Here is a 57,470-nt window from a genome sequence, read left to right on the forward strand (position 1 = left end):
TGCAAACGCTAAGCTGGCGATGGATATTTTTCGCCACGCTCCCGGTTGCCATCGTGACCTTTGTTCTGGGCTGTTTGTGGCTTAAACACGAACAGCCCGCGATGAAAGCAAGCCGGCTGCTAAACCTGCCTTTACTTGCGGACCCGCTTTTGCGTTTTTCCATGCTGGTCTATGTCTGTGTACCAGGCATATTTATTGGAGTGAACGTCACGGGTATGTATTACCTTCAGAGCGAGGCCAATATGACACCCGGCGCAACGGGAATGCTGATGCTGCCGTGGTCTGTGGCATCGTTTGTCGCTATCACGGCAACGGGACGCTATTTTAACCGTATTGGTCCTCGTCCCCTTGTCGTCACAGGCTGTCTGCTCCAGGCGCTGGGCGTTCTGCTTTTACTGAGCGTCGGTCCGGCCAGCACAGCGCTGTTACCCACCCTTGCATTTGTGTTGATGGGTGCAGGGGGAAGTCTTTGCAGCAGCACGGCTCAAAGCAGCGCTTTTCTGACAACGCGCCGGGAAGATATGCCGGATGCCAGTGCGCTGTGGAATCTTAATCGTCAGTTGAGCTTTTTTGTGGGTACCCTGCTGCTGGCGCAGGTCCTGAACCTTGCGCAGGCCTGGCTACCCCCGCTCGCCGCGTGGCACGGGATGTTTATTTTTGCCGCAGGCATGACCTTACTGCCTGTACTGTACGTTTTTCGTCTTAACAATACGCAGGTGCTCACCCAGCTGCGACAGGAGAATTCATGACGCCTTTCGAACACGAGATTATCGAGCTCCACATTGCACTTGAAAACTGGCTAGGCAAAGGCGAAGGCGATTCCGACGCCCTGCTCGCCCGTTTTCGGTCTGATTTTCTGATGATCCCACCCGGTGGGGTCCATATAGACTACAACGGGCTTGTTCGTTTTCTGGATAACCAGCGCGGAAGTCGTCCTGGGCTTAAGATCGTCATTGACGAATTATCGACGCGACAGAGCTGGGATGATGGCGCGGTGCTTCACTATCGGGAGACGCAAACCCGCCCGGATCACCCTATCAACGTGCGCTGGTCAACCGCAGTGCTGAATCAGGAAGATGGCAGGATCACATGGCGTCTGCTGCACGAAACGGCGCAGCCATAGCACAAAAGAAAAAGGCCCGTCTCACGACGGGCCTTTTTTGACGAAAGGTTGCTTATTCGCGGAACAGCGCTTCGATATTCAGACCTTGCCCCTGCAGGATTTCACGCAGGCGGCGCAGACCTTCAACCTGAATCTGACGAACACGTTCACGAGTCAGACCAATTTCGCGGCCAACATCTTCCAGTGTCGCAGCTTCATACCCCAGTAAACCGAAACGACGTGCCAGCACTTCACGCTGTTTGGCGTTCAGTTCGAACAGCCATTTGACGATGCTCTGTTTCATGTCATCGTCCTGCGTGGTGTCTTCCGGACCGTTATCTTTTTCATCGGCCAGGATGTCCAGCAGCGCTTTTTCGGAGTCGCCACCCAACGGGGTGTCAACGGAGGTAATGCGCTCGTTGAGACGCAGCATACGGCTTACGTCATCAACCGGTTTATCGAGTTGTTCGGCAATTTCTTCTGCGCTTGGCTCGTGGTCCAGTTTATGGGACAACTCGCGCGCGGTACGCAGATACACGTTCAACTCTTTGACGATGTGGATCGGCAGGCGGATCGTACGGGTCTGGTTCATAATAGCCCGTTCGATGGTCTGACGAATCCACCAGGTCGCGTAGGTTGAGAAACGGAACCCGCGTTCCGGGTCAAACTTCTCAACTGCGCGGATGAGACCTAAGTTGCCCTCTTCAATCAGATCCAGCAGAGCCAGACCACGATTGCCGTAACGGCGGGCAATTTTCACGACCAGTCGCAGGTTACTTTCGATCATACGACGACGCGAGGCAACATCACCACGCAAAGCACGACGTGCGAAATAGACTTCTTCTTCGGCCGTTAGCAGTGGGGAGTAACCAATCTCCCCAAGGTAAAGCTGAGTCGCGTCCAGTACACGCTGTGTGGCGCCCTGCGATAACAGCTCTTCTTCAGCCAAATCGTTATCACTGGGTTCCTCTTCTACTAAGGCTTTTTCGTCAAAAGCCTCTACTCCGTTCTCATCAAATTCCGCATCTTCATTTAAATCATGAACTTTCAGCGTATTCTGACTCATAAGGTGGCTCCTACCCGTGATCCCTGAACGAGACACCCTGGCTGGCATGCCCCGTCAAATTATCGCTGCGGCAAATACTGCAGCGGGTTTACGGATTTCCCCTTGTAACGAATTTCAAAATGCAAGCGTGTAGAACTGGTTCCGGTGCTACCCATGGTAGCGATTTTTTGCCCCGCCTTAACTTCTTGTTGTTCCCGGACCAGCATTGTGTCGTTATGGGCGTAGGCACTCAGGTAATCATCATTGTGTTTGATGATGATAAGATTACCGTAACCGCGCAGAGCATTACCGGCATACACAACGCGTCCGTCTGCGGTCGCGATGATAGCCTGTCCTTTACTGCCTGCGATATCGATCCCTTTGTTACCACCCTCAGAAGTGGCGAAGTTTTCGATAATCTTGCCGTCAGTTGGCCAGCGCCAGGTAGTGATTGACGAACTGGCATTCTGACTGCTTGCAGTCGGTTCAGTAGAGCTAACCACAGGTGCCGTAACCGGTGCTGTGACAGTAGTCGCAGTCCCTTTATTATTCGGCAACATTTTGTTAGCAGTCTGATCACCTGAATCCTCAGAATACGTAATTACAGGTTGTGAAGCAACCACCGTGGTGGATTTTTGTGCAGGCTTAACGCTGTTATTTTGTGCGGTCACATCGGCCGCTGAAACCGTGTTGCCAGGCGTCAGTGGCGTACCCGTTGCGTTGCCCACCTGGAGCGTTTGCCCAACCTCCAGACCATACGGGGCCTGGACGTTGTTACGCTGTGCGAGGTCACGGAAATCGTTCCCGGTGATCCAGGCAATATAGAACAGCGTATCGCCGCGTTTCACGGTATAGGTGCTGCCGCCGGTATAGCTGCCTTTCGGAATGTTCCCATACTGACGGTTATACACTATGCGGCCATTTTGGGTCTGAACAGGCTGTTCAACTGGCTGAATCTGTGTTGGCTGCGTCATTGGGCGCTGAACTGGCTGGATTGACGGATTTTGTTGCGCCGTGGCAGTTCCCATTTTAGGCGGAGGCGTGATCAACATTCCGCTGGACGTGTTACCCGAGCCGCTGTTTCCGCCGACGGAACTGACGGGCGCAGGCGCATTGTTAGAACTTGTACAGCCAGCCAGCCAGAGCGAAACCAGTGATAATGCCGCAACACGGCTGATGGTGAATTTAGGGCTTCCCGCGCTCATTTATCCCCCAGGAATGTGTTAACTACCAGTGACTTAAAATTTACCGTGATGGCACGAATCTTTCGCGCCACACCATACGCTGAATTTGCCTTAATAACCCTGGATAAATCCGAGTCTCAGGCCAACTCCCCCTTTACCAGAGGCACAAAGCGCACGGCTTCCACGGTGTCGATAATAAACTCGCCGCCACGTCGACGAACGCGCTTCAGGAGCTGCTGCTCATCGCCGACGGGCAGAACAAGAATGCCCCCCTCATCCAGCTGCGACAACAGGGCTGCAGGAATTTCAGGCGGGGCTGCCGTCACGATGATGGCGTCGAACGGGGCGCGAGCCTGCCAACCCTGCCATCCATCACCGTGTCGTGTCGAAACATTATGTAAATCAAGTTGTTTCAGGCGACGACGCGCCTGCCACTGTAAACCTTTAATCCGCTCAACGGAGCAGACATGGTGCACCAGATGCGCCAGGATCGCGGTCTGATAACCCGAGCCGGTGCCAATCTCCAGCACGCGCGAATTGGGCGTGAGCTCAAGCAGCTCCGTCATGCGCGCCACCATGTAAGGCTGCGAAATCGTCTGGCCTTGCCCAATAGGCAGCGCCACGTTTTCCCACGCTTTGTGTTCAAACGCCTCGTCTACAAATTTCTCACGCGGAACCTGGGCAAGCGCTTCAAGCACATGCTCGTCGCGGATCCCCTGTGCGCGAAGTTGTTCCAGAAGAGTTTGTACACGTTTGCTTACCATTGCGCGTTCACTCCTGCGCGATCCAGCCAGCCCGACACCACATCTTGCGCACTATACGCCGTTAAATCTACGTGCAGTGGCGTAACGGAAACATAGCCTTCATCCACGGCGGCAAAGTCGGTATCCGGACCCGCATCGCACTTATCGCCAGGAGGGCCGATCCAGTAAAGCGTGTTGCCGCGAGGATCCTGCTGCGGGATCACCTGATCGGCCGGATGACGGCTGCCGCACCGTGTGACGCGAATGCCTTTAATTTCATCCAGCGGGAGATCCGGCACGTTGATGTTCAGAATACGCCCGGTACGCAGCGGCTCGCGGCCGAGCGCCCGCAGGATCGAGCAGGTCACCGCGGCGGCGGTGTCGTAGTGCGTGTGACCGTTTAACGAAACCGCCAGCGCCGGGAACCCCAGATGACGACCTTCCATTGCGGCCGCCACGGTACCGGAGTAAATCACGTCGTCGCCGAGGTTCGGCCCGGCATTAATACCGGAGACAACAATATCCGGACGCGGTCGCATCAGGGCATTCACGCCCAGAAAGACGCAGTCGGTCGGTGTGCCCATCTGTACGGCAATATCGCCATTTTCAAAGGTAAAGGTGCGAAGCGACGACTCCAGGGTCAGTGAGTTAGACGCTCCACTGCGGTTACGATCGGGCGCCACAACCTGCACATCCGCAAATTCACGGAGGTGCTTCGCCAGGGTCTGAATGCCTGGCGCGTGGATCCCGTCATCGTTACTCAGCAATATTCGCATAATCACCCGAGGTGTTGATAAGTTCCCTGACAACGCTGGTGGCAAAGCTACCGGCCGGCAGCCAGAAGCGTAACTCGACGGTGACGTCATCCCACCAGTTCCAGCTTAGCTGCTGCGGGTAGAGCAGCATCGCGCGGCGTGCTGCTTCGACTTTTTCCCGCACCAGCAAAGATTGTAATGCCTGCGCATCGGCGACAGCCGTCTGCTCAGCGCTCAGCGCGTCGCCTTGCGTCCCCCACTCACCGGAGCCGGGTAACGCGGCGGTAATCATCAGCGATTTCGCGTCCACGCGCGACTGCACATCGGCCATTTCGTCGGCCGTTGCCACAAACCAGCTTCCGCGTCCCGCTAATTGTAGCGCATCGCCAACAACAACTTGATTCGCGTCCGGTTTTTTCAGCCTTTCGCTCACAATCTGATTAAACAACGCACTGCGGGCCGCCGACAACCAAAAACTGCGCTTATTCCTGTCGCGCACCGGCGCATCGCTTTGTGCCCAGCGCAGCGCGCCCTGCAGGTTACTGCCGCCAATGCCAAAGCGCTGGGCGCCAAAGTAGTTCGGTACGCCGCGTTCATTGATGGCGTTGAGGCGTTTTTCAACGTCTGAACGGTCGGACACTTCACGCAATACCAGCGTAAACGCATTGCCTTTCAACGCCCCCAGGCGCAGTTTGCGCTTGTGACGGGCGTATTCCAGCACTTTACAGCCTTCCAGCTCAAACTGGCTTAAATCAGGCATCGTATTGCCGGGAACGCGCGCGCACAGCCACTGTTCGGTGACGGCGTGTTTATCTTTCTGTCCGGCGAAGCTCACCTCGCGGGCATGAATTTTGAGGAATTTTGCCAGCGCATCGGCCACAAACCGGGTATTGCAGCCGTTTTTAAGAATTCGTACCAGGATATGTTCGCCTTCACCGTCCGGCTCAAACCCCAAATCCTCAACCACCACGAAATCTTCAGGACTGGCCTTCAGCATGCCAGAACCCAGCGGTTTACCGTGCAGATAAGTCAGGTTATCGAAGTCCGTCATTTGGCGGCCTTCACCAGCAGCGCCACCGCTTCACAGGCAATGCCCTCGCCGCGACCGGTAAAGCCCAGCTTCTCGGTGGTGGTGGCTTTGACGTTCACGTCGTCCATGTGACAGCCCAGATCCTCAGCAATAAACACGCGCATCTGCGGTATATGCGGCAGCATTTTCGGCGCCTGAGCGATGATCGTCACGTCGACGTTGCCCAGCGTATAGCCTTTGGCCTGAATGCGGCGCCAGGCTTCGCGCAGCAGTTCGCGGCTGTCTGCCCCCTTAAACGCCGGATCGGTGTCCGGGAACAGCTTGCCGATATCCCCCAGCGCAGCGGCACCCAGCAGGGCGTCGGTCAGCGCATGCAACGCCACGTCGCCATCAGAATGCGCCAGCAGACCTTTTTCGTAAGGAATACGTACGCCGCCAATGATAATTGGGCCTTCTCCGCCAAAGGCGTGTACATCAAAACCGTGTCCAATTCGCATTATGCCTTCTCCTGATGGGTCGAACGGGTAAGATAAAATTCCGCGAGCTGTAAATCTTCCGGGCGCGTCACTTTTATATTATCAGCGCGTCCTTCAACCAGTTCGGGGTGAAAACCGCAATACTCCAGCGCGGAGGCTTCATCCGTGATGGTCGCCCCTTCTTTAAGCGCACGCGTTAAGCAGTCGTGGAGTAATTCGCGGGGGAAAAATTGTGGCGTCAGCGCGTGCCAGAGATCGACGCGCTCAACGGTGTGGGCGATAGCCTGCTTGCCAGGCTCGGCGCGCTTCATGGTGTCACGCACCGGAGCGGCCAGGATGCCCCCCACTTTACTGGTTTCACTCAGCGCCAGCAGGCGCGCCAGATCGTCCTGATGCAGACACGGACGTGCGGCGTCGTGCACCAGCACCCACGGCGCGTCTCCGGCAGCCTGAATGCCCGCCAGCACGGAATCGGCGCGCTCGGCGCCGCCGTCAACAACGGTAATCTGTGGATGGTTTGCCAGCGGTAGCTGCGCAAAACGCGCATCGCCGGGGCTGATGACAATGATCGCTCGCGTCACCCGAGGGTGCGCCAGCAGCGCCGCCACGGCGTGCTCGAGGATCGTTTTATCACCAATTGAAAGGTACTGCTTGGGACACTCTGTTTGCATGCGCCGGCCAAAACCTGCGGCCGGCACCACGGCACAGACGTCCGAAAAAGTTGCTGCCATGTCGTAATCCTGGGCCTGATTATCGATTATTTTGTGCTGAGCCCTGATTGCGTTTAGACGCATCCGGAACCAGACGATAAAAGGTTTCGCCCGGCTTAGTCATACTGAGTTCATTGCGTGCGCGTTCCTCAATCGCCTCCTGCCCGCCATTGAGGTCATCAATTTCAGCAAAGAGTTGATCGTTACGCGCCTTAAGTTTGGCGTTTGTTGCCTGCTGAGCCGCGACGTCATCGCTCACCCGGCTGTAGTCGTGCAGTCCGTTCTTACCGAACCACAACGAGTATTGCAGCCAAATCAGCAAAGCCAGCAACAGCAGCGTTAGTTTACCCATCCTGCCCCCTGAAAAAACGGCTTCATCATCCCATAACTTTCCGCTGGACTCTACTCTGGGGTTTTAATTATGCCGCAAGTTAACCCATCAGCCATAAAAATAGCAGCCCAAATATGATGACTACGGCGGCGATAGTGAACACGGCACTATACAGGAGCCTGCCATTGAACAGGGAGTGCAACGCAATGCCGACGACAACCGCGACGGGCATCAGCGCCAGGAAGAAAGGCCAGGTGTAGAGGAAGAAGAACAGCGTATTGCCGCCATACATAAGAAACGGGATGCCAAGCGCCAGCAACCAGGAGACGAAGCCAATAATGGCCCCGGGAAATGACCAGGTCGTTTCGTCGTCGGTCGCGAGCGGCTCCGACCCGGTGGTGATAATGTAGTTTTCACTGTTGCGCATAGCTAATCCTGTGACCGTGACTCATCGTTCGGAAAGACAGCTCCCGAACGATACCGCCTCAGGATCTGATAATATCGTCCCGTCTGAGCAGGTCTAATAATTGGCTTACTAAATTTGTTACCAATTGTTGACCTTCCAGGTGAATCTCAGGCGATTCAGGCGCTTCGTAAACCGCGTCAATTCCGGTGAAGTTGCGCAGTTCGCCGGCACGCGCTTTTTTGTACAGCCCTTTCGGGTCGCGAGCTTCGCAGACTGCCAGCGGCGTATCGACAAACACTTCGATAAAGCGATCCTGCCCCACGCGCTCACGCACCATCTGGCGCTCAGCACGATGCGGCGAGATAAACGCCGTTAACACCACCAGCCCGGCATCCGCCATCAGGCTGGCGACTTCTCCCACCCGGCGAATATTCTCTTTGCGGTCGTCGTCGCTGAAGCCTAAATCGCTGCACAGACCATGACGGACATTATCCCCGTCCAGCAGGTAGGTGCTCACGCCCCTCTGATGCAGCGCCTCTTCCAGCGCGCCCGCTACCGTGGATTTACCGGAGCCAGACAGCCCGGTAAACCACAGCACAACCCCACGATGTCCGTGGAGTTGCTCACGCTGCGCGACGGTGACCGGATGAGGATGCCAGACGACGTTCTCATCATGTGCGGCCATTATTTGCCTCCCAGCAGATCGCGGGCGCCCCAGTGCGGGAAGTGCTTACGCACCAGCGCGTTCAGCTCCAGTTCGAAGGCGCTGAATTCAGAGGCGACGGTCGCCTGCTCGTTTGGCTCACGAACCATCCCCGCACCGACGGTGACGTTAGTCAGACGGTCGATAAAGATCAGGCCGCCCGTTACCGGGTTCTGCTGATACGGATCCAGCACCAGCGGCTCATCGAAAGTCAGATCCACCAGGCCAATACCGTTCAGCGGCAGCTCGCTCACGTCACGCTGGGTGAGATTGTTGATGTCCACCTGGAACTGAATGCCGTCCACGCGGGCGCGAGTTTTCTTGCCCGCTATTTTGATGTCGTAGCTCTGGCCTGCGGTCAGCGGCTGTTCCGCCATCCAGACAACATCCACAGACGCGCCCTGCACTGCTGCCAGCGTTTCCTGCGCGTCGACCAGCAGATCGCCCCGGCTGATATCAATCTCGTCTTTCAGCACCAGGGTGACCGCCTCCCCTGCCCCGGCTTCCTGGAGGTCGCCGTCGAACGTCACGATGCGCGCGATTGCCGATTCTACGCCGGAGGGCAGCACTTTGACACGCTGTCCCACCTTCACGGAGCCGGAGGCAATCGTGCCGGAGAAGCCGCGGAAATCGAGATTTGGACGGTTAACGTACTGCACCGGGAAGCGCATCGGCTGGGTATCAACCACGCGCTGAATTTCAACGGTCTCCAGCACTTCCAGCAGCGTCGGGCCGCTGTACCACGGCATATTCGCACTCTGGGAGGCGACGTTATCGCCTTCCAGCGCGGAAAGCGGCACGAAGCGGATATCCAGATTACCCGGCAGCTGTTCGGCAAAGGTAAGGTAACTCTGGCGGATCTCCTCAAATTTCTCTTCGCTGAAGTTCACCAGATCCATCTTGTTGACCGCCACGACCAGGTGTTTGATCCCCAGCAGCGTGGAGATAAAGCTGTGACGACGGGTTTGATCCAGCACGCCTTTACGGGCGTCGATCAGCAGGATCGCCAGGTCGCAGGTCGACGCGCCGGTCGCCATATTACGGGTATACTGCTCGTGCCCCGGGGTGTCGGCGATAATAAATTTGCGCTTCTCCGTTGAGAAATAGCGATAGGCCACGTCAATGGTGATGCCCTGCTCGCGCTCCGCCTGCAAACCATCCACCAGCAGCGCCAGGTCGAGTTTTTCACCCTGGGTACCATGACGTTTGCTGTCGTTGTGCAGAGAAGAGAGCTGATCTTCGTAAATCTGGCGTGTATCGTGCAACAGGCGACCAATCAGGGTACTTTTCCCGTCATCCACGCTGCCGCAGGTCAGAAAACGCAGCAGACTTTTGTGTTGTTGCGCGTGCAGATACGCTTCCACGCCGCCTTCGTTGGCAATTTGTTGAGCAATAGTGGTGTTCATGGCGGCTCCTTAGAAATAACCCTGACGTTTCTTCAGCTCCATGGAGCCTGCCTGGTCGCGGTCAATCACGCGCCCCTGTCGCTCACTGGTGGTCGACACCAGCATCTCTTCAATGATCTCCGGCAGCGTCTGCGCGTTGGATTCCACCGCGCCGGTCAGCGGCCAGCAGCCGAGGGTACGGAAACGCACCATCTGTTTTTTGATGACTTCGCCCGGCTGCAGGTCGATGCGATCGTCGTCGATCATCATCAGCATGCCGTCGCGCTCGAGCACCGGACGCTCAGCCGCCAGATACAGCGGAACGATCTCGATATTTTCCAGATAGATGTACTGCCAGATATCCAGCTCGGTCCAGTTGGAGAGCGGGAAAACGCGGATGCTTTCGCCTTTGTTGATCTGGCCGTTGTAGTTGTGCCACAGCTCTGGGCGCTGGTTTTTCGGATCCCAGCGGTGGAAACGATCGCGGAAAGAGTAGATACGCTCTTTAGCACGAGACTTCTCTTCGTCACGGCGCGCGCCGCCGAAGGCGGCATCAAAGCCGTATTTGTTCAGCGCCTGCTTCAGCCCTTCGGTTTTCATGATATCCGTGTGTTTGGCGCTGCCGTGCACGAAGGGGTTAATGCCCATCGCCACCCCTTCCGGGTTTTTATGCACCAGCAGCTCGCAGCCGTAAGCTTTTGCGGTACGGTCGCGGAATTCGTACATTTCGCGGAATTTCCAGCCGGTATCGACGTGCAGCAGCGGGAACGGCAGCGTACCCGGATAAAACGCTTTACGCGCCAGATGCAGCATGACGCTGGAATCTTTACCGATGGAGTACATCATCACCGGGTTAGAAAATTCGGCTGCCACTTCGCGGATAATATGGATACTTTCCGCTTCGAGCTGCCGCAGGTGAGTAAGTCGTTTTTGGTCCATAACCGTTCCTTAAGCCAGATTCACCACAGAGGAACCAAACCCCTCTGAGTCTGTAGTATGTTGAAACCAGGCGAGCGTACTGTGCAGCTGTACCACTTCCCCCACCACGATCAGGGCGGGCATCGGGGCATCTTTCGCCAGGTCTGCAAGTTCGAGTAATGTGCCGATAGCAACATGCTGATCGACGCGGGTGCCGCGAGAAATCACGGCAACGGGCGTCGCTGCCTCGCGACCGTGCTGAATCAGCTGTTCGCTGATGTCTGCGGCTTTCATCGTGCCCATGTATATCGCCAGCGTTTGCCGGCTCTGGGCGAGATGCGACCAGTCAAACGGCGTGCTGTCGGCCTTGTAGTGCCCGGTCACAAACGTGACGCTCTGCGCATAATCGCGATGGGTCAGCGGAATACCGGCATAGGCCGTTACTGCTGATGCCGCCGTAATGCCAGGCACCACCTGGAACGGCACGCCCGCTTCGGCTGCCGCCTGCAACTCTTCTCCGCCGCGTCCGAAGATAAACGGATCGCCCCCTTTCAGACGTACCACAGTTTTGCCCGCTTTAGCGGCAGCAATCAGCATCTGATTGGTGTCGTGCTGCGGCACAGAGTGCTCGCCTGCCCGTTTGCCGACGCAAATTTGCTCCGCGTCGCGACGGATCAGCTCGCGCACGCCGTTGGTGACCAGATGGTCGTAGAACACCACGTCCGCGTCCTGCAGCACCTGAAGGCCACGCAGCGTCAGAAGCCCGGCATCGCCCGGCCCTGCGCCCACCAGAATGATCTCCCCGTTCGTACTGCCAGGGTTGTCCAGTTCGTCTTCGAGAATTTTCTGCGCCGCCGTCTCATTGCCGGCCTGCATCAGGCTGGCAAAGCGGCCGCGAAACACCCGCTCCCAGAAGCGACGACGTTCCGCCACGCTGGTCAGCCGGGTCTTCAGATGGTTACGCCAGTAGCTGGCTGTCTCCGCCATGCGCCCGAGGCTTGTCGGCAGCAGTGCTTCGATTTTTTCCCGCAGCACGCGCGCCAGCACCGGAGCGGTACCGCCGGAGGAGATCGCCACCAGAAGCGGCGAACGGTCAACGATCGACGGGAAGATAAACGAGCATAACGGCTGGTCGTCCACCACGTTCACCAGACGGTAACGGGCCTGAGCGGCGTCGGAAACACGACGGTTCAGGTCGCGATCTTCGGTCGCCGCTATTACCAGCACTACGCTGTCGATTTGTGATTCGTCAAAATCCGCTTCTGCCACTACCCGCACCTGCGCCCCCGCACGTTGCAAAAACGCGATTTTGCGATCGGCAATTTCACCCGTGCCAACAACCAGCACCGGTTTCTCTTTAATCGCGGCAAATAAGGGCAGATAGTCCACAGGCAACAACTCACTAACAACGAGGAATAGAGGGACTATAGGGGGCGGCTTAGACCGAATGAAATTACGAATTGGAATGAGTAGTTACTCAATGGAATAACGATGTGAAAAAGTTAATATCAAAAAGTGCTTAACACGCGAATTTTCGGGCATTTAAGAGCAATTCAAATTGTGTATGGGCGATCACAGTTTCATACTAGGCCAGTTAAAATTTTGCTCTGTTTTTAAGGACTCACTATGTTTTCCGCAACGCGCCACTGTGTTGCTGCCCTGGCGCTAGGCGTTTGCTTTATTCTTCCGGCTCAGGCAAAAAATCAACCCTATGGTGAAATCGCCACTCAGCAGGCGCGGCATATTGCCACCGTTTTCCCTGGCCGCATGACCGGTTCACCTGCGGAAATGCTCTCTGCTGACTATATTCGCCAGCAATTTGCTGATATGGGTTACCAGAGCGATATCCGGTCGTTTCACAGCCGCTATATCTATACCTCGCGCAATAAAACACAAAACTGGCACAACGTGACCGGCAGTACGGTTATTGCGGCTCACGAAGGTCGCGCGGCGGAACAGATTATTATCATGGCGCATCTCGATACTTACGCACCGCTCAGCGATGCCGACACCGATAACAACCTCGGCGGGCTGACGCTGCAGGGCATGGACGATAACGCAGCGGGTCTTGGCGTGATGCTCGAACTGGCCGAGCGAATGAAGAACATTCCGACGCAATATGGCATTCGTTTCGTTGCCACCAGCGGTGAAGAGGAGGGTAAGCTCGGCGCTGAGAATCTCCTTAAACGCATGAGCGCTGAAGAGAAGAAAAATACGCTGCTGGTAATTAACCTCGATAACCTGATTGTCGGCGATAAACTGTATTTCAACAGCGGACAGAGTACGCCGGGTAGCGTGCGTAAACTGACGCGTGACCGGGCGCTCGCCATTGCCCGCAGCCATGGGGTGTATGCCGCCAGCAACCCGGGCGGCAATCCAAATTATCCGCGAGGAACGGGCTGCTGCAACGACGGCGAAGTGTTCGATAAAGCGGGCATTCCGGTCCTGTACGTGGAAGCAACCAACTGGGCGCTGGGGAAAAAAGATGGCTACCAGCAACGGGGAAAATCGAAAGCCTTCCCGGACGGGACAAGCTGGCATAACGTGATGCTGGATAATCAGCAGCATATTGATAGCGCCCTGCCGCAGCGCATTGAACACCGCAGCCGGGACGTGGTGAAAGTGATGCTGCCGCTGGTGAAGGAGCTGGCGAAGGCGGGGAAAGGCTGAGGTTTTTAAGTATAGCGCGGCCTGATGCCCTCACCCCAACCCTCTCCCACAGGGAGAGGGCGGTTAAGGAATTACCCTTCGTGCAACCCGCACTCGCGCTTCAGCCCAAAGAATCGCGTCTCTTCTTCCGCCATTCCCGGTTCCCATTTGCGCGTGGTGTGGGTGTCTCCAACTGACAGGTAGCCCTGGTCCCACAGCGGATGGTACTTCAGCCCGTGTTTTTGCAGGTACTGGTACACCGTCCGGTTATCCCAGTCGATAATCGGCAGCACCTTAAAGACTCCGCGCTGGACTGCCAGCACCGGCAGCGTGGCACGGCTGCCGGATTGCTCACGGCGCAACCCTGCAAACCACGTCTGCGCGTTAAGCTCTTTCAGTGCCCGGTTCATCGGCTCGACTTTGTTGATCTCATTGTATTTCTCAATGCCTTCAACGCCCTGCTCCCACAGCTTGCCGTAGCGCGCTTCCTGCCAGGCCGCGCTTTCCGTCGCGCGGTAGACTTTCAGGTTCAGCCTGAGCTTGTCCGTCAGCTCGTCAATAAACTGGTAGGTTTCCGGGAACAGGTAGCCGGTGTCGGTGAGGATCACCGGAATGTCCGGACGGATCTGATTCACCAGATGCAAACTCACCGCCGCCTGAATACCAAAACTCGACGAAAGCACATAGTCTCCCGGCAGGTTTTCCAGCGCCCAGGCCACGCGCCCTTCGGCGTCGAGCTTTTCCAGTTGGGCGTTGGTTTCTGCCAGTGCCAGAATGCGTTCGACTTTTGGCAGTTCGTTAAGGGCGTTTAGATCGAGTACGGACATAATTACCTCTCGTGGTTACTCCCAGAAATCCCTTGCGGGATCGAGCACCGGGCGAATGATGCCCGCACGCACCGTAAAGTCGCCGAAGCCTTCACCCGCTTCGCGCTCTTTCGCCCAGCGCCCGACAAGCTCGTCGATGGAATCAAGGATTTCCGGCTCGGTGATGTTCTCGCGGAACATACGTGGAATACGTGTGCCGATACGGTTACCGCCCAGATGCAGGTTATAGCGACCCGGCGCTTTCCCCACCAGCCCCAGCTCGGCCAGCATCGCGCGACCGCAGCCGTTCGGGCAGCCGGTCACTCGCATAACAATATGCTCGTCCGGAATGCCGTGTTTTTCCAGAATCGCTTCCACTTTGTCAGTAAATGACGGCAGGAAACGTTCCGCTTCGGCCATCGCCAGCGGACAGGTCGGGAACGACACGCAGGCCATGGAGTTTTCACGCTGCGGTTTGACCGCATCCATCAACCCATGATCGCGCGCCAGCGTCTCGATCTTCGCCTTCTGGCTCTCCGGCACGCCGGCAATGATCAGGTTCTGGTTAGCGGTAATGCGGAACTCGCCTTTGTGGATCTTCGCAATTTCCAGCAGACCGGTTTTCAGCGGACGGCCCGGATAATCCAGAATTCGACCATTTTCGATAAACAGCGTCAGATGCCATTTATTGTCGATACCTTTCACCCAGCCAATACGATCGCCGCGACCGGTGAATTCGTAAGGACGGACTGGCTCAAATTTGATCCCCGCGCGACGCTCCACTTCCGCTTTGAACGTCTCCACTCCCACGCGCTCGAGGGTATATTTGGTTTTCGCGTTTTTACGGTCGGTACGGTTACCCCAGTCGCGCTGGGTCGTGACCACGGCTTCCGCCACCGCCAGCGTGTGCTCCAGCGGCAGGAAGCCGAACTCGCTCGCGGTGCGGGCGTAGGTTTTCTTGTTACCGTGCTCAATGGACAGGCCCCCGCCCACCAGCAGGTTAAAGCCGACCAGCTTGCCGTTTTCGGCAATCGCCACAAAGTTCATGTCGTTGGCGTGCAGGTCAATATCGTTCTGCGGCGGGATCACGACCGTGGTTTTGAACTTACGCGGCAGATAGGTCTGGCCGAGAATCGGTTCTTCATCGGTGGTCGCGACTTTCTCCTGATCGAGCCAAATCTCTGCATAGGCGCGGGTGCGCGGCAGCAGATGCTCAGAGATCTTCTTCGCCCACTCATACGCTTCGGCATGCAGCTCAGACTCGTACGGGTTCGACGTGCAAAGCACGTTACGGTTCATGTCGTTGGCGGTGGCCAGTGCGTCCAGCCCAACGGAGTGCAGCATCTGGTGCACCGGCTTCACGTTCTTCTTCAGAATACCGTGGAACTGGAAGGTCTGACGGTTGGTCAGGCGGATGCTGCCGTAGATCGTGTTTTCGCCAGCGAATTTATCAATCGCCTGCCACTGTTTGGTGGTGATGACCCCACCCGGCAGACGGCAGCGCAGCAGCATCGCATGACGCGGCTCCAGCTTCTGTTCGGCACGCTCAGCGCGAATATCGCGGTCGTCCTGCTGGTACATACCGTGGAAACGGATCAGCAGGAAGTTGTCACCTTTAAAACCGCCGGTGAGACCGTCATTCAAATCTTCAGCAATGGTGCCGCGCAGGTAGTTGCTTTCCAGCTTCATGCGCTCGGCGTCTGTCAGTTTACCTTCGACCACCAGTGGCCCTGGATGTTTTTCGCTCATTAGTAGACATCTCGCTGATAACGGCGCTCAACGCGCAGCTCACTTAAAAATTCATCCGCCGTTTCGGCATCCATACCGCCGAATTCGGCAATCACTTCCAGCAGTGCCTGCTCAACGTCTTTCGCCATGCGATTGGCGTCGCCGCAGACATAAATGTGGGCACCGTCATTGATCCAGCGCCACAGCTCTGCGCCCTGTTCGCGCAGTTTGTCTTGTACGTAGACTTTTTCTTTCTGGTCGCGGGACCAGGCCAGATCGATACGGGTCAGCACGCCCTCTTTGACGTAACGCTGCCACTCAACCTGGTAGAGGAAATCTTCGGTAAAGTGCGGGTTACCGAAGAACAGCCAGTTTTTGCCTGGCGCGTCGTCCGCCGCACGTTGCTGCATAAAGGCGCGGAACGGCGCAATACCGGTGCCTGGACCAATCATGATCACCGGGGTTTCCGGGTTTGCCGGCAGACGGAAGTTGTCGTTGTGCTCGATAAAGACGCGCACTTCGCCCTCTTCTTCCACGCGGTCCGCCAGGAAACTTGATGCCCCACCCGCACGGGCGCGGCCTTCGATGTCATAACGCACCACGCCCACGGTGATATGCACTTCGCTCTCCACCTCTGCCTGAGAAGAGGCGATGGAGTAGAGGCGCGGGGTCAATGGACGCAGCAGCCCGACCACTGCATCGGCATCCAGCTGCGCCGGAGAGAAACGCACCATATCGACAATCGGCGTCGTCGCGGCGTAATGCTGCAGTTTCGCTTTGTCGCCCACCAGCGGCAGCAGCGATTCACTGCGTGTTAAGGTGGCGTAATTTTCGACGATGTTCGGAGTGTTGACCGTCAGTTCGAAATGCCACTGCAGCGCATCAGAAAGCGACTGGGTTTTGCCGTCAACGGTGACAGGCTCATCACCTTTCAGCCACAGCAGCTCAACCAGCTCTTTCACTAGCGCCGGATCGTTCTGATACCAGACGCCCAGCGCATCGCCAGGCTGATAACGCAGGCCAGAGTCACCGAGATCGATTTCGATATGACGCACGTCTTTTTCCGAGTCGCGGCCAGTGATTTTCTGGTTCACCGACAGGCTTGCCGCCAGCGGTGCTTCTTTCGTGTAAGGGCTGGTATGGATATCGTTGACGACGCCCGCTGAGGTCAATGCGGCCTGCGCCGGCGTCTCTTTCGGCACGCGCGCTTTCAGCACCTCAACAATGCGCGCGCGCCATTCGGCGGCGGCAGTCTGGTATTCCACATCCGCGTCGACGCGGTCCAGCAGGCGCTCTGCGCCGAGCTCCGCCAGCTTACTGTCGAAGTCTTTACCGGACTGACAGAAGAATTCATAGGAGGTATCGCCCAGACCAAACACGGCAAACGCCGTGCCATCCAGTTTTGGGGCTTTTTTCGAGAACAGAAACTTATGCAGTGCTACCGCTTCTTCAGCGGGTTCACCTTCGCCCTGGGTAGAGGCGACCACCACCAGCAGCTTTTCTGACGCGATTTGCTTAAATTTATAATCGCCGGCGTTGACCAGGTTCACGTTCAGTTTGGCGGCCAGCAGGTCGTCACGCAACGCTTCGGCCACGCGGCGGGCGTTGCCCGTCTGCGAGGCGGAAATCAGCGTAATAGCGGGAATTTCCACAGCCGTTGCCGGTGCGCCCGCGACAGCGCCAGGCTGCTGATTGAGCATTCCCCAGAAATAACCGGAGACCCAGGCAAGCTGAGTGGGCGAAAAATCAGAGGTGGCAGCCTGAAGGCGCGCCAGTTGCTCCGGGTTCAGGGGAAGCAAATTTGATGGTGGGGCCTGTGTTGTCATGCGTCGTTATGTTCCAGTAGCCAAGCGGACTTTAAGCGAATAAACCCAAACTGAAGATAAGGTTAACGGCGAGGATAATAACAATTAAAGAAGGGATGGAAATAATAAATAACCAAATGGACTAACCTGTTTTAGTTATCGTTCTTAGCGATAAAACAGGTTAACTAACTCATTGAAAATAAATAGCAAAAAACCAAAAAAGCACCTTACCGCCATGGCTGCGCCTTCAGAGCCGTTTTAGTTAATGCTAAAAATTGTGCTTTCCGGTACTATGCGGCGGTTTTTTCCGCATTACTGAGAGCGATCATGTCCACCACACTGTTTAAAGATTTCACCTTCGAAGCCGCCCACCACCTTCCGCATGTTCCTGAAGGGCATAAATGTGGCCGTCTGCACGGGCATTCGTTTATGGTGCGTCTTGAGATCACCGGTGAAGTTGATCCGCATACCGGTTGGATCATGGATTTTGCCGAACTGAAGGCCGCGTTTAAACCGACCTACGACCGTCTGGATCACTACTATCTGAATGAGATCCCGGGCCTTGAAAACCCGACCAGCGAAGTGCTGGCAAAATGGATTTGGGATCAGATGAAGCCGCTGGTACCGCTGCTGAGCGCGGTGATGATCAAAGAGACCTGCACGGCAGGCTGCGTGTATCGCGGAGAGTAAAAAAATAGCCCGGCAAAACCGGGCTTTTTTTAGGCTATATTCAGGTACTTGTGCGTCTGCATCGACAGGCGCCAGTTACGCGCGATGCAGGTTTCAATACACAGACGCGTCGCATCTTCTTTCTGGCTGATAGGCTGCAGGGCAATCACCCGCTGCTTTTCATCCGTCAGCGTCGCCAGCAGTTCGTCCAGCGCTTCGATATCGCGCACGCGCCCTACCGGGTGCTTAATCTCATCCGCGCGTTCCAGCGCCTGAGAGAGCACGTCATACCCGCCGCGCATATTCACTTTTGGCGAAACCGTCACCCAGGTAGAGTGAGAGCAGCGCACTTCGTGGGTGCCGCTGGTTTCAATCTGGCAGCTGTAGCCGTTCTTTTCGAGCAGCTCGGTCAACGGAGTCAGATCGTGGATACAGGGTTCACCGCCGGTGATCACCACATGGCGCGCCGTCCAGCCCTGACGACCAATAATCGCCAGCAGATCTTCTGAACTGCCCGCGCCCCACTTATCGCTCTCTTTGGTTTTCGCCAGAATGCTAAACAGCGACACTTCCCGATCTGCGAGCTTATCCCACGTATGTTTGGTATCACACCAGGCACAGCCAACCGGGCATCCCTGTAAACGAATAAAGATAGCGGGAACACCGGTAAAGTAACCCTCGCCTTGCAGGGTCTGGAACATCTCGTTAATCGGGTACTGCATAGTCATCTCAGTTAAGGGGATAAACGATAAGTATCGCAGATCCCCGCCGGATGGTCATGCTCCATCGGTGCTTTGCGCGCTAATCGCCGCCATAAACCGTTCGGTAATTTGCTGTGGACGGGTGATCGCGCCGCCGACGACGACCGTGTGCGCCCCCAGCGCCAGGCACCGGGCCGCGCGTTCAGGCGTATCCACGTTCCCTTCGGCAACCACGGGAACCGTCACGGCCGCCAGCACGGCCTTCAGGAACGCGCAGTCGTTCTCCGGAAGCAAATGGCCCGCCGTTTCCGCCGTATAGCCGTAAAGCGTCGTGCCGACGCAGTCAAAGCCCAGCGCCTGCGCCGTCACGGCTTCGTCCACGGTGGAAATATCCGCCATCAGCAGTACCGAGGGGTAGCGCGAGCGGATGCGCATGACCAGCGTTTCCAGGGATTCCCCACCGGGACGCTCCCTGGCCGTGGCATCAAGGGCTATGATTTCCGGAGCGACGGCCATGAGCTCATCCACCTCTTTCATCGTGGCGGTGATAAACACTTCGCTTTCCGGGTAATCCCGTTTGATGATGCCGATGACAGGCAAAGAGACCTGCTGCTTAATGGCCTCGATATCCACCACGCTGTTGGCACGAATGGCAGCGGCCCCGCCCTGCGCCGCCGCCAGCGCCATCCGCGACATAATAAACGGGCTATGCAGCGGTTCATTCTCCAGCGCCTGACAGGAGACGACCAGTTTTCCCTTCAGGTTATCCAGTACAGTTTTCATTACGATAAAATCTCTTCCACTTCGTTTTTGATAATGGTGACGTGCGGGCCATAAATGACCTGAACCCCGTTACCGCGCACGATAACGCCGCGCGCGCCGGTCGCTTTCAGCGCCGCGTCATCCACCTTGCTGCCGTCTTTGACCGTGACGCGAAGGCGCGTGGCGCAGCAGTCCACCTCGTCCAGATTGTCTTTTCCACCTAATCCGGCGATCACCGCCGCAGCACGCTCGCTTTGCGGCAGACTCACTTCATCAACCATCGCCGTCTTTTCACGGCCCGGCGTGGCGAAATCAAAACGGTTAATCAGGTAGCGGAAGGTGAAGTAGTAAAGGAAGAACCACGGCACGCCGACCAGCGGAACGAACATCCAGTTGGTTTTGGCCTCCCCCTGCAAAATACCGAACAGCACGAAGTCGATAAAACCGCCGGAGAAGGTTTGCCCGATGGTGATATGCAGCATGTGTGCGAGCATGAACGCCAGCCCGTCAAACAGCGCATGGATGACGTAAAGCACCGGCGCAATAAACAGGAAGGAGAACTCGATGGGCTCGGTAATGCCCGTCAGGAAAGAGGTTAACGCCGCAGAGAGCAGCAGCCCGGCAACGCGCTTTTTGTTCTCGGGTTTTGCCGTGTGGTACATCGCCAGACACGCGCCGAGCAGGCCAAACATCATCGTAATAAAGCGCCCGGACATGAAGCGCGACGTGCCTTCATAAAACTGACGCGTCGTCGGGTCAGCCAGCTGGGCAAAGAAGATACGCTGCGTACCCTCCACCAGATGACCATTGACGATCTCGCTGCCGCCAAGGGCCGTGGTCCAGAACGGAAGATAGAAGATGTGGTGCAACCCGAACGGGCCCAGCATGCGTAAAATGAAGCCGTACAGCAGGGTGCCCAAATAACCTGTGGCGTCTACCAGCCCGCCCAGACCAAAGATCAGTTTCTGGAAATGCGGCCAGACCACGGTCATCAGCGCGCCGACGAGTATCGCCGCCAGCGAGCTGATAATCGGGACAAAGCGCGAGCCGCCAAAGAAGCCCAGGAACTGCGGAAGGGCAATTTTATTAAACCGGTGATGCAACGCGCAGGTCACGAGACCAATCACTACGCCGCCAAATACACCCGTTTCCAGCGTCTGAATCCCCAGCGTCATCCCCTGCCCCACGGCCCCCGGGTTTTCCTGCGCCAGTTTGCCGGTGAGGATCAGCAGCGCGTTGATGGTGGCGTTCATCACCAGAAACGCCAGTAACGCCGCCAGCCCTGCCGTGCCTTTATCACTTTTTGCCAGCCCAACGGCCACCCCAACCGCAAACAGCACCGAAAGGTTCGCAAATACGATGGAACCTGCACTGCTCATGATGGTGAAAACCGCCTGCAGCCAGCCCACATCTAAAAACGGATAGGCCGTCAGCGTATTGGGATTCGACAACGCGCCGCCTATCCCAAGCAGCAGACCCGCCGCAGGCAACACGGCGATGGGCAACATAAACGATTTGCCGAAGCGCTGCGCTTTTTCAAACCATCCCCCCGAAGAGGCTCCACTGAACATTTGCATCATTTTTTCATCCCCTTATTTATTGATGAAAATTTTTACCATATAAATATTTAATAGTGAAAATTATCATCAAAAACCAGGAGACCGATCATACTTTTTCAAAATGACTGGCATCTTTCCCCCGCTTTCCGTCACACTAGTCACAGAGAAACGCATTAAGGACCTGGCATGTCGGACCATGAAAATCTGCTGCTGAAGCTCCGCCAGGAGGCTTCCGGGTACAGCCCAACACAACAAAAACTCGGCGAGTTTGTCCTCAGCGATCCCGCCCGAGTGCTCTACCTGACGATCACGGAACTGGCGCGCGAGAGTCACACCAGCGAGGCCAGCGTGACGCGTCTTTGCCGGACGCTGGGCTGCAAGGGCTATAACGAATTCAAAATGGCGCTGGCGCTGGATATTCAGCAGGGTCAGCCCGCGCGAGAGGCCGGGGATGAAATTGATAACGTGGTGGATGAGTCAATCCTGGCTCTGCAGGATACCGCCAGGCTCCTGGACCGGGCGCTGCTTGAAAAAGCCGCACTGGCAATGCACCAGGCGCACTCCGTGCAGATCTATGGCGTCGCGGCCAGCGCAATCCTCGGTGAGTATCTGCATTACAAGTTATTAAGGCTGGGTAAACCCGCACAGTTATTTAGCGACATGCACCGCGCGGCCATGAATGCGGCAACGCTCTCGGCTGAAACGCTGGTCGTGGCTATCTCCAGTTCCGGTTCTACGCGGGATTTACTTCATGTGGTGAAACTGGCCCGCAAGCGCGGCGTAAAGGTTCTGGCGCTCAGCAACACGCCACGTAGCCCGCTGGCTTCCCTGAGTGATATGCAACTGGTAGCCGCCAAGCCAGAAGGCCCGCTTAGCGCTGGCGCGCTCAATGCAAAGGTGGGTGTCATGCTGCTGGTCGAATTGCTGACCACCACTCTTATTACGCTGGACAACCATTACGCGGATGTTAGCCAGCAAACAGCCAGCGCTACGCTTCCTTTGCTGCTCTGAAAATATTACGCAGGCTACATAAACTAGCCTGCTTTTTACGTTACTCAATTTCCCTTAAGCAAAATTTAATTTATTTTCCAGATAAATGTTTGGTGTAACAAAATATTTTATTTATTACATTTTCTATGCTGTAACCACCCTAACCCTGAATCATAAAAATACATACAAATCATAAAGTTGAAATATAATTATTTATAAATTGAATTTTTCACCTTTCCGCAATGTCCAATATCTCCACCTGATTTCCTTTCCTTAAAATAAGCTTAAGATGCTGCCTGTTTCGGCGATTTATTATTTAAATGCCGTTTACTTTTGCGCGCCTACAATCCGCCTCATCAATCATAATGAGACGGTATTAATGAAGATGTTATTGATTACAGGCGTGACCGGTTTCCTGGGCGGTGCAGTACTTGAAAAAATCCTGACGAGCGATCAATCCGTGAAACTCCTTTTGCTTGCCCGCGCCGGCGATCCGCAAAGCGGGCTGGAGCGCGTGCAGGAGAACATGCGTAAGTTCAACGTTTCTGAGGAGAAGCTGGCTTCCCTGAGCGTGGAGAATATTCTCATTGGCGACCTCAGCCAGCCGGAGGCCTTTCTGAACGATCCGCGACTGAACCAGGTCACGCATGTGGTTAACTGCGCGGCTGTCGCCTCATTTGGAAACAACCCGCTTATCTGGAAGGTAAACGTCGACGGTACCCTTGCGCTGGCACGCCGCATGGAACAGGTCACTGGACTGCAGCGTTTCCTGCACGTAGGCACAGCAATGTCATGCACCCCGGAGCAGGATTCACTGGTCGCGGAAAGTGCTGAATTCAGAGAAAATGCTGAACATCTGGTGGAATACACTTATTCGAAGTCAACCATTGAAAAGCTGATGCGTCAGGAGTGCCCGGACCTGCCGCTGCTTATCGCCCGCCCCTCCATCGTCGTCGGCCATACCCGTCACGGCTGCACGCCGTCGAGCAGCATCTTCTGGGTCTTCAGTATGGGCCTGATGCTGCAAAAGTTTATGTGTTCAATGGAAGACCGGATCGACGTAGTGCCGGTGGATTATTGCGCCGACGCGCTGTTAATGCTGCTCGGCAGCAACGCGCGTCCGGGTGAGGTGGTGCATATTTCTGCCGGGGAAGAAAACAGCGTTCGCTTTGCAGACATCGATCAGGCTATGGCGCAGGCGCTGGAGAAAGCGCCCGTCGGTGATAAATATGCGCAGGTCAGCTACGAAACGCTGGTCAGAATGCGCCGCGAGCTGAAAACGATTTTTGGTCCATGCAACGAACGCCTGATGCTGAGAGCGATGCGCTTATACGGCGCCTTTGCCACGCTGAACGTGCGCTTCAGCAACGATAAGCTGCTCAGCATGGGAATGCTGAAACCCCCGCGTTTTACGGATTATATCGCCCGCTGCGTCCAGACCACCCGGGGATTGACCATCCCGGAGCAAATGGCGGTCGATTTTAAATAGCCAAAAAAAATGCCAGTCTTTCGACTGGCATTTTCATTTAAGGCTTAAGCAATTATGCCTGGCCTTTGATCTCTTTACGACCGTTGTATGGTGCTTTTTCGCCCAGTGCTTCTTCGATACGAATCAGCTGGTTGTATTTAGCAACACGGTCAGAACGGCTCATAGAACCGGTTTTGATCTGGCCTGCAGCGGTACCCACTGCCAGGTCAGCAATGGTTGCATCTTCAGTTTCACCAGAACGGTGAGAGATGACAGCGGTGTAGCCAGCGTCTTTCGCCATTTTGATCGCAGCCAGGGTTTCGGTCAGAGAACCGATCTGGTTGAATTTGATCAGGATGGAGTTAACGATGCCTTTCTCGATGCCTTCTTTCAGGATCTTGGTGTTGGTTACGAACAGATCGTCACCAACCAGCTGGATTTTGTCGCCCAGTACTTTGGTCTGGTATGCGAAACCATCCCAGTCAGACTCGTCCAGACCGTCTTCGATAGAGACGATTGGGTACTGTTTGGTCAGGTCTTCCAGGAAGTGAGTGAACTCTTCGGAGGTGAACGCTTTGTTGCCTTCGCCAGCCAGAACGTATTTACCGTCTTTGTAGAATTCAGATGCTGCACAGTCCATCGCCAGGGTGATGTCTTTGCCCAGCTCGTAGCCAGCAGCTTTTACTGCTTCTGCGATAACAGCCAGAGCTTCTGCGTTAGAACCCAGGTTTGGCGCATAGCCACCTTCGTCACCTACAGCCGTGTTCATACCTTTAGCTTTCAGAACTTTAGCCAGGTTGTGGAACACTTCAGAACCCATACGTACCGCTTCTTTCAGGGATTTCGCGCCAACTGGCTGAATCATGAATTCCTGAATATCAACGTTGTTGTCTGCGTGCTCACCACCGTTGATGATGTTCATCATTGGTACAGGCATGGAGTATTTGCCTGGGGTGCCGTTCAGTTCAGCGATGTGCTCGAACAGTGGCATACCTTTAGCAGCCGCTGCTGCTTTGGCGTTCGCCAGGGAAACCGCCAGGATTGCGTTCGCACCGAAGTTAGATTTGTTTTCAGTACCGTCCAGATCGATCATGATCTTGTCGATGCCAGCCTGGTCTTTAGCGTCTTTGCCAATGATGGCCTGAGCAATAGGACCGTTTACAGCGCCAACCGCTTTCAGTACGCCTTTGCCCATGAAACGGGATTTGTCGCCATCGCGCAGTTCCAGCGCTTCGCGGGAACCCGTAGAAGCACCTGATGGAGCAGCTGCCATACCGACGAAACCACCTTCCAGATGAACTTCAGCTTCAACGGTCGGGTTACCACGGGAGTCGATGATTTCACGACCGATGACTTTAACGATTTTGGACATTAGATTTTCCTCAGTACAAGTTAAACTAAAACTCCAGACAAACAACGCGTACCAAAGGTACGCGTTGCCGTTCTAACTTTTTTTACTTCGCCTGACGCTTCTGGTACTCGCTGGCGGCTTTCACGAAGCCTGCAAACAGCGGATGCCCGTCACGCGGCGTTGAAGTAAATTCCGGGTGGAACTGGCAGGCAACAAACCATGGATGGTTTGGCACTTCAATGATCTCGACTAACTGATCATCCCCGGAGCGGCCCGCAACGCGCAGGCCCGCAGCTTCAATTTGTTTCAACAGCATGTTGTTGACTTCATAGCGGTGACGATGGCGCTCGGTGATGACCGATTCGCCATACAGCTTGCGAACCACGCTATCGTCGGACAGCTGGCAGGCCTGTGCGCCAAGACGCATTGTGCCACCCAGATCGCTCTTCTCGGTACGGACTTCGACGTTACCGTCTTCGTCGCGCCATTCCGTAATCAGCGCCACTACAGGGTACTTACAGTCTGGCACAAATTCCGTAGAGTTCGCGTTTTCCATTCCCGCTACGTTGCGCGCAAATTCGATCAGCGCAACCTGCATACCCAGGCAGATGCCGAGGTAAGGAATATTGTTTTCACGCGCGTAGCGTGCAGTGGCGATCTTGCCTTCAACACCGCGGTAGCCAAAGCCGCCAGGGATGAGAATCGCATCCAGATCTTTCAGAATTTCCACGCCACGCGTTTCAACATCCTGCGAATCAATCAGCTTGATGTTCACGGAGACGCGGTTCTTCAGACCACCGTGTTTCAGCGCTTCGATAACTGACTTATAGGCATCCGGCAGTTCAATGTACTTGCCGACCATACCGATAGTCACTTCGCCCGCCGGATTGGCTTCTTCATAGATAACCTGTTCCCATTCAGACAGGTTAGCTTCCGGACAGTTCAAGCTGAATCGTTTACAAATATAATCGTCCAGGCCCTGCGATTTCAACAGGCCCGGGATTTTATAAATGGAATCGACATCTTTCATTGAAATAACGGCTTTTTCAGGCACGTTACAGAACAATGCAATTTTCGCACGTTCGTTCGCCGGGATAGCGCGATCGGAACGGCAAACCAGGATGTCAGGCTGAATACCGATGGAGAGCAGCTCTTTAACAGAGTGCTGAGTCGGTTTGGTTTTCACTTCACCTGCAGCCGCCATGTAAGGCACCAGCGTCAGGTGCATGAACAGCGCATGCTCACGACCAATATCTACCGCCAGCTGACGAATCGCTTCGAGGAACGGCAGGGATTCGATATCCCCTACGGTACCGCCGATTTCAACCAGCACAACGTCATGCCCTTCGCCACCGGCAAGGACACGCTCTTTGATGGCGTTAGTGATGTGTGGGATAACCTGAACGGTCGCGCCCAGGTAGTCACCGCGGCGCTCTTTACGCAGAACGTCGGAGTAGATGCGGCCAGTCGTAAAGTTGTTACGACGGGTCATTTTGGTACGAATGAAACGCTCGTAGTGGCCAAGATCCAGATCGGTTTCAGCGCCGTCTTCAGTAACGAACACTTCCCCGTGTTGGGTTGGGCTCATGGTGCCAGGATCGACGTTGATGTACGGATCCAGTTTCATCATGGTCACATTGAGGCCACGGGCTTCAAGAATGGCTGCGAGGGAGGCTGCGGCAATGCCTTTACCCAGAGAGGATACGACCCCGCCGGTCACAAAAATATAGTTCGTTGTCATGCTGAACCTGAGAAGTTAGGGTGAAACGATGGAATAACCAGGACGGGAAAGTAGTATACCCGAACACGGCGAGCGCCACAAACTTTCATTCTCCGTCTCCATTCCAGGCCATGACAAACATAAGGAGTGAGAAAATAGCCCCTTTTGGGTAAATGTTTTTGACGCAAATCAAGCGCTTGTCATTTAAAAAATCACACAAATTGCGCTTGATCGCAAAATTCCGTTAGAGATCAGATTCCTGGCGTTTTACTTCCTGCCAGACTTCTTCCATCGCCTGGAGGTCAATTCCGGTCATTTCCAGGCCGCGCGAGGCGACAATCCGCTCCACTTCACGAAAACGACGTTCGAATTTCAGATTGGCTTTTTGCAATGCGGTTTCCGCTTTTACACCTAAATGGCGCGAAAGGTTGACGGTCGCAAACAACAGATCGCCCATCTCTTCCTCAAGCTTTGCTTCATCCACCACCGCCTGCTGCGCTTCGTGCATAACCTCATCGATCTCTTCATGCACTTTATCCAGCACCGGTCCCAGAGAGTCCCAGTCAAAACCGACGGCGGAACAACGCTTTTGAATTTTATGCGCGCGCATCAGCGCAGGCAGACTCAGAGGAATATCGTCCAGCGCCGAATGCTGGGATTTTTCAGCACGCTCGGCGCTTTTTATCTGCTCCCAGCGGGCCAGTACTTCCGCGCTGTTGCCTGCGGTGGCATCGCCAAAGATATGCGGGTGACGGCGCTCAAGCTTGTCGCTGATAGCGGCGCAGATATCATCAAAGTTAAAGCGCCCTTCTTCCTGCGCCATCTGGGCGTAGAACACCACCTGGAACAGCAGGTCGCCGAGTTCACCACGCAGGTCGTCAAAATCCTCGCGAGAAATGGCGTCCAGCACCTCGTAGGTCTCTTCAAGCGTGTACGGGGCGATGGTGGAGAAAGTCTGCTCTTTGTCCCACGGGCAGCCGTTTTCCGGATCGCGCAGGCGTTTCATGATGCCGAGCAGGCGGTCGATTTGAGTCATAGTGTTTTCCATTAAAAAACAAGCCGGGTGGCGGCAAAGCCTTACCCGGCCTACAGAAGAGTGTATTTACCCGCCGTGCAGACGACGCGCGTCAATCACATCCGGCACCTGGTTCAGTTTGCCGAGCACGCGACCCAGCACCTGCAGGTTGTAGATTTCGATGGTCATATCGATGGTGGCAAGCTGCTCGCGGGTATCGCTGCGGCTGGCAACGCCCAGCACGTTGACCTTCTCGTTGGCGAGAATGGTGGTGATATCGCGCAGCAGGCCGCTGCGGTCATTGGCGGTAACACGCACCACCAGCGAGTAGCCGGCAGAGTAGCTCTCCCCCCAGACCGCTTCCACGATGCGCTCCGGCGCATGGGACTGCAGCTCGGCAAGCTGGTCACAGTCGGAACGGTGGATCGAGATCCCGCGCCCCTGGGTGATAAAGCCGACGATGTCGTCGCCCGGAATTGGCTGACAGCAGCGGGCAATGTGGTGCATCAGATTGCCCACTCCCTCGACCACTACCCGGCCATTGTCTTTACTGCGCTGCTGCGGGGCGTAGGTTTTCTGCTGCAGCTGCTTCAGCGCCGCCGCGTCCTGCTCTTCCGCGCTTGGCTTATTGAACTGCGCCTGCAGGAAGTTAACCATCTGATTGAGACGAATATCGCCGCCGCCAATTGCCGCTAACAGCTCGTCAAGCTCGTTGAAGTTGTAGCGCGGCAGCAGGAATTTCTCGGCCTCTTTCAGGCTGATCCCGATATGTTCCAGTTCGTCGTCAAGGATCTGACGACCGGCAAGGATATTTTTGTCACGATCCTGCTTGCGGAACCAGGCGTGAATTTTCGAGCGCCCGCGGCTGGTGGTGACGTACCCCAGGTTCGGATTAAGCCAGTCCCGGCTCGGGTTAGGCTGCTTCTGGGTGATGATTTCAATCTGATCGCCCATCTGCAACTGGTAAGTGAACGGGACGATGCGCCCGCCGATTTTCGCCCCGATACAGCGGTGCCCCACGTCACTGTGGATGTGGTAGGCAAAATCAAGCGGCGTTGAACCGGCTGGCAGGTCGACCACATCCCCTTTCGGGGTAAAGACGTAGACCCGGTCGTCAAAGACCTGGCTGCGGACTTCGTCGAGCATTTCGCCCGAGTCGGCCATCTCTTCCTGCCACGCAATCAGCTTGCGCAGCCAGGCGATGCGATCCTCGTGACCAGAACGCGCTCCGCCCGACGTTCCCTCTTTGTATTTCCAGTGCGCGGCAACGCCCAGCTCGGCATCTTCGTGCATCTGTTTGGTGCGGATCTGAATTTCGACCGTTTTGCCGCCAGGGCCAAGCACCACGGTGTGAATGGACTGATAACCGTTAGGTTTAGGGTTAGCCACATAGTCATCAAACTCATCCGGCAGATGGCGGAAGTGAGTGTGGACGATCCCCAGCGCGGCGTAGCAGTCCTGCAGACGTTCCGCCACGATACGCACGGCACGCACGTCAAACAGCTCGTCAAAGGCGAGGTGTTTCTTCTGCATTTTGCGCCAGATGCTGTAGATGTGCTTAGGTCGCCCGTAGACTTCGGCGCGCACGTTCTCTTCTTTCATCGCCTGGCGCAAGCCGCCGACAAACTCCTCGATATAGTGCTCGCGGTCAATGCGTCGTTCATGCAGAAGTTTGGCAATGCGCTTATATTCCGCCGGGTGCAGATAACGGAAGCAGTAATCTTCCAGCTCCCATTTGAGCTGACCGATACCTAGCCGGTTCGCCAGCGGCGCATAGATGTTTGTACACTCTTTGGCGGCCAGCACGCGCTCGTCTTCCGGCGCATCCTTCACCTCACGCAGGTGGGCAATACGCTCGGCCAGTTTGATGACCACACAGCGGAAATCATCCACCATGGCCAGCAGCATCCGGCGGACATTATCGACCTGCTCAGAGGAGACGGAATCGGTGTGCGCGGCTTTAAGCTGGCGGATAGCCGCCATATCGCGCACGCCGTGGATCAGCGCGACGACGGATTTTCCGACGCTCTCACGCAGCACGTCTTCCGTCACGACGTTCGCATCGGCGAGAGGAAACAGCAACGCGGCCTGCAGCGTTTCAATATCCATGTTCAGCATGGATAAGATTTCAACCATCTCCACGCCGCGCCACAAGAGGAGATCGGCATCCGGATGACCCTGTGTGGTGCGAAGACAGTAGGCCCAGGTTTCGGTTAAGCGTTCACACGACTGCTGGCTGGAAATTCCCAGACTTGCGATCCATTTTTGTGGGTCAAACTCCCCAGCTTTATTGAGATGTGCACTTCTTACCGCAACCATTGTCCTCTCCTTTAGGGACCAGGGCCTGTCGAAGTCGACAAGCCAAACAAATTAGATGTGCTCGAACAACACCATCGATTCCAGATGCCCAGTGTGCGGGAACATGTCCAGCATTGCCAGACGCTGAATTTGGTAACCCGCGCTGATTAATACCTCACTGTCACGGGCAAGCGTTGCCGGGTTACAGGAAACATAGACCACACGCTTCGGGGCAAGTTTAATCACATGCGCCATGACGCCCGGGGCACCGGCGCGCGCCGGGTCGAGCAGGATTTTGTCAAATCCCTGCTGTGCCCACGGCTGTTGCGTCACATCTTCCTCAAGATTTTGATGAAAGAATGTCACATTTTGCAAGCCGTTCTGTTGTGCGTTCTCCTGCCCTTTAGCCACCAGCGCTTCAACGCCTTCCACGCCAACAACGCTTGCTGCTTTTCGCGCCAGCGGCAGCGTGAAGTTGCCCATGCCGCAGAACAGATCGAGCACCCGATCGGTGGGCTGTATATCAAGCCACGCCAGCGCTTTCTCAACCATCTGCTGGTTTACGCCATCATTTACCTGAATGAAATCCCGCGGGCTAAACGTTAAGCGTAGCCCGTTTGACGCATACCAGGGCGCATCACCGGTAACCTGTTCAAGTATCTCGCTTTGTGGAGCAAGGAAAAGCGCCAGGTCGTGGGAATGCGAAAAGCGTTCCAGTTTTTCGCGATCTTTTTTCGATAATGGCGCGGTGTGGCGCAACACCATCAGCGGGCCATTATTGGCCATGACCAGTTCGACATGCCCAAGATGGCGAACGCCGTCCAGTCCTGAGAGGCAAGTGCGCACGTGCGGAAGCAATGCTTCAAGATGGGGCACCAAAACAGGGCACTGCTTCACATCAACAATATCGCTGGAGGCCGCTTTGCGAAAACCCATCTCCAGCCGCGCCGTTTTGGGCTGATAGCTCAGACTCAGACGCGCGCGGCGACGGTAGCCCCAGGGCTCATCGGCAATAACTTCGTTCACGTCGTGCTTCAGCAGACGCGCCAGGGCGCGGCTTTTGCTTTTTTGCTGTAATTCTGTGCTCGCATGCTGTTGCTGGCAGCCTCCGCAAACGCCAAAATGCGGACAGCGTGGCGCAACGCGCGCCGGGCTATCGTTGAGGCGACGCTTCACCTGTCCGCGCGCGTACTGGCGTTTGTCTTCCGTCAGCGTAATTTCTGCTCGTTCTGTTGGCAGCAAACCTGTTATAAACAGAGTCTTACCATTGTGATGAGCCACCCCCTGACCAAACGGGTCAAGGTCTGTGGCTTCAACAGTAATGATTTGACGCGTCGTCACGCGTCGTTTTGCAGAGTAGAATTGCGCCATCGCCGAGATTTTTCTCACATAAACATAATTATCTTAATTGTCCCATAACGGAACGCCATGACCAACTACAGCCTGCGCGCGCGCATGATGATTTTGATCCTCGCCCCCACCGTTCTCATCGGTTTGCTGCTGAGTATCTTCTTTGTGGTGCACCGCTATAACGATTTGCAGCGACAGCTGGAGGATGCAGGCGCCAGCATCATCGAACCGCTCGCCGTCTCAAGCGAGTACGGGATGAACCTGCAAAACCGCGAATCCATTGGGCAGTTAATCAGCGTGCTTCACCGACGCCACTCGGACATCGTACGCGCCATTTCCGTTTACGACGAACATAACCGCCTGTTTGTCACCTCGAATTTTCATCTCGATCCGGCGGCCCTGAAAATCCCGGACGGTACACCTTTCCCGCGCCATCTCACCGTACTGCGGCGCGGCGATATCATGATCCTGCGCACGCCGATCGTGTCGGAAAGTTATTCCCCCGACGAGTCTGCGCAATCTGACGCCAAATCCAGCAATAACATGCTGGGATACGTGGCGCTGGAGCTGGATCTCAAATCAGTCCGGCTACAGCAGTACAAAGAGATTTTTATCTCTGGCGTGATGATGCTGTTCTGTATTGGTATTGCACTGATCTTCGGCTGGCGCCTGATGCGCGACGTAACGGGCCCCATCCGCAATATGGTCAATACTGTTGACCGCATCCGCCGGGGACAGCTCGACAGCCGCGTAGAAGGTTTTATGCTGGGCGAGCTGGATATGCTGAAAAACGGCATCAACTCGATGGCGATGTCGCTGGCGGCCTATCACGAAGAGATGCAGCATAACGTTGACCAGGCGACGTCTGACCTGCGCGAAACGCTGGAGCAGATGGAGATCCAGAACGTTGAGCTGGATCTGGCGAAAAAGCGCGCCCAGGAAGCGGCGCGGATTAAATCTGAATTCCTTGCCAATATGTCGCACGAACTGCGTACGCCGCTCAATGGGGTGATCGGCTTTACCCGCCTGACGCTGAAAAGCGAGCTTAACCCGACGCAGCGCGATCATCTGCACACCATTGAACGTTCGGCCAACAACCTGCTGGCGATCATTAACGACGTGCTGGACTTCTCCAAGCTGGAGGCGGGCAAGCTTATTCTGGAGAGCATACCGTTCCCGCTGCGCGGTACGCTCGATGAAGTGGTCACGCTGCTCGCCCACTCGTCACACGACAAAGGCCTTGAACTGACGCTTAACATCAAAAACGACGTGCCGGATAACGTCATCGGCGATCCTCTGCGCCTTCAGCAGGTCATTACCAATCTTGTTGGCAACGCCATTAAATTCACCGAAAGCGGCAACATCGACATTCTGGTAGAAAAACGCGCGCTCAGTAACAACAAGGTACAGATTGAGGTTCAGATCCGCGATACCGGGATTGGTATTCCCGAGCGCGATCAGTCGCGTCTGTTCCAGGCGTTCCGCCAGGCGGATGCCAGTATCTCCCGTCGTCATGGCGGTACCGGTCTGGGGCTGGTGATTACGCAGAGGCTGGTAAACGAGATGGGCGGCGATATCTCTTTCCACAGCCAGCCAAACCGCGGTTCAACCTTCTGGTTCCACATTAACCTGGATCTCAATCCGAACGCGTTGACCGACGGTCCGGTGACAAGCTGCCTGAACGGTAAGCGTCTGGCCTACGTCGAGCCTAACGCGGCGGCCGCGCAGTGCACGCTGGATATTTTAAGCACCACACCTCTGGAGGTAGTCTACAGCCCTACCTTTTCGGCGCTTGCCGTTGAGCACTACGACATTCTGCTGATGGGTATTCCGGTGACGTTCACCGGCGAGCTGACCATGCAGCAGGAGCGGCTGGCGAAAGCCGCGTCGATGACCGACTATCTGCTGCTGGCGCTGCCCTGCCACGCTCAGATAAACGCGGAAGAGTTGAAAAACGACGGGGCAGCCGCGTGCCTGCTTAAACCCCTCACCGCCACCCGCCTGCTGCCCGCCCTCACGGAGTATTGCCGTCTTAGCCAGCATGCCCTTCCGCTGATTAACGATGAGCAAAAACTGCCGATGAGCGTGATGGCAGTTGATGACAACCCGGCAAACCTGAAGCTCATTGGCGTGTTGCTGGAAGATCAGGTTCAGCATGTGGAGCTGTGCACCAGCGGCACGCAGGCCGTTGAACAAGCCAAACAGATGCAGTTCGATTTAATTCTGATGGATATTCAGATGCCGGGCATGGATGGCATTCGGGCCTGTGAGTTGATCCACCAGCTGCCACATCAGCAGCAAACACCGGTGATTGCGGTCACCGCGCATGCGATGGCCGGTCAGAAAGAGAAGTTACTGAGCGCCGGGATGAATGATTATCTGGCGAAACCTATCGACGAAGAGAAGCTTCATAACCTGCTGTTACGCTATAAGCCGGGACATATTGGCGGAAGCTACACGGTTTCCAGCGAGCCGGTTGAGGTCACCGTCAATCAAAATGCAACCTTTGACTGGCAGCTTGCACTGCGTCAGGCGGCAGGTAAACCCGATTTAGCCCGCGAGATGCTGCAAATGCTGGTCGCGTTTCTGCCGGAGATTCGTAATAAAGTTGAAGAACAGCTTGTGGGGGAACACCCGGATGAACTGCTGGAAGCCATCCACAAGCTTCACGGCAGTTGCGGCTATAGCGGCGTACCGCGGCTTAAAAATCTCTGCCAGCTGCTGGAGCAGCAACTGCGCGCAGGTACGCCAGAATCGGAGCTGGAACCTGAGTTTCTGGAGCTGCTGGATGAAATGGATAACGTGACGCGTGAAGCGATGAAGGTATTGGGGAGCTGAGATAAAAGCCCGGTGGCGGCTTCGCCTTACCGGGCCTACGATTGCGGGTGCGGCCTGATGCCCTCACCCAACCCTCTCCCACGGGGAGCGGGAGAACTACATTCCCTGCCCCACTTTCAGCACCGCCGCGATATTTCTGGCGGTCATCTGTACATTCGCGCTGGCATTTTCCAGCGCATCTTCCAGCGAGCAGATGGTGTAAATCACGCTAAACACCGCATCAATGCCGTGATCGTGTACCACGCCAACATCCGCAGTCAGACTGCCCGCAATCCCGATAACGGGTTTGTTAAAGCGTTTCGCGACCTTCGCTACCCCCACCGGGACTTTGCCGTGGATCGTCTGGCTGTCGATGCGGCCTTCGCCGGTGATAACCAAATCTGCATCGGCCACCTGGTCGGCCAGGTGCAGCGCATCGGTTACAATCTCAATGCCCTGGCGCAACTGTGCGCCGCAAAAAGCGTACAGCGCCGCGCCCATTCCCCCCGCCGCACCACCGCCAGCAAGGTTTAGCACATCCATATCCAGATCCCGGGCAATAATCCGCGCATAATGAGCAAGCGCATTGTCCAGGGTGATGATCATCTCAGGCGTGGCCCCCTTTTGCGGGCCAAATACGGCTGACGCGCCATCCTTTCCAACCAGAGGATTGGTCACGTCGCAGGCGACCTCAATCCGGCACTCGGCCAGACGCGTGTCCAGGCCACTCAGGTCGATACGCGCGAGTTTTCCCAGCTCGCCTCCGCCCTGCCCCAGCGGCTGTTCACTGGCGTCGAGCAGCTTCGCCCCCAGCGCCTGCATCATCCCGGCCCCGCCGTCATTGGTGGCGCTGCCGCCGATACCGATGATGATATGCTTAACGCCCGCATCCAGCGCGTGACGGATAAGTTCACCTGTGCCCCATGAGGTCGTTTTCAGGGGATCGCGCTGCGAAGGCGCAACCAGTTCCAGACCGCTTGCCGCCGCCATTTCAATAAAGGCGCTCTGTTCGTCACCCGAAATCCCGTAAAATCCTTCCACCCGCTCGCCGAGGGGACCGGTCACCGGGACATGTACCCTTCGCCCCTGCGTTGCCGCGATCATCGCCTCAACGGTGCCTTCTCCCCCATCCGCGACCGGCAGTTTGACGTAAACCGCCTCGGGAAAGATCTCGCGAAAACCGCGCTCTATCGCTGTCGCAACCTCAAGCGCACTCAAACTTTCCTTATACGAGTCCGGTGCGATAACAATTTTCATAAGCCATCCTTACGCATAGTCGTTACGTTAAGCATACACCACGTAAAGAACCGCTAATGGGAGCGGTCCCAGTGCGTTTATCGTACCATGCACGGACGTTTATTGTCGAATGTCCAGTCGGGGATCAGATACTGCATCGCCATCGCGTCGTCCCGCGCGCCCAGACCGTGTTTCTGATAAAGCTCGTGCGCTTTCATCACCTGGTCCATATCGAGCTCAATGCCCAATCCCGGCGTTGAAGGCACCTGCACCATGCCACCTTTTATCTCAAACGGCGCTTTGGTCAGACGCTGATTCCCCTCCTGCCAGATCCAGTGGGTGTCGATAGCAGTAATGGTGCCCGGTGCGGCGGCGGCAACGTGGGTGAACATTGCCAGCGACACGTCGAAGTGGTTATTAGAATGCGATCCCCAGGTCAGGCCAAACTCATGGCACATCTGCGCCACGCGGACCGAGCCCTGCATCGTCCAGAAGTGCGGGTCAGCCAGCGGAATATCGACGGATTGTAATGACAGGGTATGCCCCATCTGACGCCAGTCGGTGGCAATCATATTGGTCGCGGTCGGCAGCCCCGTGGCGCGACGGAATTCCGCCATAACTTCGCGGCCCGAGAAACCTTGCTCGGCCCCGCAGGGATCCTCGGCATACGCCAGCACACCTTTGAGCTGTTTACCTATTTTGATCGCTTCATCAAGCGACCATGCACCGTTTGGATCAAGCGTCACGCGCGCCTGTGGGAAGCGTTTTGCCAGCGCGGAAATGGCCTCTGCCTCTTCTTCACCCGCCAGCACGCCGCCTTTCAGTTTGAAATCATTGAAGCCATATTTTTCGTATGCCGCTTCCGCCAGCCTCACCACCGCATCCGGGGTCATCGCCTCTTCATGGCGCAGCCGGTACCAGTCGCATGCTTCCTTCGTCTGGCTTTGGTACGGCAGCGGCGTCAGTGTGCGATTGCCGACAAAGAACAGATAGCCAAGCATTTCTACTTCTGAACGCTGCTGCCCCTCACCCAGCAGCGAGGCGACGTTAACGCCCAGGTGCTGACCCAGCAAATCCAGCATTGCGGCTTCAATCCCGGTCACCACGTGGATGGTGGTTCGCAGATCGAAGGTTTGCAGCCCCCTGCCACCCGCATCGCGGTCAGCAAAGGTGTTGCGCACGGTGTTGAGGACATTTTTGTACTCACCCAGCGTTTTGCCCACCACCAGCGGAATGGCATCCTCCAGCGTTTTACGGATCTTCTCCCCGCCCGGAATTTCACCCACACCGGTATGGCCGGCATTGTCTTTGATAATGACAATATTGCGGGTAAAGAACGGTGCATGTGCCCCGCTCAGGTTCATCAGCATGCTGTCATGACCCGCGACCGGAATGATTTGCATGGAAGTGACGACAGGGGTCGTAAAAGTACTCATCGTGTAATCCTTTTATCAGTGACGTCCAAAAACAGGGCGCTTACGGTCAAATGTCCAGCCGGGAATAAGGTATTGCATCGGGCCTGCGTCATTACGCGCACCGCCCGGTAGCTTTTTATACGCCTCATGGGCTTTGTGGACACGATCCCAGTCAAGTTCCACGCCCAGGCCCGGCGAATCGGGAACGTCAATCTTGCCATTTTTTATTTCCAGCGGATTTTTCGTCAGGCGCGCTTCGCCTTCCTGCCAAATCCAGTGGGTGTCGATAGCGGTCGGGTTTCCCGGTGCCGCGGCGCCAACGTGGGTGAACATCGCCAGCGAAATGTCGAAGTGATTGTTGGAGTGGCAGCCCCAGGTCAGTCCCCAGTCATCGCACAGCTGCGCCACACGCACCGCGCCGGAGAGCGTCCAGAAGTGCGGGTCCGCCAGCGGAATATCGACGGCGTTCAGCATCACCGCATGACCCATTTCGCGCCAGTTAGTGGCAATCATATTGGTGGCGACCGGTAAGCCGGTGGCACGGCGGAATTCGGCCATGACTTCACGGCCAGAGAAGCCCTGCTCCGCGCCACACGGGTCTTCTGCGTAGGTCAGCACGTCTCCCAGATCTTTGCACAGGCTGATGGCTTCCTCCAGCAGCCAGGCGCCGTTAGGGTCAACGGTGATACGCGCCTCCGGGAAACGTTTTTTCAACGCCCGGGCGGTTTCAATCTCCTGCTCACCGGGCAGCACGCCACCCTTGAGCTTGAAATCTGTGAAGCCGTAGCGATCCTGAGCCGCCTCGGCCAGGCGGACCACCGCGTCGCGGGTAAGGGCTTGCTGGTGGCGCAGCTGATACCAGTCGTGGTTACCCGGTGATTGCGCCAGATAGGGGAGATCGGTTTTCGTGCGATCGCCCACGTAGAACAGATAGCCAAGCACGGTGACGGCATCACGCTGTTTGCCCGGCCCCAGCAGCTCGCAGACCGGGACATTCAGCGCCTTACCCAGTAAATCAAGCAGGGCGGCCTCCAGCGCGGCCACCGCGTTGACGCGCAGCTCAAACGTCCAGGCTCCTTTACCGAAGGTATCAAAATCTGCCGACTGATTGCCCTTATGCACCCGTTGAACCACCTTGTTCAGGCGGGCAACCTCCTGGCCCACCACCTGCGGAATTGCATCGACCAGGGTCTGGTAGATCACCTCCCCACCAGGTGCCTCACCCACGCCAGTATTTCCTGCGCTATCAGTCAACACCACGATATTGCGGGTAAACCACGCATTGTGCGCGCCGCCAATATTGAGCAGCATGCTGTCCTGCCCGGCCACGGGAATAACGTTCATTTCAGTCACGATGGGGCTTGATTGCGTTGTCATCAGCCACGCTCCACTACGGGTTTGAGTTCAATACGTTTGATATCCCCCACCAGCACCAGGTAACTCAGGACTGCCACCAGCGCATGCACGCCGACGTAGATCAGTGCACCGTTGAATGACCCCGTCGTACCAACGATGTAGCCAATCGCGATTGGCGTAACAATGCCGGAAATGTTGCCGAACATGTTGAAAAGACCGCCGCTCAGGCCGCTGATCTCTTTTGGCGCGGTATCCGCCATCACCGCCCAGCCCAGCGCGCCAATGCCTTTGCCGAAGAAGGCCATCGCCATAAAGCCGATAACCATCCACTCGGCGCTGACGTAGTTGCAGAACACCATGGTCATGGAGAGCAGCATGCCGAGCACAATCGGCGTTTTACGCGCGATGTTCAGCGATCCGGTGCGGCGCATCAGCCAGTCGGATATCACCCCGCCGAGCACGCCACCGATAAAGCCGCAGATCGCCGGAATCGAAGCAACAAATCCCGCTTTCAGGATCGACATACCCCGCGCCTGCACCAGATACACCGGGAACCAGGTGATGAAGAAGTAGGTTAGCGCGTTGATACAGTACTGGCCCAGATAGATGCCGATCATCATCCGCGTACCGACAAGCTGTTTGATCTGCGCCCATTTCTGGCTGAACGGGACTTTTGCTTTCCCGGACTTCTGATCCATATTGATCAGCGCACCACCTTCCGCAATGTACTCCAGCTCTTTCTTGTTTACGCCAGGATGCTGATTCGGTTCGTGGATCACTTTCAGCCAGACGAAGCTAATGATGATCCCTAGCCCGCCCATAAAGAAGAAGACGTGCGACCAGCCCACTTCGTGCGTCAGCCAGCCCATAATGGGTGCGAAGATCACCGTGGCGAAATATTGGGCAGAGTTAAAAATCGCCACCGCCGTTCCCCTCTCCTGCGCCGGGAACCAGGCCGCGACAATACGGCTGTTCCCCGGGAAGGAAGGCGCTTCTGCCAGACCTACCAGGAAGCGCAGCGTAAAGAGCGCGACGATAATGCCAAAACCGTTGAAAACATCGACGAAGCCCTGCAAAAGGGTAAATGCAGACCAGATAAAGATGGACCAGAAATAGACACGTTTAGAGCCAAAACGGTCCAGAAGCCAGCCGCCTGGAATTTGCCCGATGACGTAGGCCCATGAGAATGCGGAGAAAACGTAACCCATGCCCACCGGATCAAGGCCGATATCTTTTGCCATTTCAGAGCCGGCAATCGACAGCGTGGCGCGGTCACCATAGTTAAAGGATGTGACGATAAACAGCATCACCACTATCCAGTAGCGGGCATTCGTGCGCTTCTCAGCGCTGCTCGCTGCGTGGCTTAATGTACTCATTGTTGCACTCCTGAAACATAGCTTTCGCCTGGTTCATTCTGTACAGCACCGGTAGGGTAATCAGAATGAGATGTGTTTTGTCGTTTTGGTACGGCCTGAAGCCGTTTTATAAGTGACCGGAAAAGTATATGAAGGAGTGACACGTTCTCTCACCGTGCAAAAACACAGTATTAAAGGGTGTGCGAGCGGTTGTTTATGGCATAAGCCCAGGCAAGTGGAAGGTGGTTCACGGAATTGAGGTTTGGTGCGGGGTGTATTGCCGGGTGGCGGCTTCGCCTGACCCGGCCTGGAAAACTATTTCAGGAGCGTAGCCCACTGCTCGACCCACGGGTTCGATTCGCTTTCCGGTTCAGGATGCTCACCGGCATCAATCAGCAGCATCTCGCCGACGCGCTGGGCGCTCTGTTCCTGCAGGAGCGCATCAAACTGCTTGCCGCCGCCGCAGAAGTTTGCGTAAGAGCTATCGCCCAGGGCAATGATGCCGTAGTGAACGTCCGGCTGATAGCCAAGCTGGTCTTTAATGCCCTGGAAAAGTGGCACAATGCTGTCCGGCAGATCGCCCTGCCCGGTAGTGGACGTCACCACCAGAATGTATTTATCTTTGTACTTTTCCCAGTCTGCCAGTTCCGGGTCTTCATAGACCGTGGCTTTATGGCCCTGGCTTGCCAGAATCGCCTCAGCCTCTTCCGCTACCAGCAGTGAGTTGCCGTACATAGTGCCGACAAAAATGCCTACTTCAGCCATGATATTTTTCCCTATGAATGCGTTTACTGTTCATCCTGAACGTTGCCAGATACAAACTCAACCCTTTCATTTTCGGGGAGTTGCCCCAGCCAGCCAAACTGTGACAGCGCCTGCATCCAGACATCGTCCAGCCCTGCACGGATATTCAGCGGTTCGCCGGTAAACGGGTGGGTCAGGCTAAGCTCGCTGGCGTGTAACATCAGTCGGTTACAGCCAAAATGCTCGGCCGCGCTGCGATTCTGGCGCAGATCGCCGTGCTTGCTGTCGCCAATAATCGGGTGGCGCAGGTGCGCAAGATGGCGTCGCAGCTGGTGTTTACGCCCGGTTTTGGGCAAAAGCTCAACCAGGCTGTAGCGCGTAGTGGGGAATTTGCTGGTTGCCACCGGCATTTCCGTGGTCGCCATGCCGCGATAATCCGTCACGGCAGGCTGCGGGCCTTTGTCATCGCGGGCAAATTTATCGGCGATTTTATCCAGCTCCTCTACCAGCGGATAGTCGAGCGTGGCGGCGTCCGTCAGCCAGCCGCGCACGATCGCGTGGTAGCGTTTCTGGATCTGGTGCTGTTCGAACTGCTGAGACAGCAGACGTCCCGCCTCGCTGGAAAGCCCCATCAGCAGCACGCCGGAGGTCGGTCTGTCGAGACGATGGGCGGTAAAAACATGCTGACCAATCTGGTCGCGTACGGTCTGCATCACGACCACTTTCTCGTCGCGATCCAGCCAGCTGCGGTGCACCAGCCAGCCAGACGGTTTATTCACCGCCACCAGCCACTCGTCCTGATAGAGGATCTCAAGCGTCATGCATCTTCACCGGCAAACAGGGCATCCAGTTTTTCCAGCTCAACCAGCATGACCGCGCGCGCAGGGTGCGTCGCCTCAAGGGCCATTTCATAATAGGGAGAGACCGCAAACGCCTGCGGCAGCGGATGACCGCCTTCCAGCAGCGCGTGCATGCGCGGAATTAACACCCACTGGAGCCACTCGAACGGGGCCAGGGTATCCAGACAAAATGGCTGGGTGCTGGCGAACGCTTCCGGCTGCGGCGCGGTCTCTTGCCACAGCTGATGTTGGCGCAAAAGGGCTTCGATGGCGTGCAACTGAGCACGAATGCTATCGTGTTGCGTCATGGTAACCTCAACTGAAAAAGTGAACGGCGCGCAGCATAGCATTGCGGGAGGCAGAAATAAAAAAAGGGAGCACTGTAAAAACAGTGCTCCCGGTTCGTTCCGCAGCATTCCAGCTACAATTCGTGCTCCCTGCTCATCCGTGACAACTTTTCCTGATGCCCGAAGGGCTGGTCATCCGTCTACCTTTCGCATCCTGCACACATCTTCCTGACGTGCTTGTTTCATCCTGAAACGTCCTGGCCTTCCTGACCCACCGACCGTCCTGTTCGGCTCTCGTTCTCCTTCCTGGAGGTGTCCCTTACGCGTCCTGCGTTATCCCTTTGCTTCATCCTGAAGCCTTCCTGCAGCGTCATCCTGACGTGTCCTGAGTAAGAAACGCCATCATCCTGATGTTCGTTTCTCGTGTCGGCGTCCTGTCGACAGAGATAGAATCCGCTATTCCGCTTCGTCTTACAACCCACCAGGGGAGCGTTGTAAGACGTAAGAAAGCCCTATAAAAGCTGCGATAAACAGCTAATCCATTGAAAAACAGCGTGATATTAATCTTAATTAAATGAGGTAATACTGAATGTTCCAGCGATCTCTCACAAACCTTGTAAGAGATCTCTCACACGCGCTGTAGCATTATGGATTACAGAAGAGGCTCAAGTCGGGTAAGGAAATCCGCAAGTGAAGGGGCGAGGGTCTCGCGATTGCGGGTGCCGATGGTCTCTTTAATCACTTCGCCAGACAGGTTACAGACGGAAATCACATCCAGGTCACTGTCGAGCGTAGCAATAAAGAGCGTCGGAGAAAGCTTAAGGCGTTTTTGCGTGACCAGATGACCAATCAGGTTTTCCTGAACACGCTGCAGATCGTCTTCGCTCCAGGTCTGCAACAGCGTCAGCGTCAAATCACCCAAGCGAGCGGGCATATCCCCTGCAAATTGCGTGACGTAAAACGCGTGAACCGCTGGTTGTACCACAATGTCCATAGCCCGTTCAACCGCATTTACATTTTGCCCGGCGGTACTCGGCTTCGGCTGCCAGATAACATAATCATCCTGAGAAGAGATAATGCACGGTGACGGTACGCCATATAATTCAGCACTTTGCGGCCACGTTCCATGCTTTTCATGCCACGCATCGCAATAGCGGGTCGTGAAGGTAGTAAGGGCATTTGCAGTTTCGATGTCCACCGATTTCTCTCTTCTTGTAAGACAGGATAAACTCAGCCCATAAGTGTACCTGTAAAGTGGCTATGAAACATGTCTTACGAAAATCATCAGGCGTTAACCGGCTTAACGCTGGGTAAATCGACCGATTACCGCGATACCTACGATGCAAGCCTGCTGCAGGGTGTGCCGCGCAGCCTGAACCGCGATCCTCTGGGATTGCACGCGGACGCGCTGCCGTTCGTGGGCGGCGATATCTGGACGCTGTATGAAATCTCCTGGCTCAACGCGCGCGGCCTGCCGCAGGTGGCGGTCGGACACGTTGAGCTGGATTACGCCAGCCAGAATCTGGTGGAATCCAAGAGCTTTAAGCTCTATCTCAACAGTTTCAACCAGACCAAATTTAATCACTTGGATGAGGTTCAGCAGACGCTGGAACGCGATTTAACCGCCTGTGCTCAGGGTCAGGTCAGCGTTTCGCTGTACCGCCTGCACGAACTGGAGGGGCAGCCGATCGCCCACTTCAACGGAACCTGCATCGACGATCAGGATATCGAGGTGGAGAATTATGAATTCAGCGCCGATTACCTCGAAAACGCGGCGAGCGGCAAGGTGGTAGAAGAGACGCTGGTCAGCCATCTGCTGAAGTCCAACTGTCTGATTACCCACCAGCCGGACTGGGGTTCGGTACAGATCCAGTATCGCGGCCCGAAAATCGATCGCGAAAAGCTGCTGCGCTATCTGGTGTCGTTCCGCCATCACAACGAATTCCACGAGCAGTGCGTGGAGCGTATTTTTAGTGATATCCAGCGTTTCTGCCAGCCAGAGAAGTTGAGCGTTTACGCGCGCTATACCCGACGTGGTGGGCTGGACATTAACCCGTGGCGCACCAACACGGATTTTGTGCCAGCGACGGGTCGCCTGGTACGTCAATAATATAAATTTTTTCACAATATGCGGGCGGTATTCCGCCCGAAGTGTTGTGAAACCTCACACGCCAGGGCTATTGTAATCAAAGGGAATGACGATAATCGTCCCATAAGGAGCTCACTTGATTACACATATTAGCCCGCTTGGCTCAATGGATATGTTGTCGCAGCTGGAAGTGGACATGCTTAAACGCACGGCCAGCAGCGATTTGTATCAATTGTTTCGTAACTGTTCACTTGCCGTACTGAACTCCGGAAGCCTGACAGATAACAGTAAAGAACTGCTGTCCCGCTTCGAAAGCTTTGATATCAACGTGCTGCGCCGCGAGCGCGGCGTGAAACTGGAAGTGATCAACCCGCCAGAAGAGGCCTTTGTTGACGGGCGTATCATTCGTTCCCTTCAGGCCAACCTGTTTGCCGTACTGCGTGACATCCTGTTTGTTAACGGGCAGATCCACAACGCAGGCCGTTTCCAGCATCTCGATCTGGAAAGCTCGGTCCATATTACCAACCTGGTATTCTCTATTCTGCGCAACGCACGTGCCCTGCACGTTGGCGAAGCCCCGAACATGGTGGTCTGCTGGGGCGGTCACTCGATTAACGAAACCGAATATCTCTATGCCCGCCGGGTAGGAACGCAGCTTGGCCTGCGTGAGCTAAATATCTGTACCGGCTGTGGTCCAGGGGCAATGGAAGCGCCAATGAAAGGTGCCGCGGTGGGTCATGCGCAGCAGCGTTACAAAGAGGGTCGGTTTATCGGCATGACCGAGCCGTCAATCATTGCCGCTGAGCCGCCTAACCCACTGGTGAACGAGCTGATTATCATGCCGGATATCGAGAAACGCCTGGAGGCGTTTGTCCGTATCGCGCACGGTATTATCATCTTCCCGGGCGGCGTGGGCACGGCGGAAGAGCTGCTCTATCTGCTGGGTATTCTGATGAACCCGGCCAACAAAGATCAGGTTCTGCCGCTGATCCTGACCGGGCCAAAAGAGAGCGCAGACTACTTCCGCGTGCTGGACGAGTTTATCGTGCATACGCTGGGAGAAACCGCGCGTCGTCACTACCGCATCATCATCGATGACGCGGCGGAAGTGGCGCGTCAGATGAAAAAAGCGATGCCGCTGGTGAAAGAGAATCGTCGTGATACCGGCGATGCTTACAGCTTCAACTGGTCAATTCGTATTGCGCCCGATCTACAGATCCCGTTTGAGCCTACCCATGAAAATATGGCGAACCTCAAACTCTACCCGGACCAGCCGGTGGAAGTGCTGGCTGCCGATCTGCGTCGCGCCTTCTCCGGGATTGTCGCGGGGAACGTGAAAGAGATGGGCATTCGCGCGATTGAGCAGTATGGTCCTTACAAGATCCACGGTGACCGGGAGATGATGCGTCGCATGGATGACATGCTTCAGGGCTTTGTGGCCCAACACCGTATGAAGTTGCCGGGCTCAGCCTATATTCCGTGCTACGAAATCTGCACGTAACGGTTGGTCTGTTGTCGTTAAAGCCGGGACGCCCTGTTGTGCGTCCCGGCTTTTTTATTACCGAATCAATTCATAGATATCACTTATGTCTTTAACAAACTCGCCGCAAACGCAAACGATTACCTCGCATTAGCAACCGCAAATTATCAGCCTTAATCTAAATTACCCGCCAGAAAATCCTAAAAAGCCATTTCTTTACAGCAAAAGACACCTATCTCGCAGGCCGCCCTTTTAGCTTACATGTCGTTGGTGATAGCCTGCGCGCGCGTAAATTCTCTTTGATGTTTTTTTAACAGATAAATGGTCTAAAGATGCCCACTTCATAAGTGGATTATTGCATTTGGGATCAGGATCACTGATAGATTCATAACGAGAATGTATCTTTCCGCCCGCCAATAGTTACGGGCGAAAATTATTAAAAAAACCGTCACTGAACGAATTTCATATTACCGTCAGGCACTTTTTCATCGGATTTGACTAGAAACCTGACAATTTGCTTCCTCCAGGAGATATAGATGGAAACCACTCAAACCAGCACCGTTGCTTCGATTGAATCCCGAAGTGGTTGGCGCAAAACGGATACCATGTGGATGCTTGGCCTTTACGGTACAGCAATCGGCGCTGGTGTACTGTTTCTTCCTATCAACGCAGGCGTCGGCGGTCTGGTTCCGCTGATCATCATGGCCATCATCGCCTTCCCGATGACCTACTTTGCACACCGCGGTCTGACCCGCTTCGTGCTGTCCGGTAAAAACCCGGGCGAAGACATCACCGAAGTTGTTGAAGAACACTTCGGCGTGGGTGCAGGTAAACTGATTACCCTGCTCTACTTCTTCGCGATTTACCCCATCCTGCTGGTTTACAGCGTGGCCATCACCAACACCGTTGAAAGCTTCATGTTGCACCAGCTGCACATGACGCCACCACCGCGTGCCATCCTGTCTCTGATCCTGATTGTCGGCATGATGACCATCGTGCGCTTCGGTGAGCAGATGATTGTGAAAGCCATGAGCGTGCTGGTATTCCCGTTTGTCGCTGCACTGATGCTGCTGGCCTGCTACCTGATCCCACAGTGGAACGGTGCCGCACTGGAAACGCTGTCCCTGAGCAGCGCGTCTGCAACCGGTAACGGCCTGCTGATGACCCTGTGGCTGGCAATCCCGGTCATGGTCTTCTCCTTCAACCACTCCCCGATCATCTCCTCTTTCGCGGTGGCGAAACGTGAAGAGTACGGTAATGGCGCTGAGAAGAAGTGCTCCAGCATCCTGGCTCGCGCTCACATCATGATGGTGCTGACCGTGATGTTCTTCGTCTTCAGCTGCGTACTGAGCCTCTCCCCGGCAGACCTGGCGGCAGCGAAAGATCAGAACATCTCTATTCTGTCTTACCTGGCGAACCACTTTAACGCACCGCTGATTGCGTGGATGGCACCGATCATCGCGATGATCGCCATCACCAAATCCTTCCTGGGCCACTACCTGGGCGCACGCGAAGGCTTCAACGGTATGGTGATTAAATCTCTGCGCGGTAAAGGCAAAAGCATTGAAATCAGCAAGCTGAATAAAATCACTGCGCTGTTCATGCTGCTCACCACCTGGGCGGTAGCGACCCTGAACCCAAGCATCCTGGGTATGATTGAAACGCTGGGTGGTCCGGTCATCGCGATGATTCTGTTCCTGATGCCGATGTATGCGATTCAGAAAGTGCCAGCCATGCGTAAGTACAGCGGCCATGTGAGTAATGTCTTCGTGGTTATCATGGGTCTTATCGCTATCTCTGCGATCTTCTACTCCCTGTACACCATGTTCTGATTGTCACCCGCGCCGTCTTCGGACGGCGCACTCCTCCCTCTCTGACTGAAAGCAATGGACGCATCATGATTAGCGTATTCGATATCTTCAAAATCGGTATTGGTCCTTCCAGCTCTCACACCGTCGGACCAATGAAAGCCGGTAAGCAGTTCACGGACGACTTGATTGCACGCGGCATCTTGCACGACGTTACCCGCGTGGTTGTCGATGTTTACGGTTCCCTTTCTCTGACCGGGAAAGGCCACCATACCGATATCGCCATTATCATGGGCCTGGCGGGGAACCTGCCGGATACCGTTGATATTGATGCGATCCCTGGCTTCATCCAGGATGTGAACACCCACGGTCGTTTGCTGCTGGCGAACGGTGAGCATGAGGTTGAATTCCCGGTTGACCATTGCATGAATTTCCATGCGGACAACCTGTCGCTGCACGAAAACGGCATGCGCATTACCGCGTTGGCCGGCGACAAAGCGGTTTACAGCCAGACGTATTACTCTATCGGCGGCGGTTTTATCGTCGACGAAGACCACTTTGGTCAAACCAGTACCTCTTCTGTTGAAGTGCCGTATCCGTACAAAACGGCGGCGGATCTTCAGCGTCACTGCCAGGAGACGGGGCTTTCCCTCTCTGGTCTGATGATGAAAAACGAGCTGGCCCTTCACAGCAAAGAGGAACTTGAACAGCATTTCACCAGCGTCTGGGAAGTGATGCGCGGCGGTATTGAGCGCGGGATCACTACCGAAGGCGTTCTGCCTGGCAAGCTTCGCGTACCGCGTCGTGCGGCGGCGCTGCGCCGTATGCTGGTGAGCACCGACAAAACGACTACCGACCCCATGGCCGTCGTGGACTGGATTAACATGTTTGCCCTGGCGGTGAATGAAGAAAACGCCGCAGGGGGCCGCGTGGTCACCGCGCCGACCAACGGCGCATGCGGTATCGTTCCGGCCGTGCTGGCGTACTACGACAAGTTTATCCGTGAGGTCAACGCCAACTCTCTGGCGCGCTACCTGCTGGTCGCCAGCGCGATTGGTTCTCTGTATAAGATGAACGCGTCGATTTCCGGTGCGGAAGTGGGCTGCCAGGGTGAAGTCGGCGTGGCCTGCTCCATGGCAGCGGCGGGTCTGGCTGAACTGTTGGGCGCGAGCCCGGCTCAGGTGTGCATTGCGGCGGAAATCGGCATGGAGCATAACCTGGGTCTGACCTGTGATCCGGTTGCCGGGCAGGTACAGGTACCGTGCATCGAGCGTAACGCGATCGCCTCCGTAAAGGCGGTGAACGCGGCACGTATGGCCCTGCGCCGCACCAGCGAACCGCGCGTCTGTCTCGATAAAGTTATCGAAACCATGTACGAAACCGGCAAAGATATGAACGCCAAATACCGCGAAACCTCTCGCGGCGGCCTGGCGATGAAGATCGTGACCTGCGATTAAGCCTCTCAGGAAGCCTCGTTTTGCGAGGCTTCTTCCTGTTTTCCCTCACGCTATTCGTTTCAACCCGCTGACAGTGATACCCTTTACCCATTAGCTTTAAGGGAGATTATCTGTGGCTGTTCATTTACTTATCGTCGACGCGCTCAACCTGATTCGCCGTATCCATGCGGTACAGGGCACGCCCTGTAAGGACACTTGCCTGCACGCGCTGGAGCAGCTTATTCGCCATAGCGAACCTACCCATGCAGTAGCGGTGTTTGATGACGAAGCGCGGAACAGCGGCTGGCGACACCAGCGTCTCCCTGACTACAAGGCCGGACGCGCGCCGATGCCGGACGACCTGCATGCCGAAATGCCCGTTATTCGCGCGGCCTTTGAACAACGCGGCGTTCCCTGCTGGGGCGCACACGGCAACGAAGCTGACGATCTGGCCGCGACGCTTGCGGTCAAGGTAGCGAGTGCCGGACATCAGTCCACAATCGTTTCAACGGACAAAGGCTACTGCCAGCTTCTCTCTCCCACCATCCGCATCCGCGATTACTTCCAGAAACGCTGGCTGGACGCGCCATTTATTGCCAGCGAGTTTGGCGTCTCACCAGAACAACTGCCTGACTACTGGGGACTGGCGGGAATAAGCAGCTCGAAGGTACCGGGTGTCGCGGGCATCGGGCCGAAGAGCGCCTCCCAGCTGCTGACAGATTTTCAGAGTCTGGAGGGGATATACGCCAGGCTGGATGACGTGCCGGAAAAATGGCGTAAAAAGCTGGAGGCGCACAAAGAGATGGCGTTTATCTGTCGGGATGTGGCGACGTTACAGACGGATTTACAGCTGGACGGGAACTTGCAGCAGTTGCGGTTAGAGCGTTAAACGGTTCACGGTTTTGTTGGCCCGGCAAGCACAGCGCCACCGGGCAAAACAAAGCGCGCGCTATCGCTCGTCGCGACGCCCGCCTACTGCCGCCCACCAGCGACGAATATGTACCGTCACCTCTTCGCGATCGTGATACAGCTGACGCGCCTGGATCTCCACGTTAATACCGTGCTCATCCAGTTGCGCCTGGATGTAGGCCAGGTTCTGAGAGACCTCCTCGTAGCGCTTTTTCATCGGCAGCTTGAGGTTGAAAATGGTCTCGCGGCACCAGCCGTTCACCAGCCAGGAGGCCATCAGCGCGGCCACTTTTGCTGGCTTCTCAACCATGTCGCACACCATCCAGGAGATGTTGTTACGGGTCGGACGATAGCGGAAACCGTCTTCACGCAGCCAGGTTACCTGCCCGGTGTCCATCAGGCTTTGCGCCATTGGGCCGTTATCGACAGACGATACCCACATATTGCGTTTCACCAGCTGATAGGTCCAGCCGCCCGGGCACGCGCCAAGATCGACGGCATACATACCGTTAGCCAGACGCTCGTCCCACTCATCGGCCGGGATAAAGACGTGGAAGGCCTCTTCCAGCTTCAGGGTTGAGCGGCTCGGTGCATCCGACGGGAACTTCAGACGCGGGATCCCCATATAGAATGGCGAATTATTGTTGGTATACGAATAGCCGGCATAACAGCAGCCCGGAGCGATAAAGAAGATGTGTACTACCGGACGCTTCGGCGTTTCGTAGTTCGTCAGCACGCCCGCATCACGCAGCGCCGCGCGCAGCGGCACGGTAAATTTGCGGCAGAACTTCATCAGCTCTTTACTTTCGTTAGTATCCGCCACTTCCACGCGCAGATCGCCGCCCTTCTCCACTACGCCCTGCAGCATGCCGACAATTGGCGTGATGCGGTCTTCCGGGGGAAGGTCTTTCAACAGCTCACCCGCCACAAACATCTGACGAGCGAAGATTAACGAGCTAAACGGCAGTTCGCGCGCCAGCTTATCCGCATCTTCGGGCTGATAGCATTCAAAGACCACATAGCCCGCATTCTCTTTCACGCGGGCGAAGCCGAAGACGTCGCGCTTCGCCGATTTATCGGTAATTTCCGCGGCGCACTCTTTCTCAAACCCCGGGCGACAATATAAAACAACTTTATTCATGAACAACGCCCTTGCGTTTCAGACGGATAGCTCCGATAAACATTAATACCCACCCCACCAGGAAGCTGACGCCGCCGACGGGTGTAACAAACGCCCACAGGCGCAGATGTGAAAGTGCCAGACAGTAGAGGCTGCCGCTGAACAGCACTGTACCCAGCGCCAGAAAAACGCTGCTCCAGTAAAACCAGATGCTGATCCGACGCTGCATCGCCACCGCCAGTCCGAAAATAGCCAGCGTATGGAACGCCTGGTATTCAAGGCCGGTATGGATCCAGCCCATCTCGACAGCACCCAACGACTTACTCAATACATGTGCGCCAAAGGCGCCCAGTGCAACAAAAATAAAGCCACTCACCGCGGCAAAAATAAGCATGAATCGGCTGGTCATGTTTAAGTCCTGAATTAATGCGTGCCCGGCACACAAACGTTATTGTTCATACCTGAAGCGGAATTTCTCTTGCTCGCTTGCCGCCTTTGCCAGTATCCACTGCCGGAAGGCGGCTATTTTACCCAGTTCTGCCTGACTGTCATGACAAACCAGATAAAATGCATTTTTGCTGACCAGTACGTCATTAAATGGGCAAACCAGACGGCCTGCCTCAATTTCGGACTGCGCCATCACGTTGTTAGCCAACGCCACGCCCTGCCCGTGAATGGCAGCCTGTAGCACCATCGCACTGTGGCTAAAAATGGGCCCCTGCTGCACATTTATATGACTTAGACCTAATTGACGGGTATACGTTTGCCAGTCGCGGCGAGAGGCATCATGTAAAAGCGTATGCTGCGCCAGGTCAGCGGGGGTCTTCAGCGCTTTATCGCCCGTTAACAGCAGAGGCGAGCAGACCGGCAGCAGATATTCTGCGTATAATTTCTCGACACGCAAGCCCGGCCAGTTACCTCGACCGTAAAAAATGGCGACATCCACATCATCGGCCAGCTTGTCTTCCTGACGATCCACCGCCTGGATTCGAACGTCGATCCCCGGATAAGCTGAGTTAAAGCTTGAGAGTCTTGGCACCAGCCACTGAATGGCAAAACTGGGTAATAAACTGACAGTCAGGGCACCTTTTGCACTGCGGGCCTGCAGCTTGCGCGTGGCTTCCGTGAGCTGGGAAAAAATCTCTTTAATATCCTGAAAATAGCTCTGCCCTTCTTCAGTCAACAGCAATGAACGATTGCGTCGACGAAATAGCTTAAGGCCCAGGAAATCCTCCAGAGACTTGATTTGATGACTTACTGCGGCCTGTGTCACAAAAAGCTCATCTGCCGCACGGGTGAAGCTGAGGTGACGTGCTGCTGCATCAAAAACGCGTAATGCATTAAGGGGTGGCAATCGCTTTGACATGGTTATCTGGCTTAGATGTTAACTGAATTTAACAAATAGGAAACAACGTTTAACCTATTAGTTTTTTTTATCTGAGCCATTATAATTTGTCCGTTGAGGAACTACCAGCAAATACCTATAGTGGCGGCACTTCCTGAGCCGGAACGAAGAGCTTTTTTCGGAATGCGTGTTCTGAAGGGCTTTTGGCTTACGGTTGTGATGTTGTGTTGTTGTGTTTGCAATTGGTCTGCGATTCAGACCACGGTAGCAACGCTACCAATTTTTCACTTCCTGTACATTTACCCTGTCTGTCCATAGTGATTAATGTAGCACCGCCAACTTGCGGTGCTTTTTTTTCGCCTGCGATCGGTTAATGCTCGATCTCTTTCATCTCTTTCACGTCCGTGCGGTTGATCTGCTGCTTGTTCCCGTTCGCATCTTTATACGAAATCATCCCGGTATCGTTATCGGTTGTCGGTTTCCCTTCCGAAACGATGGAACGACCATCGTTGGTATGCATCACGTAGTTGTTACCAGAACAGGCGCTCAGGGCAAAAGTAAACGCACAGGCAGAAATGATTGCAGCTGTCTTATTCATGATTATTCTCCTTTAGCAATTAATGCTATTCAAACCTCGATTTATAACAGGCTAAAACATCCGCCTAACACTATTTAGCATAACCTGCTTTTACGAGGTCGCCAGGATAAGCAGACGAATCTGATAGATATCAACCTCCTTGCCCTGCCGCTGAAATTGCGCGACGATCGCGTTATTGATATGAGGAGTCCCATGAACGCTTTCAGTCCTGCGCAGTTTCGCGCACAGTTCCCGGCGCTGGCCGATGCCGGTGTTTACCTTGATAGCGCCGCCACCGCTTTGAAGCCCCAGGCGGTGATTGACGCGACGCAGCAGTTCTACAGCCTGAGCGCCGGGAACGTGCATCGCAGTCAGTTTGCCGAAGCGCAGCGCTTAACCGCGCGCTACGAAGCCGCACGCGATCAGGTTGCACGCCTGATCAATGCTGAAAGCGGAAAAAGTATCGTCTGGACGCGCGGCACGACCGAAGCCATTAACATGGTGGCTCAGTGCTATGCCCGCCCACGGCTGCAGGCAGGAGATGAAATCATCGTCAGCGAGGCGGAACACCACGCTAACCTGGTGCCGTGGCTGATGGTGGCCGAGCAAACGGGGGCGCAGATTGTCAAACTTCCGTTGGGTGCAGACTTCCTGCCTGATGTGGCACGTTTGCCCGAGCTGATTACCCCACGCAGCCGCATCCTGGCGTTGGGGCAGATGTCCAACGTCACCGGTGGCTGCCCGGATCTGGCCCGCGCTATTGAGATTGCCCATGCCAGCGGTATGGTGGTGATGGTCGACGGGGCGCAGGGGGTAGTGCATTTCCCGGCTGATGTGCAGGCGCTTGATATCGACTTCTATGCCTTCTCCGGACATAAGCTCTACGGGCCAACCGGCATTGGCGCACTCTACGGCAAGCCGGAACGGCTGGCGCAAATGACGCCGTGGCTCGGGGGCGGCAAAATGATTACCGAGGTGACATTCGACGGCTTCAAAACGCAGGATGTACCTTATCGTCTTGAAGCCGGTACGCCAAACGTGGCGGGCGTGATTGGCTTAAGCGCTGCGCTGGAGTGGCTGACTGAAACAGACATTGTTCAGGCAGAGAGCTGGAGCCGCGGCCTTGCGACGCTGGCGGAAGAAGAACTTAAAAAACGCCCCGGTTTCCGCTCGTTCCGCGTACAAGACTCGAGCCTGCTCGCCTTTGATTTCGCAGGCGTTCATCATAGCGACATGGTGACGCTGCTGGCCGGGTACGGCATTGCCCTGCGGGCAGGACAGCACTGCGCCCAGCCGCTTCTGGCAGCGCTCGGCGTGAGCGGCACCCTGCGCGCCTCGTTTGCGCCGTATAATACTCAAAGCGATGTCGAGGCACTGATTAGCGCCGTTGACCACGCCCTTGAAATACTGGTGGATTAATGACTCAAGCAGCGTTAGCCGGACATCCGTTCGGCACAGTCATCACAGAAGAGACCTTAAAACAGACCTTCGCTCCCCTCACGCAGTGGGAGGACAAATATCGTCAGCTGATCCTGCTGGGCAAGCAGCTCCCCACGCTTTCAGACGATCTTAAAGCGCAGGCGAAAGAGATCGCTGGCTGCGAGAACCGCGTCTGGCTCGGGTTTAGCGTATCCGGGGAGAAGCTTCACTTCTTCGGCGACAGCGAAGGCCGTATCGTGCGCGGGCTGCTGGCGGTTCTGTTAACCGCAGTGGAAGGGAAAAGCGCGGCAGAATTGTTAGCACATTCGCCGCTAATGTTCTTCGATGAGCTCGGGCTGCGCGCGCAGCTCAGCGCCTCACGCGGTCAGGGTCTGATCGCGCTCAGCGACGCGGTACTGGACGCAGCACGTCAGGCTCAGGCCTGACGTTCCGCCTTCGCCATCATCTTTTTCAGGGCGTGAGAAACCGCCACAAAGCCAAAGGAAGCGGTTACCATGGTGGCCGCCCCAAACCCTGAGGCGCAATCCATACGTTTGGGTCCTTCCGCCGTACTTTTCATTGCGCAGACCGACCCGTCCGCCTGGGGATAGACCAGCGCTTCGGTCGAGAACACGCAGTCAACGCCCAGCTTGCCTTTGCTGTTCTTCACCACGTTAAAGTCGCTTTTCAGGCGTTCACGCAGCTTTGCCGCCAGCGGATCCTGAATGGTTTTCGCCAGGTCGGCGACCTGGATTTGCGTCGGATCGATTTGCCCGCCCGCGCCGCCCGTCGTGACCAGTGGCACCTTGTAGCGACGGCAGTAGGCGATCAGCGCCGCTTTGGGACGCACGCTGTCGATAGCGTCAATCACATAGCTATAGCCTTTGCTCATGTACTCCGCGACGTTATCTGCCGTGACAAAGTCGTCGATCACCGTCACGCGACATTCCGGATTAATGAGACGAATGCGTTCCGCCATCACTTCAGACTTTGCCAGGCCGACGTTATCACGAAGGGCATGGATTTGACGGTTGGTATTGGTGACGCAAACGTCATCCATATCAATCAGCGTGATTGCGCCAATACCGGTTCTCGCCAGCGCCTCTGCCGCCCACGACCCCACACCACCAATGCCCACGACGCAGACATGCGCATCCGCAAACAGCTGCAGGGCTTTTTCACCATAGAGACGTGCCGTGCCGCCAAAACGCTGACGCCAGGCATCGCTGATTACCACAGACATAAAACCTCAGATGTAAAAAGGGTGAGGTTCTTCCTCACCCTGAACAAGTAATCCGTATTGCGCTCAGAATACCACAATCAACCGCTGAATACGTTTCCGGTACCCGGTGCGGCCTTCAGCACCCACACGCGTCCGTAGTGGTTATACCAGCCCGCACGGTGGCCAGCATCCGGGCCAATGCCCTGATAAATATCGAAGTGCTGGCCTTTAATCGCCCCGCCCACATCCAGCGCCACCATCAGACGCAGCTCATACTGACCGTTGAATTTACCGTTGTTGTCCAGCAGCGGGACTTCCGCCAGCAGCGTGGTACCCGCAGGAATAATAGAACGATCCGATGCCACCGACGCGCGGCCAATCAGCGGAACGGCACTCGCCCCCTTCACCGGTGCGAAGTTTTGCGGTTTAAAGAAGACGAACGACGGGTTCTGCTCCAGCAGTTCACGCACCTCGGCTTCACTGTGCTTTTCGCCCCACTCGCGGATCGCCTGCATCGACATATCTTCCTTCTTCACTTCACCGCGGTCGATCAGCACCTTACCAATACTGCGATAGGCGTGGCCGTTTTTACCGGAATAGCTGAAGAAGTTAAGCGGCGAACCGTCGCCAAAATCGATGTAGCCACTGCCCTGAACGTCCATGATGAAGTTATCCATCAGGGAGTTGCTGTAAGCCAGAACGTAGTTTTCGCTCAGCGCACCCGCGTAGATCTCTGCACGAGAAGGCAGACGACCGCGTTTTGGCGGCATACGGTAGATAGGATACTGGAACTCACCCTGGCGCGTGTGTCGCGCCTGAATCACGGGCGTGTAATACCCTGTGAACTGGACGTTGCCGTAGTTATCCGCCCCTTCCATCTGCCAGGCGTCAATACCAAACTGGCGCATGTTGCGCGTATCACCGCCTGCTTTCAGCCAGTCCTGGACCGCGTTGTACACGCTACTCTGAGTGCCATACAGACGCGGCGACGCATTGCGGATCTGGTAAACCTGCTCGGAGAAATCGCCGGCGTTGATCGGAGCACCGACAGCATCAGGCTGATTAACTAAAGAGAAAGGCTGGGATAACTTCCCGTCTTTATACTGTTGACCGCGATCGGTCGGTTTGGAAGAGCAGGCCGCAAGAATCGCTACCATTGCGCCTGCCATCAGATACTTCGCCCAACGTCCTTTCATTATATCTCGTCTTTAAGTTGCCCATTTCCGCGTGATGAAGATAACAAACCGCCAGGGCTAATGAAATGCGTTCGCATGCCCTTTGGCAAATTTTGCGCAAAAAATAGTCCATACAGCGCCATGTCGTTCAATTTGCATACAAAATCATGATTTATGTAAAAAAGGGGTTGCATCACAAACCTATCCGAGTATAGTGCGCATCCACGGACGCGGGGTGGAGCAGCCTGGTAGCTCGTCGGGCTCATAACCCGAAGGTCGTCGGTTCAAATCCGGCCCCCGCAACCAATTAAAATTTGATGAAGTATCTTCTACGACAGTAGAAAGACGGACGCGGGGTGGAGCAGCCTGGTAGCTCGTCGGGCTCATAACCCGAAGGTCGTCGGTTCAAATCCGGCCCCCGCAACCAATCAAATTTGAAGAAGTAAGTTTCTACAAGAGTAGAAAGACGGACGCGGGGTGGAGCAGCCTGGTAGCTCGTCGGGCTCATAACCCGAAGGTCGTCGGTTCAAATCCGGCCCCCGCAACCAACACTTCTAAAAACAATAAACACCCTGAAGGGTGTTTTTTTGTATCTGTCGTTTGTGAATGTGCCGGGCGTTTCACCCGGCTGAATGCGCTATCCGCGTCGCGCCAGCGTCGCCCCGTCTGAGAAATACGCCCGAATCCCCGCCAGAATCGACTCCGCCACCTCCTGCTGGAATTTTGCCGTCTTGAGCTTACGCTCCTCTTCAACGTTACTGATAAACGCCGTTTCGACCAGTATGGAGGGAATATCCGGCGCTTTAAGCACCGCAAACCCGGCCTGCTCAACGCTGTTTTTATGCAGCTTATTGATGTTACCCAGCTTGCCCAGCACTGCTTTACCAAACTTCAGGCTGTCGTTAATGGTCAGGGACTGCACCATATCGAACATCGTGTGGTCGACGTAGCGGTCACCGCTTTTGCTCACGCCACCGATCAGATCCGAGGCGTTCTGAGTGTCGGCCAGGTAACGCGCCGCGGTACTGGTCGCGCCTTTGGTTGAGAGCGCAAACACTGACGATCCACTCGGCTGACGGCTGGTAAAGGCATCTGCGTGGATCGAGACAAAGAGATCGGCGCGCTGCTTCTGCGCTTTCGCCACGCGAACTTTCAGGGGGATAAAGACATCTTCATTGCGCG

The 57,470-nt window shown here is 55.6% G+C and carries 53 protein-coding genes and 3 tRNA genes (2 of these 56 cut by a window edge); 17 read left to right on the forward strand and 39 right to left on the reverse strand.

From position 1 onward, the window contains the following. Both ABFI50_RS04480 and ABFI50_RS04485 read left to right on the forward strand, forming a co-directional pair. On the forward strand, positions 1-749 hold the 3' portion of the coding sequence (locus ABFI50_RS04480) for an MFS transporter (protein WP_023337696.1). The gene continues 460 nt to the left of window position 1, outside the view; 749 of the gene's 1,209 nt are visible here — the last part of the coding sequence; its start codon lies beyond the left edge, outside the window; its stop codon occupies positions 747-749. Then, positions 746-1,123: a DUF4440 domain-containing protein gene (locus ABFI50_RS04485; RefSeq protein ID WP_023338753.1), complete on the forward strand. Its 378-nt coding sequence runs from the start codon at positions 746-748 to the stop codon at positions 1,121-1,123. The genes ABFI50_RS04480 and ABFI50_RS04485 overlap by 4 nt, the downstream gene beginning before the upstream one ends. A gap of 52 nt (positions 1,124-1,175) precedes the next feature. On the opposite strand, the gene rpoS is transcribed toward ABFI50_RS04485, so the two are convergent. From rpoS to cysG, 13 genes are all read right to left on the reverse strand, one after another. After that, positions 1,176-2,168 (reverse strand): RNA polymerase sigma factor RpoS, encoded by a 993-nt coding sequence (gene rpoS, locus ABFI50_RS04490; RefSeq protein WP_008499600.1) that lies wholly within the window; start codon positions 2,166-2,168, stop codon positions 1,176-1,178. 59 nt (positions 2,169-2,227) lie between these two features. Then, the gene (gene nlpD / locus ABFI50_RS04495) at positions 2,228-3,352 is read right to left on the reverse strand and encodes a murein hydrolase activator NlpD (protein ID WP_023338754.1); all 1,125 of its coding nucleotides are present in this window, start codon (positions 3,350-3,352) and stop codon (positions 2,228-2,230) included. A gap of 116 nt (positions 3,353-3,468) precedes the next feature. Beyond that, complete coding sequence (locus ABFI50_RS04500; RefSeq protein ID WP_014885027.1) at positions 3,469-4,095, reverse strand: protein-L-isoaspartate(D-aspartate) O-methyltransferase; 627 nt, start codon at positions 4,093-4,095, stop codon at positions 3,469-3,471. Further along, complete coding sequence (gene surE, locus ABFI50_RS04505) at positions 4,089-4,850, reverse strand: 5'/3'-nucleotidase SurE (RefSeq protein WP_014885028.1); 762 nt, start codon at positions 4,848-4,850, stop codon at positions 4,089-4,091. The genes ABFI50_RS04500 and surE overlap by 7 nt, the downstream gene beginning before the upstream one ends. Then, entirely contained in the window at positions 4,831-5,880 is a 1,050-nt protein-coding gene (truD, locus tag ABFI50_RS04510; protein ID WP_023338755.1) for a tRNA pseudouridine(13) synthase TruD, read from the reverse strand. Before truD ends, surE begins: the two co-directional genes overlap by 20 nt. Continuing rightward, on the reverse strand, positions 5,877-6,356 hold the full coding sequence (gene ispF / locus ABFI50_RS04515) for a 2-C-methyl-D-erythritol 2,4-cyclodiphosphate synthase (RefSeq protein WP_006811766.1): 480 nt from the start codon (positions 6,354-6,356) through the stop codon (positions 5,877-5,879). The genes truD and ispF overlap by 4 nt, the downstream gene beginning before the upstream one ends. Then, on the reverse strand, positions 6,356-7,066 hold the full coding sequence (gene ispD, locus ABFI50_RS04520; RefSeq protein WP_023338756.1) for a 2-C-methyl-D-erythritol 4-phosphate cytidylyltransferase: 711 nt from the start codon (positions 7,064-7,066) through the stop codon (positions 6,356-6,358). The genes ispF and ispD overlap by 1 nt, the downstream gene beginning before the upstream one ends. Before the next feature lie 19 nt (positions 7,067-7,085). Then, on the reverse strand, positions 7,086-7,397 hold the full coding sequence (ftsB, locus tag ABFI50_RS04525) for a cell division protein FtsB (RefSeq protein ID WP_008499609.1): 312 nt from the start codon (positions 7,395-7,397) through the stop codon (positions 7,086-7,088). Between the two features lie 79 nt (positions 7,398-7,476). Beyond that, on the reverse strand, positions 7,477-7,803 hold the full coding sequence (locus ABFI50_RS04530; RefSeq protein ID WP_014885031.1) for a DUF3561 family protein: 327 nt from the start codon (positions 7,801-7,803) through the stop codon (positions 7,477-7,479). A gap of 58 nt (positions 7,804-7,861) precedes the next feature. Beyond that, positions 7,862-8,467 carry an adenylyl-sulfate kinase gene (cysC, locus tag ABFI50_RS04535; RefSeq protein ID WP_014885032.1) on the reverse strand — a complete coding sequence of 202 codons (606 nt, stop codon included), beginning with the start codon at positions 8,465-8,467 and terminating at the stop codon, positions 7,862-7,864. Then, positions 8,467-9,891 (reverse strand): sulfate adenylyltransferase subunit CysN, encoded by a 1,425-nt coding sequence (cysN, locus tag ABFI50_RS04540; RefSeq protein WP_014885033.1) that lies wholly within the window; start codon positions 9,889-9,891, stop codon positions 8,467-8,469. Before cysN ends, cysC begins: the two co-directional genes overlap by 1 nt. Positions 9,892-9,900: 9 nt before the next feature. Then, a complete protein-coding gene (gene cysD, locus ABFI50_RS04545; protein WP_008499613.1) occupies positions 9,901-10,809 on the reverse strand; it encodes a sulfate adenylyltransferase subunit CysD in 909 nt (302 codons plus the stop codon). Positions 10,810-10,818: 9 nt separating this feature from the next. After that, complete coding sequence (cysG, locus tag ABFI50_RS04550; protein ID WP_347486080.1) at positions 10,819-12,168, reverse strand: siroheme synthase CysG; 1,350 nt, start codon at positions 12,166-12,168, stop codon at positions 10,819-10,821. A 246-nt stretch (positions 12,169-12,414) separates the two neighbouring features. Between cysG and ABFI50_RS04555 the strand changes: the two genes are divergently transcribed. Then, a complete protein-coding gene (locus tag ABFI50_RS04555; protein WP_014885035.1) occupies positions 12,415-13,458 on the forward strand; it encodes an aminopeptidase in 1,044 nt (347 codons plus the stop codon). A gap of 71 nt (positions 13,459-13,529) precedes the next feature. Here ABFI50_RS04555 and cysH read toward each other — a convergent pair whose 3' ends face one another. The 3 genes from cysH to cysJ are packed head-to-tail and all read right to left on the reverse strand — an operon-like array spanning position 13,530 to position 17,797. After that, positions 13,530-14,264 carry a phosphoadenosine phosphosulfate reductase gene (gene cysH / locus ABFI50_RS04560; RefSeq protein ID WP_014885036.1) on the reverse strand — a complete coding sequence of 245 codons (735 nt, stop codon included), beginning with the start codon at positions 14,262-14,264 and terminating at the stop codon, positions 13,530-13,532. 15 nt (positions 14,265-14,279) lie between these two features. Then, positions 14,280-15,992, reverse strand: a complete 1,713-nt coding sequence (cysI, locus tag ABFI50_RS04565) for an assimilatory sulfite reductase (NADPH) hemoprotein subunit (protein WP_014885037.1) — start codon at positions 15,990-15,992, stop codon at positions 14,280-14,282. Beyond that, the gene (cysJ, locus tag ABFI50_RS04570) at positions 15,992-17,797 is read right to left on the reverse strand and encodes an NADPH-dependent assimilatory sulfite reductase flavoprotein subunit (protein WP_023331194.1); all 1,806 of its coding nucleotides are present in this window, start codon (positions 17,795-17,797) and stop codon (positions 15,992-15,994) included. The genes cysI and cysJ overlap by 1 nt, the downstream gene beginning before the upstream one ends. Positions 17,798-18,103: 306 nt before the next feature. On the opposite strand from cysJ, the gene queD reads away from it, so the two are divergent. Next, positions 18,104-18,466 (forward strand): 6-carboxytetrahydropterin synthase QueD, encoded by a 363-nt coding sequence (queD, locus tag ABFI50_RS04575; RefSeq protein WP_014885039.1) that lies wholly within the window; start codon positions 18,104-18,106, stop codon positions 18,464-18,466. Between the two features lie 29 nt (positions 18,467-18,495). Here the strand turns inward: queD and queE are convergent, their stop codons facing one another. The 3 genes from queE to ABFI50_RS04590 are packed head-to-tail and all read right to left on the reverse strand — an operon-like array spanning position 18,496 to position 21,488. After that, a complete protein-coding gene (gene queE / locus ABFI50_RS04580; protein ID WP_014885040.1) occupies positions 18,496-19,167 on the reverse strand; it encodes a 7-carboxy-7-deazaguanine synthase QueE in 672 nt (223 codons plus the stop codon). 54 nt (positions 19,168-19,221) lie between these two features. Then, on the reverse strand, positions 19,222-19,929 hold the full coding sequence (locus ABFI50_RS04585; protein ID WP_014885041.1) for an N-acetylmannosamine-6-phosphate 2-epimerase: 708 nt from the start codon (positions 19,927-19,929) through the stop codon (positions 19,222-19,224). Then, positions 19,929-21,488: a maltose/glucose-specific PTS transporter subunit IIC gene (locus tag ABFI50_RS04590; RefSeq protein WP_014885042.1), complete on the reverse strand. Its 1,560-nt coding sequence runs from the start codon at positions 21,486-21,488 to the stop codon at positions 19,929-19,931. The genes ABFI50_RS04585 and ABFI50_RS04590 overlap by 1 nt, the downstream gene beginning before the upstream one ends. A 165-nt stretch (positions 21,489-21,653) precedes the next feature. Between ABFI50_RS04590 and ABFI50_RS04595 the strand changes: the two genes are divergently transcribed. After that, positions 21,654-22,478, forward strand: a complete 825-nt coding sequence (locus ABFI50_RS04595; protein ID WP_248217129.1) for a MurR/RpiR family transcriptional regulator — start codon at positions 21,654-21,656, stop codon at positions 22,476-22,478. A gap of 358 nt (positions 22,479-22,836) precedes the next feature. Further along, a complete protein-coding gene (locus ABFI50_RS04600) occupies positions 22,837-23,946 on the forward strand; it encodes an SDR family oxidoreductase (RefSeq protein ID WP_347485472.1) in 1,110 nt (369 codons plus the stop codon). Positions 23,947-23,998: 52 nt separating this feature from the next. Here ABFI50_RS04600 and eno read toward each other — a convergent pair whose 3' ends face one another. From eno to rlmD, 5 genes are all read right to left on the reverse strand, one after another. Beyond that, entirely contained in the window at positions 23,999-25,297 is a 1,299-nt protein-coding gene (gene eno / locus ABFI50_RS04605) for a phosphopyruvate hydratase (protein ID WP_014885045.1), read from the reverse strand. 82 nt (positions 25,298-25,379) lie between these two features. Then, positions 25,380-27,017: a CTP synthase (glutamine hydrolyzing) gene (pyrG, locus tag ABFI50_RS04610; RefSeq protein ID WP_014885046.1), complete on the reverse strand. Its 1,638-nt coding sequence runs from the start codon at positions 27,015-27,017 to the stop codon at positions 25,380-25,382. A gap of 223 nt (positions 27,018-27,240) precedes the next feature. Then, positions 27,241-28,032, reverse strand: coding sequence for a nucleoside triphosphate pyrophosphohydrolase (mazG, locus tag ABFI50_RS04615; protein ID WP_014885047.1), 792 nt, complete (start codon positions 28,030-28,032; stop codon positions 27,241-27,243). A gap of 66 nt (positions 28,033-28,098) precedes the next feature. Next, positions 28,099-30,330: a GTP diphosphokinase gene (gene relA, locus ABFI50_RS04620; protein WP_014885048.1), complete on the reverse strand. Its 2,232-nt coding sequence runs from the start codon at positions 30,328-30,330 to the stop codon at positions 28,099-28,101. Between the two features lie 51 nt (positions 30,331-30,381). Further along, positions 30,382-31,680: a 23S rRNA (uracil(1939)-C(5))-methyltransferase RlmD gene (gene rlmD / locus ABFI50_RS04625; protein ID WP_048997116.1), complete on the reverse strand. Its 1,299-nt coding sequence runs from the start codon at positions 31,678-31,680 to the stop codon at positions 30,382-30,384. A gap of 57 nt (positions 31,681-31,737) precedes the next feature. Here rlmD and barA point away from each other — a divergent pair, with 57 nt between their 5' ends. Then, positions 31,738-34,497 carry a two-component sensor histidine kinase BarA gene (barA, locus tag ABFI50_RS04630; RefSeq protein WP_045134132.1) on the forward strand — a complete coding sequence of 920 codons (2,760 nt, stop codon included), beginning with the start codon at positions 31,738-31,740 and terminating at the stop codon, positions 34,495-34,497. 96 nt (positions 34,498-34,593) lie between these two features. On the opposite strand, the gene ABFI50_RS04635 is transcribed toward barA, so the two are convergent. The 8 genes from ABFI50_RS04635 to syd all read right to left on the reverse strand — a co-directional run bounded on the left by ABFI50_RS04635 (position 34,594) and on the right by syd (position 42,906). Further along, positions 34,594-35,733 carry a glycerate kinase gene (locus ABFI50_RS04635; protein ID WP_014885051.1) on the reverse strand — a complete coding sequence of 380 codons (1,140 nt, stop codon included), beginning with the start codon at positions 35,731-35,733 and terminating at the stop codon, positions 34,594-34,596. 77 nt (positions 35,734-35,810) lie between these two features. After that, on the reverse strand, positions 35,811-37,148 hold the full coding sequence (gudD, locus tag ABFI50_RS04640) for a glucarate dehydratase (RefSeq protein ID WP_023331201.1): 1,338 nt from the start codon (positions 37,146-37,148) through the stop codon (positions 35,811-35,813). Positions 37,149-37,163: 15 nt separating this feature from the next. Then, entirely contained in the window at positions 37,164-38,504 is a 1,341-nt protein-coding gene (locus ABFI50_RS04645) for a glucarate dehydratase family protein (protein ID WP_248217132.1), read from the reverse strand. After that, positions 38,504-39,859 (reverse strand): MFS transporter, encoded by a 1,356-nt coding sequence (locus tag ABFI50_RS04650; protein WP_047027308.1) that lies wholly within the window; start codon positions 39,857-39,859, stop codon positions 38,504-38,506. The genes ABFI50_RS04645 and ABFI50_RS04650 overlap by 1 nt, the downstream gene beginning before the upstream one ends. A 294-nt stretch (positions 39,860-40,153) precedes the next feature. Further along, entirely contained in the window at positions 40,154-40,603 is a 450-nt protein-coding gene (locus tag ABFI50_RS04655) for a flavodoxin (RefSeq protein ID WP_023337703.1), read from the reverse strand. Positions 40,604-40,626: 23 nt separating this feature from the next. Then, positions 40,627-41,403: a tRNA pseudouridine(65) synthase TruC gene (truC, locus tag ABFI50_RS04660; RefSeq protein ID WP_023331205.1), complete on the reverse strand. Its 777-nt coding sequence runs from the start codon at positions 41,401-41,403 to the stop codon at positions 40,627-40,629. Then, on the reverse strand, positions 41,400-41,729 hold the full coding sequence (locus ABFI50_RS04665; protein ID WP_014885057.1) for a YqcC family protein: 330 nt from the start codon (positions 41,727-41,729) through the stop codon (positions 41,400-41,402). Before ABFI50_RS04665 ends, truC begins: the two co-directional genes overlap by 4 nt. A 631-nt stretch (positions 41,730-42,360) precedes the next feature. Continuing rightward, on the reverse strand, positions 42,361-42,906 hold the full coding sequence (syd, locus tag ABFI50_RS04670; protein ID WP_047343432.1) for a SecY-interacting protein: 546 nt from the start codon (positions 42,904-42,906) through the stop codon (positions 42,361-42,363). A 69-nt stretch (positions 42,907-42,975) separates the two neighbouring features. Here syd and queF point away from each other — a divergent pair, with 69 nt between their 5' ends. The 5 genes from queF to xni all read left to right on the forward strand — a co-directional run bounded on the left by queF (position 42,976) and on the right by xni (position 49,410). Further along, the gene (gene queF, locus ABFI50_RS04675; RefSeq protein WP_201404986.1) at positions 42,976-43,818 is read left to right on the forward strand and encodes an NADPH-dependent 7-cyano-7-deazaguanine reductase QueF; all 843 of its coding nucleotides are present in this window, start codon (positions 42,976-42,978) and stop codon (positions 43,816-43,818) included. A 115-nt stretch (positions 43,819-43,933) separates the two neighbouring features. Next, complete coding sequence (gene ppnN / locus ABFI50_RS04680; RefSeq protein WP_014885060.1) at positions 43,934-45,298, forward strand: nucleotide 5'-monophosphate nucleosidase PpnN; 1,365 nt, start codon at positions 43,934-43,936, stop codon at positions 45,296-45,298. 515 nt (positions 45,299-45,813) lie between these two features. Next, entirely contained in the window at positions 45,814-47,109 is a 1,296-nt protein-coding gene (locus ABFI50_RS04685; RefSeq protein ID WP_347485476.1) for an HAAAP family serine/threonine permease, read from the forward strand. Between the two features lie 65 nt (positions 47,110-47,174). Next, positions 47,175-48,542 carry an L-serine ammonia-lyase II gene (sdaB, locus tag ABFI50_RS04690; RefSeq protein WP_014885062.1) on the forward strand — a complete coding sequence of 456 codons (1,368 nt, stop codon included), beginning with the start codon at positions 47,175-47,177 and terminating at the stop codon, positions 48,540-48,542. A 112-nt stretch (positions 48,543-48,654) separates the two neighbouring features. Beyond that, positions 48,655-49,410 carry a flap endonuclease Xni gene (gene xni / locus ABFI50_RS04695; RefSeq protein WP_176260293.1) on the forward strand — a complete coding sequence of 252 codons (756 nt, stop codon included), beginning with the start codon at positions 48,655-48,657 and terminating at the stop codon, positions 49,408-49,410. A gap of 60 nt (positions 49,411-49,470) precedes the next feature. Here xni and rlmM read toward each other — a convergent pair whose 3' ends face one another. From rlmM to ABFI50_RS04715, 4 genes are all read right to left on the reverse strand, one after another. Further along, a complete protein-coding gene (rlmM, locus tag ABFI50_RS04700) occupies positions 49,471-50,571 on the reverse strand; it encodes a 23S rRNA (cytidine(2498)-2'-O)-methyltransferase RlmM (RefSeq protein ID WP_248197232.1) in 1,101 nt (366 codons plus the stop codon). Next, the gene (locus ABFI50_RS04705) at positions 50,564-50,959 is read right to left on the reverse strand and encodes a DUF423 domain-containing protein (RefSeq protein WP_347485478.1); all 396 of its coding nucleotides are present in this window, start codon (positions 50,957-50,959) and stop codon (positions 50,564-50,566) included. Before ABFI50_RS04705 ends, rlmM begins: the two co-directional genes overlap by 8 nt. A 39-nt stretch (positions 50,960-50,998) precedes the next feature. Further along, a complete protein-coding gene (gcvA, locus tag ABFI50_RS04710) occupies positions 50,999-51,916 on the reverse strand; it encodes a glycine cleavage system transcriptional regulator GcvA (RefSeq protein ID WP_014885066.1) in 918 nt (305 codons plus the stop codon). A gap of 349 nt (positions 51,917-52,265) precedes the next feature. Further along, a complete protein-coding gene (locus tag ABFI50_RS04715) occupies positions 52,266-52,493 on the reverse strand; it encodes a YgdI/YgdR family lipoprotein (protein ID WP_008499648.1) in 228 nt (75 codons plus the stop codon). A 192-nt stretch (positions 52,494-52,685) separates the two neighbouring features. On the opposite strand from ABFI50_RS04715, the gene csdA reads away from it, so the two are divergent. Together csdA and csdE are read left to right on the forward strand one after the other, a co-directional pair. After that, a complete protein-coding gene (gene csdA / locus ABFI50_RS04720; RefSeq protein WP_347485481.1) occupies positions 52,686-53,891 on the forward strand; it encodes a cysteine desulfurase CsdA in 1,206 nt (401 codons plus the stop codon). After that, positions 53,891-54,337, forward strand: coding sequence for a cysteine desulfurase sulfur acceptor subunit CsdE (gene csdE, locus ABFI50_RS04725; RefSeq protein WP_014885068.1), 447 nt, complete (start codon positions 53,891-53,893; stop codon positions 54,335-54,337). Before csdA ends, csdE begins: the two co-directional genes overlap by 1 nt. Here csdE and tcdA read toward each other — a convergent pair. Together tcdA and mltA are read right to left on the reverse strand one after the other, a co-directional pair. Continuing rightward, on the reverse strand, positions 54,328-55,134 hold the full coding sequence (gene tcdA, locus ABFI50_RS04730) for a tRNA cyclic N6-threonylcarbamoyladenosine(37) synthase TcdA (protein ID WP_006811804.1): 807 nt from the start codon (positions 55,132-55,134) through the stop codon (positions 54,328-54,330). The two genes, csdE and tcdA, sit on opposite strands and share 10 nt — an antisense overlap. A 77-nt stretch (positions 55,135-55,211) precedes the next feature. Continuing rightward, positions 55,212-56,309, reverse strand: coding sequence for a murein transglycosylase A (gene mltA, locus ABFI50_RS04735; protein WP_014885070.1), 1,098 nt, complete (start codon positions 56,307-56,309; stop codon positions 55,212-55,214). Positions 56,310-56,517: 208 nt separating this feature from the next. Between mltA and ABFI50_RS04740 the strand changes: the two genes are divergently transcribed. The 3 genes from ABFI50_RS04740 to ABFI50_RS04750 all read left to right on the forward strand — a co-directional run bounded on the left by ABFI50_RS04740 (position 56,518) and on the right by ABFI50_RS04750 (position 56,836). Beyond that, a tRNA-Met gene (locus ABFI50_RS04740) sits at positions 56,518-56,594 on the forward strand. 44 nt (positions 56,595-56,638) lie between these two features. After that, positions 56,639-56,715: transfer RNA gene (locus ABFI50_RS04745), tRNA-Met, on the forward strand. 44 nt (positions 56,716-56,759) lie between these two features. Further along, positions 56,760-56,836 (forward strand) — tRNA-Met (locus tag ABFI50_RS04750). 89 nt (positions 56,837-56,925) lie between these two features. Here ABFI50_RS04750 and amiC read toward each other — a convergent pair. Continuing rightward, positions 56,926-57,470 carry the 3' portion of an N-acetylmuramoyl-L-alanine amidase AmiC gene (gene amiC / locus ABFI50_RS04755; RefSeq protein ID WP_014885071.1) on the reverse strand. 709 nt of this gene lie beyond the right edge of the window, so 545 of the gene's 1,254 nt are visible here — the last part of the coding sequence; its start codon lies off the right edge, out of view — the gene reads right to left on this strand; it ends in the stop codon at positions 56,926-56,928.

This window comes from Enterobacter sp. HNDS-6 (assembly GCF_039850505.1).
Classification (GTDB): Bacteria; Pseudomonadota; Gammaproteobacteria; order Enterobacterales; family Enterobacteriaceae; genus Enterobacter; species Enterobacter kobei.

Coding starts and splice junctions, on each gene's coding strand:
- ABFI50_RS04485 (WP_023338753.1), top strand. CDS start 746: ATGACGCCTTTCGAACACGAGATTATCGAGCTCCACATTGCACTTGAA.
- rpoS (WP_008499600.1), bottom strand. CDS start 2,168: ATGAGTCAGAATACGCTGAAAGTTCATGATTTAAATGAAGATGCGGAA.
- nlpD (WP_023338754.1), bottom strand. CDS start 3,352: ATGAGCGCGGGAAGCCCTAAATTCACCATCAGCCGTGTTGCGGCATTA.
- ABFI50_RS04500 (WP_014885027.1), bottom strand. CDS start 4,095: ATGGTAAGCAAACGTGTACAAACTCTTCTGGAACAACTTCGCGCACAG.
- surE (WP_014885028.1), bottom strand. CDS start 4,850: ATGCGAATATTGCTGAGTAACGATGACGGGATCCACGCGCCAGGCATT.
- truD (WP_023338755.1), bottom strand. CDS start 5,880: ATGACGGACTTCGATAACCTGACTTATCTGCACGGTAAACCGCTGGGT.
- ispF (WP_006811766.1), bottom strand. CDS start 6,356: ATGCGAATTGGACACGGTTTTGATGTACACGCCTTTGGCGGAGAAGGC.
- ispD (WP_023338756.1), bottom strand. CDS start 7,066: ATGGCAGCAACTTTTTCGGACGTCTGTGCCGTGGTGCCGGCCGCAGGT.
- ftsB (WP_008499609.1), bottom strand. CDS start 7,397: ATGGGTAAACTAACGCTGCTGTTGCTGGCTTTGCTGATTTGGCTGCAA.
- ABFI50_RS04530 (WP_014885031.1), bottom strand. CDS start 7,803: ATGCGCAACAGTGAAAACTACATTATCACCACCGGGTCGGAGCCGCTC.
- cysC (WP_014885032.1), bottom strand. CDS start 8,467: ATGGCCGCACATGATGAGAACGTCGTCTGGCATCCTCATCCGGTCACC.
- cysN (WP_014885033.1), bottom strand. CDS start 9,891: ATGAACACCACTATTGCTCAACAAATTGCCAACGAAGGCGGCGTGGAA.
- cysD (WP_008499613.1), bottom strand. CDS start 10,809: ATGGACCAAAAACGACTTACTCACCTGCGGCAGCTCGAAGCGGAAAGT.
- ABFI50_RS04555 (WP_014885035.1), top strand. CDS start 12,415: ATGTTTTCCGCAACGCGCCACTGTGTTGCTGCCCTGGCGCTAGGCGTT.
- cysH (WP_014885036.1), bottom strand. CDS start 14,264: ATGTCCGTACTCGATCTAAACGCCCTTAACGAACTGCCAAAAGTCGAA.
- cysI (WP_014885037.1), bottom strand. CDS start 15,992: ATGAGCGAAAAACATCCAGGGCCACTGGTGGTCGAAGGTAAACTGACA.
- cysJ (WP_023331194.1), bottom strand. CDS start 17,797: ATGACAACACAGGCCCCACCATCAAATTTGCTTCCCCTGAACCCGGAG.
- queD (WP_014885039.1), top strand. CDS start 18,104: ATGTCCACCACACTGTTTAAAGATTTCACCTTCGAAGCCGCCCACCAC.
- queE (WP_014885040.1), bottom strand. CDS start 19,167: ATGCAGTACCCGATTAACGAGATGTTCCAGACCCTGCAAGGCGAGGGT.
- ABFI50_RS04585 (WP_014885041.1), bottom strand. CDS start 19,929: ATGAAAACTGTACTGGATAACCTGAAGGGAAAACTGGTCGTCTCCTGT.
- ABFI50_RS04590 (WP_014885042.1), bottom strand. CDS start 21,488: ATGATGCAAATGTTCAGTGGAGCCTCTTCGGGGGGATGGTTTGAAAAA.
- ABFI50_RS04595 (WP_248217129.1), top strand. CDS start 21,654: ATGTCGGACCATGAAAATCTGCTGCTGAAGCTCCGCCAGGAGGCTTCC.
- ABFI50_RS04600 (WP_347485472.1), top strand. CDS start 22,837: ATGAAGATGTTATTGATTACAGGCGTGACCGGTTTCCTGGGCGGTGCA.
- eno (WP_014885045.1), bottom strand. CDS start 25,297: ATGTCCAAAATCGTTAAAGTCATCGGTCGTGAAATCATCGACTCCCGT.
- pyrG (WP_014885046.1), bottom strand. CDS start 27,017: ATGACAACGAACTATATTTTTGTGACCGGCGGGGTCGTATCCTCTCTG.
- mazG (WP_014885047.1), bottom strand. CDS start 28,032: ATGACTCAAATCGACCGCCTGCTCGGCATCATGAAACGCCTGCGCGAT.
- relA (WP_014885048.1), bottom strand. CDS start 30,330: ATGGTTGCGGTAAGAAGTGCACATCTCAATAAAGCTGGGGAGTTTGAC.
- rlmD (WP_048997116.1), bottom strand. CDS start 31,680: ATGGCGCAATTCTACTCTGCAAAACGACGCGTGACGACGCGTCAAATC.
- barA (WP_045134132.1), top strand. CDS start 31,738: ATGACCAACTACAGCCTGCGCGCGCGCATGATGATTTTGATCCTCGCC.
- ABFI50_RS04635 (WP_014885051.1), bottom strand. CDS start 35,733: ATGAAAATTGTTATCGCACCGGACTCGTATAAGGAAAGTTTGAGTGCG.
- gudD (WP_023331201.1), bottom strand. CDS start 37,148: ATGAGTACTTTTACGACCCCTGTCGTCACTTCCATGCAAATCATTCCG.
- ABFI50_RS04645 (WP_248217132.1), bottom strand. CDS start 38,504: ATGACAACGCAATCAAGCCCCATCGTGACTGAAATGAACGTTATTCCC.
- ABFI50_RS04650 (WP_047027308.1), bottom strand. CDS start 39,859: ATGAGTACATTAAGCCACGCAGCGAGCAGCGCTGAGAAGCGCACGAAT.
- ABFI50_RS04655 (WP_023337703.1), bottom strand. CDS start 40,603: ATGGCTGAAGTAGGCATTTTTGTCGGCACTATGTACGGCAACTCACTG.
- truC (WP_023331205.1), bottom strand. CDS start 41,403: ATGACGCTTGAGATCCTCTATCAGGACGAGTGGCTGGTGGCGGTGAAT.
- ABFI50_RS04665 (WP_014885057.1), bottom strand. CDS start 41,729: ATGACGCAACACGATAGCATTCGTGCTCAGTTGCACGCCATCGAAGCC.
- queF (WP_201404986.1), top strand. CDS start 42,976: ATGTCTTACGAAAATCATCAGGCGTTAACCGGCTTAACGCTGGGTAAA.
- ABFI50_RS04685 (WP_347485476.1), top strand. CDS start 45,814: ATGGAAACCACTCAAACCAGCACCGTTGCTTCGATTGAATCCCGAAGT.
- sdaB (WP_014885062.1), top strand. CDS start 47,175: ATGATTAGCGTATTCGATATCTTCAAAATCGGTATTGGTCCTTCCAGC.
- rlmM (WP_248197232.1), bottom strand. CDS start 50,571: ATGAATAAAGTTGTTTTATATTGTCGCCCGGGGTTTGAGAAAGAGTGC.
- ABFI50_RS04705 (WP_347485478.1), bottom strand. CDS start 50,959: ATGACCAGCCGATTCATGCTTATTTTTGCCGCGGTGAGTGGCTTTATT.
- gcvA (WP_014885066.1), bottom strand. CDS start 51,916: ATGTCAAAGCGATTGCCACCCCTTAATGCATTACGCGTTTTTGATGCA.
- ABFI50_RS04715 (WP_008499648.1), bottom strand. CDS start 52,493: ATGAATAAGACAGCTGCAATCATTTCTGCCTGTGCGTTTACTTTTGCC.
- csdA (WP_347485481.1), top strand. CDS start 52,686: ATGAACGCTTTCAGTCCTGCGCAGTTTCGCGCACAGTTCCCGGCGCTG.
- csdE (WP_014885068.1), top strand. CDS start 53,891: ATGACTCAAGCAGCGTTAGCCGGACATCCGTTCGGCACAGTCATCACA.
- tcdA (WP_006811804.1), bottom strand. CDS start 55,134: ATGTCTGTGGTAATCAGCGATGCCTGGCGTCAGCGTTTTGGCGGCACG.
- mltA (WP_014885070.1), bottom strand. CDS start 56,309: ATGAAAGGACGTTGGGCGAAGTATCTGATGGCAGGCGCAATGGTAGCG.